The following is a 56,013-nucleotide window of genomic DNA, read 5'->3' on the forward strand; positions in this document are numbered from 1 at the left end:
CGACACCAAAGCGGCACCAAGTGCTGCCTACGCAGGTTTTCGCCATGCGCAGTGCCTTAGCGTAAGCCTGACCTGTTTCGAATCCGGCATTAATCAGCTTCTGCCAAATTGCCGGTAAATCATCTTTCTGCGCGCCGAACATGCCGATGCGCTGTGAGCCGGTGATTTTGGTATAGAGGTTATATTCCGCGGCAATCTCGCCAATGGCTTGCAGGCCCTGCGGGGTAATTTCGCCGCCCGGAGAGCGCGGAATAACGGAATAAGTGCCGTCTTTTTGCATGTTGGCGAGGAACACGTCATTGGTGTCCTGAAGAGGCGCGTGCTGCGGTTTGAGCACGTAATCATTCCAGCAGGAGGCCAGCAGCGAGCCGACGGTCGGTTTACACACTTCGCAGCCGTAGCCCTGACCATATTTCGCCAGCAGCTGCTCGAAGGACTTAATGCCTTCGACGCGGATCAGGTGGTAAAGCTCTTGGCGCGAATAGGCGAAGTGCTCGCAAAGGTGATGATTCACCTCTATGCCTTGCTTGCTCAGCTCGGCGTTCAGCACTTGGGTCACCAGCGGAATACAGCCGCCGCAGCCGGTGCCGGCTTTGGTGGCGGATTTCAGCGCCGCCACCGTGTGGCAACCGCCCTGAACCGCTTTGATAATGTCACCCTTGGTCACGTCGAAGCAGGAGCAGATTTGCGCGCTTTCCGGCAGGGCGTCGGTGCCAATCACCGCGCCGCCGCTGCCCGCGTGGGCTGGCAGGATCAGCGCGTCCGGGTTTTCCGGCAGTGGAATGTTGTTGAGCACCAATTGCAGCAAGTTGCCGTAATCGCTGGTGTCGCCGACCAACACCGCGCCGAGCAGGGATTTGTTATCTTCGCTGACTACCAGACGTTTATATAAGGCTTTGCTTTCATCGAGATAGACGTAACTGCGTGCGCCCTCGGTGCGGGCATGGGCGTCACCGATACCCGCCACGTCAACGCCCAGCAGCTTGAGCTTGGCGCTCATGTCTGCGCCGGTGAACTGGTTTTCGCGACCTAACAGATGGTCGGCGGTGACCTGAGCCATTTTATAGCCCGGCGCAACCAAGCCGAAGGTGCGCTGGTTCCACGAGGCGCATTCGCCAATGGCGTAGACATCCGCGTCGCTGGTCTGGCACTGGTCGTTAATCACGATGCCGCCGCGCGGGGCAATCTCTAAATCACACTGGCGCGCCAGCTTGTCCTGCGGGCGGATGCCGGTGGAGAAGACGATGAAATCCACTTCCAGCGAGCTACCGTCGGCGAAAGCCATGGTTTTGCGGGCGAACTGGCCGCCTTGGGAGATCTCTTTGGTGTTCTTCGCGGTATGAACCTGCACGCCCATGCTTTCGATTTTCTGCCGCAGCTGGTTGCCGCCCATGACGTCGAGCTGTTCGGCCATCAGGCCGGGGGCGAATTCAATTACGTGAGTTTCGACGCCCAGATTTTTCAACGCGCCTGCGGCTTCCAGCCCCAACAGGCCGCCGCCGACCACCGCGCCACGTTTGCTGCGACGGGCGCAGGCTTCTATGGCGTGCAGGTCTTCAATGGTGCGATAGACGAAGCAGTCCTGGCCGTCAGACCCGGCAATCGGCGGCACCCACGGATAGGAGCCGGTGGCGATCACCAGTTTGTCGTAATAGAGGGTGCGGCCGCTGCTGGAGTGAATCACCTTCTCGGCGCGGTTCAGCGTGATAGCTCGCTCGCCGATCAGCACCTTAACACCGTGCTTCTCGTAGAAGCCTTCGCGCACCAGAGATAACTCTTCGGCGGTGTGGTGGGAAAAATAGGAGGAAAGATGAACGCGGTCGTAGGCGACGCGCGGCTCTTCACAAAATACCGTGATATCGAACTGGCCCGGCTCGGCTTTATCCAATAAATCTTCAATAAAGCGATGGCCGACCATGCCGTTACCAATAATCGCCAGTCTGACTTTGCTCATGTTTGCCTCGGAATTGATTTCTATAGGCTCAACATAACGCGCGTGAAGTCGGGCACCTTGACGCAAATCAAGCCGCCTCTAATATACTCCCTAGGTGGTATTTGACTGATTTATATTGGTTTTTATGTAAGTGGACGATTTTAAATAGGTTTGTTGTCCGTGAAGCTCGGGGCGAGGGTTGGATGAAATATACGCACTTGCTCAAGTAATAAGATTCCTAACCCGCAGGTTTGGGCTATTGTGGGCGGAGAACATCAAATTCTCAGCGAGGTAACAGGTGACTCAGACCACTTTGCAAACTATCAAAAACGTTCGACTGCCTTACGCCGACGGGTTGTGGCAGATTCAAATCGAAGGCGGGCGCATTCGCCAAATCACCAGTCAGCCGCAGGGGAATGGGCAGACCGAGGGCGTGCTGGATGCTCAGGGCGGGCTGGCGATCCCGCCGTTTGTCGAACCGCATATTCATCTCGATACCACCCAGACTGCCGGGCAACCGGCGTGGAACCAGTCCGGCACCCTGTTCGAAGGCATTGAACGCTGGGCCGAGCGCAAGGCGCAGTTGACCCACGAGGATGTCAAAGCGCGTGCGTGGCAGACCCTCAAGTGGCAGATTGCCAACGGTATCCAACATGTGCGAACCCACGTGGATGTCTCTGACCCGACGCTGACCGCGCTGAAAGCCATGCTGGAAGTGAAGGCCGAAGTCGCGCCTTGGGTCGACGTGCAGATTGTCGCTTTCCCGCAGGAAGGCATCATGTCCTATCCCAATGGCGAAGCCTTGCTGGAAGAGGCGCTGAGGCTGGGGGCCGACGTGGTGGGGGCCATTCCTCACTTTGAATTTACCCGCGAGTATGGCGTGGAGTCGCTGCACAAGACCTTCGCGCTGGCGCAAAAGTACCACAAGCTGGTCGACGTACACTGCGATGAAATCGATGACGAGCAGTCGCGCTTTGTGGAAACCGTCGCGGCTCTTGCCCTGCGCGAAAATATGGGTGCGCGCGTCACCGCCAGCCATACCACCGCGATGCACTCTTACAACGGGGCATATACCTCGCGGCTGTTCCGCCTGCTGAAGATGTCCGGCATTAACTTCGTCGCCAATCCGCTGGTGAATATTCATCTGCAAGGTCGCTTTGACACTTACCCGAAACGTCGCGGCGTGACGCGGGTGAAAGAGATGCTCGACGCCGGGATTAACGTCTGTTTCGGCCACGATGACGTGTTCGACCCGTGGTATCCGTTGGGCACCGCCAACATGCTGCAAGTGCTGCACATGGGGCTGCATGTCTGCCAACTGATGGGCTACCAGCAGATTGACGATGGCCTGAAGTTAATCACCACTTACAGCGCCAAAACCCTGAATCTTCAAGGCTATAACTTGAAAAGTGGCAATGAAGCCAATCTGGTGATTCTCCCGGCTGAGAGCGGATTCGACGCGGTGCGCCGCCAGACGCCAGTGCGCTACTCCATCCGTCGCGGGGTGGTGATTGCCGAGACGCAGCCCGCGCAGACGGTGATCCATTTGCAGAAAACCGAGTCGGTCAACTTCAACAGTTAGACGGCCTGCGCGTCAGTGCGCGGTGGCGCGATAGAGTCGCGGCTGACGATTTTCGGTGGGAACTGCTGGTGGATGATATCGCCCTCGAGCGACAGTTCATCCAGCAGTAGCCGCGTGGCGAACTGCGCCATGTCGGTTATCGGGAAGTGCACGCTGGTCAGCGCCGGGCGCACAAACTCGGCGCGCTCGCCGCTGTCATAGCAAATCAGTGAAATATCTTCCGGCACCCGCAGGCGGTGTTCGCTGATCGCAAGCAGGGCGCCAATTGCCATATCCTCGTTGCAGCAGTAAATCGCCGTTGGCTTCACCGGCTGGCGTAACAAAGTGTCGGTGTGGCGGAAGCCGCTATCCAGTTTGTAATCCCCCTCCAACGTCGCTAAAGGCGCAATCCCCGCCTGCTGCATGGCGTCGGCGAAGCCTTGCCAGCGCAGTTTGGCGGAGTGGCGCAGCAGCGGCCCACTGATACAGGCTATCTGCTGATGACCGGCGTCGAGCAGCATCTGGGTGGCGATGCGGCTGGCGAGGGCGTGGTCGAAGCTGATGCAGCGAGATTCCAGTCCGGGCACCAGACGGTCGAGCAGCACGAAAGGATTGTTGTCGTGGGCCAGCTGTTTCAGGCGTTCATCGCTGATGTGGCGCACGTGCAGGATCAGGCCGTCACAGCGTAAGCCGAACAGCCGCGCAATGGCCTGCTGTTCGTTCTCCTCGCTATCACGCCCTTGAGTGACGACTAACTGCTTCCCCTGCGACTCGGCTTCGGTTTGCACCACGTCCATCAGCGCGCCAAAAAATGCGCCGCGATAAGAGGTGGTGACTAAGCCCAGCGTATGGCTTTGGCTCGACGCCAGCGCACGGGCCGCCGGATGCGGGCTGTAGCCCAACATCGCGATGGCCCGAACCACGATTTCACGCGTGGCTGCTTTGACCTTTTGGTCGCCATTCACCACCCGAGAAACGGTGGCCCGGGACACTCCGGCATAGGCTGCGACGTCTTCCAATGTCACCATACTGGCTCCTGTAGCCCCGCCAGTCAGGGGCAGGGAAATTATCTAAATTGAGGTAAATACGGCGCGTTGAGCTGTAAAACCTCATCGAAGAGTTGTTGTGCCAGCGCGGCGTCGCCGACCAACGGGTTGGTCATCAGCGCCAGCAGGCCGCTTTGTCGGTCGCCGTGCACCGCGCAGTCGATGGTCAGGCGCTCAAAGGTTTTCACCTGATCCGCCAGCGTATGCAGTACCGGCGCTAAGCGCCCGAACACCAGCGGTGTCGCGCCGTGGGCGTCGATAATACAGTTGGTTTCTACCACGGCGTCATCCGGTAAGCCATGAATAGCGCCGTGATTTGATGTATTTACCACCATTTGCGTGCCGAGATTATTATGGATTGAGCGAATCAGTTCCAGTGCCACTTCCGAATAGAAGGAGCCACCGCGGAAACTCAGCTGCTCCGGCTTGGTATTCAGATTCGGATCGGCGTACAGCGCGAACAGCTCTTTCTCCACCTGCATCACTTTTTCGGCACGGGTTCCGCCGTCCGCCGCCTGTTTAATCTCATCTTCCAGCATGGCGCGCGGCAGATAGAAATAGCGATGATATGGGCAAGGGATCACCCCCAGCGCCCGCAGCAGCTCAGGCTTCCACGGCTGATCCTTGATGTTGTTCATGGTCAGCGTCGCGCCGTCGCACAGCAAGTCCAGCGTCTTTTGCGTCACGTCTTTGCCCTTCTCCAACACGCGATGCACCCACACCATGTGGTTCAGCCCGGCGAACTGCAGATGAATATCCTCATCCTTCGCGCCAAGCATTTTCGAAATCATGTGGTGCATGGTGATGGGTACGTTGCACAGGCCAATGATTTTGGCTTTGCTGTGGCGGGCCACGGCTTCGGTGACGATCCCAGCTGGGTTGGTGAAGTTGATGATGAAGGCATCTGGCGCTAACTCTTCAACTTTTCGAGCAATTTCTAGCAGCACTGGGATGGTACGCAGCGCCTTGGCAAAGCCGCCCACGCCGGTGGTTTCTTGGCCAATCAGGCCATACTTCAAGCCGAGGCGCTCGTCGGCGGCGCGGGCAGGGAGCTGGCCGACGCGCAGCTGGGTGAGCACGAATTTGGCGTCGCGAATGGCGTCATCCAGCTCGAAATGCACGCTGACTTTGACATGCTCCAGCTCGGCTTTCGCCAGCATGCGGCGGGTCAGCTCGGAGATAATGGTGACTTTTTCGCGGCCCGCTTCGACATCCACTAAGGCCAGTTCAGTAACCGGCAGCTCGTTAAAGCGCAGGATCAAGCCTTCGACCAGCTCCGGCGTGTAGCTGCTGCCACCGCCGATAATGGTGATTTTAAACTGACTCATGGGCACCTCCGATAAGCTCCAGCGCCGTCGCCAGCACTTTGTCGCCGCGCATGGTGCCGTAATCCATCATGTCTATTACCGCGACTTTCTTGCCGAGCGGGGTGGCGAGGTCAGAGAGACGGGCCAGTTCATAGCGTACCTGCGGGCCGAGCAGCACCACGTCGGCTTCGCCAATAATGTGTTCAAACTCGGCCACCGGCACAGCGCGCACGTCGACGTGCAGCTCGCGGGTTTTCGCCTCACTCAGCATTCGCTGAACCAACATACTGGTCGACATTCCTGCGGCACAGCAAAGGACAATTTTTTTCATGTTCGACTCCTGCCTTTTTGAAAGTGTGATTCAGTGATATGTGATTTAAAATGAAGAATGAGAGCGCTCTCATTTTTTATATCTTAGCCGGATAGCGTTGTCAAAAAACCACCCATGTCACAAAGCGAGAGATAGCCGACAAAACTTTTTTTTACTTGGCAGGTCATAGCTATACGTAAATAAAAGTAAAGCTCTGGCACTGTAGGTATAGGCTCTTTAGAATCAGTGGGTTTATCCCGTTAGATTTCGAGCTGAAGCCGCGCGGGCTGCCGCCTAGCTGCATCTTGAAATCTATCGGGTACAGTTGTTTGTATTTTGGATAAAGGAATCGTCATGTTTAAACGTACTTTAGTGACCGTCACTGCGCTGCTCTCTCTCACCGCGCTGTCACCTGCCGCACTTGCTGCCGCACAACAACACGTACTGCTGACGACCTCCGCAGGTAATATCGAAGTCGAACTCGACAGTGCTAAAGCACCGGTTTCTGTGAAGAATTTCGTCGATTACGCGCAAAGTGGTTATTACAACAACACCATTTTCCATCGCGTTATTCCTGGCTTCATGATTCAGGGTGGGGGTTTCACCACTGATATGCAGCAGAAGCAGACCAAAGCGCCAATCAAAAACGAAGCTGACAATGGCTTGCGCAACCTGCGCGGCACCATCGCCATGGCCCGTACTTCTGAGAAAGACAGCGCGACCAGCCAGTTCTTCTTCAACGTGGCCGACAACGCCTTCCTCGACCACGGCCAGCGTGACTTTGGTTACGCAGTATTTGGTAAAGTTATCAAAGGGATGGACGTTGTCGATAAAATCGCTCAGGTGAAAACCGATAACGTAGGCCCATATCAGAACGTGCCAACCACGCCTGTGGTTATCCTTTCTGCCAAAGTCCTGCCATAATTTTAGCCAGCAGCAAGAATGCGAAAGCCTCCTATCCGGAGGCTTTTTTTATGCCAAAAATTCGGATTTCTTGACGCCTATTCATCTGCCTTATAGGTTTTAATCAGTGCCAGAACCCACCCCTGTTCAAAGGATAATGAAATGAGTGAACCCCGCCTGATCGCGGTTGCCATGCAGGATGGTAAACCCGTGCAAAACTTGACGCTACTGCCTGCGCTGGCTAACCGCCACGGTTTAATCACCGGCGCGACCGGCACGGGTAAAACCGTGACCCTGCAACGCATGGCCGAGCAATTTTCGCGTATCGGCGTGCCGGTATTTTTGGCCGATGTGAAAGGTGATTTGTCAGGGATTGGCGCACCGGGCGTGGCGTCGGACAAGCTGAATGCGCGGCTTCAGGGCATTGGCATCACCGACTGGCAACCGCAGGCTTGCACCATTATTCCATGGGATATTTTTGCCGAAAAAGGCCACCCAATTCGCGCCACGGTGTCAGATCTCGGCCCGCTGCTGCTGGCTCGCCTGCTCGACCTGAATGAAGTACAAACCGGCGTGCTGAATCTGGTGTTTAAGATTGCTGACGACAGCGGCATGCTGCTGCTCGACATGAAAGACCTGCGCGCAATGGTGCAAGTGGTGGGTGACAACGCCAAACAGTTCCAGACCCAGTACGGCAACATTTCGTCTGCTTCCATTGGCGCAATTCAGCGCGGGCTGCTGACGCTGGAAGGACAGGGCGCCAACCAGTTCTTCGGCGAACCTATGTTGGATATCAAAGACTTGATGAAAACTGACGCCAATGGGCAGGGCATCATTAACCTGCTGGCGGCGGATAAACTGATTAACCAGCCTAAGCTGTATGCCGTGTTCTTACTGTGGCTACTGGCGGAGCTGTTCGAGCATCTGCCCGAAGTCGGCGACCCCGAGCAGCCAAAGTTGGTGTTCTTCTTCGACGAAGCGCACCTGCTGTTCACCGACGCTCCCGCCGCGCTGTTGACCAAGATTGAGCAGGTTGTTCGCCTGATTCGCTCGAAAGGGGTGGGTATCTATTTCGTCACACAGAACCCGCTGGATATTCCTGACAGCGTGCTCGGCCAGCTGGGAAATCGCGTGCAGCATGCTCTGCGCGCTTTCACGCCGCGTGACCAGAAGGCGGTGAAAGCGGCGGCGCAGACCCTGCGCGCTAACCCGAAATTTGATGCTGAAACGGCAATTTCCGAGCTGGGCGTCGGCGAAGCGCTGGTCTCCTTCCTCGATGAGAAAGGGCGCCCGAACGTGGTCGAGCGGGCGATGGTTATCGCGCCAGAATCCAAAATGGGCATGCTCGGCGATGAAGGGATGAACAGCGCGCTGAACAAATCGCCACTATATGGCCGGTATGAAGATGCCATTGACCGCGAGTCGGCGTATGAAAAGATTCAGGCTCAGGGCTTTGGCACCGTGGCACAGCCTGCTGGCACGGCGGCGCAAAAGCCGGCTGCAACGCAGGCTGAGGGTGGCGGCTTGATGGGCAGCTTGAATGAGATCCTCTTCGGCTCTACCGGCCCGCGTGGCGGGAAAAAAGACGGGGTGGTGCAGGTCGCAGCCAAAAGCATGGCACGCGACTTAGGTCGGCAGATCCTGCGCGGCGTGCTTGGCTCTATTATGGGTGGTCGCAAGAAGTAGCGCAAAGTAAGCCCTATCCCGCCGTTTTCTAAGAATGCCCTGCAAATGCCGGGCATTTTTTTTGCCCTCACTTTCCCTGACTATACTTACCTCAGAAATACGCTAGCGAGCGTACCCACGCTAAGGAGTTCGAGATGAGTACCAAGCTGACCGCGAAACAGAAAGAGAAGTTGTTCAAAGAGCGCCAAAATCGCAATTTCCAAGCCAGTTCACTGTTGGATGGTTTGCACATCGAGCTTGTGAACCTCACCCCAGAGCAAGTTGCCCAGCGACTGGATGACTTAAGGGGGCACTATGAACGATAAGCTGAATGCAGGCGTCGACCCCTATCTCTATCCCGGTATCCAGGTGCTAGAAAATAAACTAGGTATTCACGAGGCGAATCGATTAGCGCAGGCGGAAATGGCCTTTACCGCGCTGCGGGCCGCCACTATCTCCCTTGGGCAACCCGAGATGGGCCTGCCGCACCTTTGCGCCATTCACCAAACGCTGTTTCAGGACATTTATCCTTGGGCTGGTAAATTTCGTGAAATGGATATCTACAAAGAAGACACGCCTTTCTGCCACTTCGCCTATATCGAGAAAGAGGGCAATGCGCTGATGCAGGAGCTGGAAGATGAGGGTTATCTGGTTGATCTTCCTCACAAAGATTTCTGCAAGAAATTGGCTCACTACTATACGGGTATCAATCTGCTGCATCCGTTCCGCGACGGCAATGGGCGGGCGCAACGCATCTTCTTCGAGCAACTGATTATTCACGCAGGTTATGACGTTGATTGGAAAAATATCGACCGTGAAAGCTGGTTAGACGCCAATAAAAAAGCCGTTTTTGGTGATGAACAGCTGCTAACTGCCCTTTTTAAACAGGCTGTCCTTGAAATAGAAGATACTAAGTAAAATCTGCCTTCTTCTCACCCGGTTCTGAAGTCAGGGCCGGGAAAGCCCCCCTCGCTGATAGCTTCTTCCACTTTATTTACTGACCAGAAAACTAAACGGCTGTTTATATTAAATTTTTAATTATAAATAAGTTGCGCTGTATTGATCGAAATTATTTTCATTAATGTCTAGTGGGTTTCTTAGATATATATAAGACAGAATGAGCTTTTTTTTAAATGAGTTTACTCCTGAAAAGTTGTTCTGTTAGTCTCTTGTCGGTGGCAAACGCTTCGTTATTATTGCTAATTTAGCAGAGCATTTGCATTGCTTATAAATGATGAATGCCATCAGGGATTATCACTATTATGTACTATAGATGATAATTTATATAAAACTTCGATGAATATTTATGATCGAAAAATAATAAGGATATTATATGAAAGAGTTATCTGTTGTAGAAATGAATGCAGTATCTGGTGCTGGTTGGGGCTTGTGGGCTGGCGCTGGCGTTGGTTTAATGTCAGGTGCCTTGTCTTGTTTTTTAATTAGCAAGATGCGGGGTGAATCGCATATTCCTAAAAACGACGAGCAGACAGAATTAAATCGATTGATTCTTACAACATCGACAGTTCTAGGTGCACTTTCTGGCGCGATTGCCGAAGCGCGTTAATAGCCATCACTGACTCAATAAAATTAATAAGGAAATTATATGAAAGAGTTATCTGTTGTAGAAATGAATGCAGTATCAGGCGCTGGCTGGGGGCCTTGGGCTGGGGCTGGCGTTGGTTTAATGTCAGGTGCCTTGTCTTGTTTTTTAATTAGCAAGATGCGGGGTGAATCGCATATTCCTAAAAACGACGAGCAGACAGAATTAAATCAATTGATTCTTACAACATCGACAGTTCTAGGTGCACTTTCTGGCGCAATCGCCGAAGCGCGTTAATAGCAATCACTGACTCAATAAAATTAATAAGGAAATTATATGAAAGAGTTATCTGTTGTAGAAATGAATGCAGTATCTGGTGCTGGTTGGGGTCTTTGGGCTGGTGCTGGCGTTGGTTTTATGTCAGGTTTTTTGTCTGGAATTTTAATTAGCAAGATGCGGGGTGAATCGCATATTCCTAAAAACGAAGAGCAGGCAGAATTAAACCGATTGATTGTTTCAGCATCGACAGTTCTAGGTGCACTTTCTGGCGCAATCGCCGAAGCGCGTTCATAATCTAGGCAGTAAAGTCAGTTATTTTCACAATGCATATTAGAATAATGGCTGTTCACCGTGAGAATGATTGAATTAATACCGTGGTGACTTCACCACGGTATTATCCGAAGTTTCTTAAATGAAAGTGATGGCAGAGTTAACTTTTTCATACCCCCCATTCACTTGCCGTGCGAAGGCGCTGATTTAGGCTGTAGATGCAGAGAGTTAATGATTAGAAACGATTAAATGTTAACGAAATGTCACCAAAATGGCATGTGATTAAGAAGAGGTGTTTTTAAGATCTAAGAAAATACTTATGTCAGAATAGCCAATTTACTCGGGATGAATAATGTCTATTATTACTCACGCAGTCTACTGTGTGGGTCAAGGATTTTGACCTAAAAAAATCAAAATTTAATAAGGATATTATATGAAAGAGTTATCTGTTGTAGAAATGAACGAAGTATCTGGTGCTGGCTGGAACGTTTGGAAAGGTGCTGGTGTGGGTTTCCTCACTGGTGTCTTGGCATTGGCATTCCACAGTTCAGCTACAAATACTCCAGTTAATTTCAAAGATAAAAACTCAACTGTTGTTGTAGATACTGCAACTCTGCTGGGCGCCTTAGCAGGCACCATGGCAGAATATCACGGCAAGTAAGTAGATTTATCTTAGTTAGAAAATACCTGTAATACACACGGGCTAAGAATCTTTAGCCCGTGTTTAAGTAAAAGTAATAGGGATATTAGATGAAGATTAGTAGTGAACATTATTGACTTAGTGCTGGGATGACTATCATCGCGGCAGTATGGCTATTACAGAAGAATACATGGATGCATTTTTGCGCTGACATTAAGGGATGTAATGAACAGGAAAGGAATCTTTCGACAAGAAGCCTTAGAAAATAAGAAGCAGCAATGGGAAGGTAAAGCCTTGTTGCTCGCAGGGGCCTCTCCATGGTTAATCAGTCTTATTTCATTAGCATTTATCATTTTTATTTGCGGATTTCTCTATTTTTGTGAGTATTCACGAAGAATCGATGTCAGTGGTGAAGTGATCACGCTGCCCCATTCCGTCAATATTTATGCGCCACAACAGGGATACATCACCAAGGCTTATGTCAAAGTGGGAGATGAAATCAAAAAAGGCGATCCTATCTACGCCATTGATCTCTCTCATACCACCTCATCAGGCAATGTTAGCGCTGAAACTAAAATTGCTCTTGAAAAACAGGTCGTTAATCTTGAAGCAATTACTGCGCATTTGAAGAAAAACCGGCATGTTACCGCCGAGAACTTAAAGAGCCAGCTGAAAAAATATACCGAATCTAATAAAGAAACCCGCAGATTAGTCGAAAGCTCGCGCCGGGGCGTAGAAAACATGCGTCAAGGTCTAAAAAGTTACGAAGAATATTTGACTCGCGGTTTAATCAATAAAGATCAACTTAATAACCACCGCAGTCAGTTTTACCAGCAGCAAAGCACTTATCAAAATTTAAACAGTCAGGCAATTCAGGAAGAGCTGCAGGTGGCTAAAATTGAGAGCGACCTGTTAACGCAGATAGCTGACATTGATAACCAAATTTCGCAAAACGAATTTCAATTAAACGATCTGCGCAGAAAGATGATTGAATCTGATGCCAGCGAAAGCGTGATTGTCAGTGCAAAATCAGCGGGCATCGTGGAATCGCTAAGCGTGACGACCGGGCAAATGGTCAGTTCAGGTAACAGTCTGGCGCAAATAATGCCGGTTAAAGATATTAAATATTATCTTCTCCTTTGGTTGCCAAGCAGCAGTCTGCCTTATATTAAAACTGGTGACGGAATTAATATCCGCTATGACGCATTTCCATCAGAAAAATTTGGGCAGTTCCCCGGCACCATTGATCTTATTTCTAAATTGCCCGCATCCAAACAGGAGTTGGGTCAATACAGTACTGCATTGACGGACCCCAAAGGGGAGCTGACGGATAATTATTATAAAGTTTTGGTTTCCATCAATAGAACCGATTTTAGCGATAAAGGCAAGATGATGTATTTATCCCATGGTTTAAAAGCCAGAGCGATTGTCTTCCTCGAAAAACGGCCTTTATATCAGTGGATGTTCACTCCTTTCTATAACATTAAAGACAGCGTAACTGGCCAAGTCGATGAAAAATAATACATTCAACTATATTATCCAAAAAATGAATTTTGGATTTAAAAGAAAAGTTCCGCATATTCTGCAAACTGAAATGTCTGAATGCGGCTTGGCTTGTCTGGCGATGATTTGCGGCTATTATGGCCTGAATATCGACATGTTTAATTTCCGCCAGAAATTTTCAGTTTCCAGCCAGGGTGCGACCTTAAATGCGATTGTCCAGTCAGCGACGGCGGTGAATTTAAAAAGCCGCTCGCTGGCGCTTGATATGGATGAAATTAAACAGCTTAAACTGCCATGCATATTGCACTGGGATATGAATCACTTCGTGGTATTGGTGGCAGTGAAACGCTCTGGCTATGTGGTTCACGACCCGGCTTTTGGTAAGCGGGTTATCTCCCATCAGGATATGTCTAAGCATTTTACCGGCGTAGCCCTGGAATTGTGGCCCGACAGTAAGTTTCAAAAAGAGACGCTGAAAACCCGCGTCAAGCTGCTCGACTTAGCAAGAAGCGTTGTCGGTTTGAAGCGCGCGTTAACCAAGATATTCTTCCTCTCAATTGTGATTGAAGCCATCAACCTACTGACGCCAGTGGGCACCCAGCTGGTGATGGACCATGTGATTCAGGCCAAGGACCTCGGCCTGCTTTCGGTTATCTGTATCGGCTTGCTCACGGCCATTATTTTTAGCTCCTTTGTCAGCATGCTGCGCGGCTGGGTGTCGCTGGTTATCGGCTCGCTGATTGATGTGCAATGGAAAAACTCCTTCTTCGATCACCTGATTCGCTTGCCCCTCTCTTTCTTTGAGAAGCGCCATCTTGGCGATATTCAGTCACGCTTTAGCTCGCTAGATACCATCCGCAGCACTTTCACCAACAGCATTATCGGTGGGGTGATTGATGGCATCATGACTATTGGCCTGATTGGGATGATGGTGGCCTACGGCGGCTGGCTATGTTGGGTGGTGGTTGGCTTTACCGCCCTTTACGCCATCATGCGTCTGGCAACGTATGATTTTTACCGTCGACTGTCGGAAGAGAAAATTGTTAAAGACGCCAAGGCGGGTTCCCACTTTATGGAAACCCTCTACGGTGTGGCCACCATTAAGGCGCTGGGGCTGAACCACAAGCGTTCGCGTTTTTGGCTGAATCTGAATATTGATGCCACCAATACCGGCATCCGCCTCAACCGATTCACCATGCTGTTTGGCGGTATTAATACCTTTATTACCGCCATTGATCAGGTGGCTATTCTCTGGCTCGGTGCCGCGATGGTGGTGGATAATGCCATGACGCTGGGGATGTTTATGGCGTTCAATGCATACCGTGGGCAGTTCTCCGGCCGCGCTTCCAACCTTATTGACCTGTTTCTACAGCTGCGCATGTTATCGCTACATAACGACAGGATCTCCGACATTGTCTTTACTGAGGCTGAGCAAGAGGCGCCGGCGCGTCAGGTCTTCCCGCCAAACAAGCCCATCTCTTTTGAAGTTAAAGGACTCGGTTTTCAGTATGACGATTTATCTCGCCCGGTATTCAGCGAGTTGAGTTTCAACATTGAACCTGGCGATAGCGTGGCGATTGTCGGCCCATCCGGGGTAGGTAAAACCACCTTACTGAAGGTGATGACCGGCTTATTGCCTCCAAGTCAGGGGACGGTGCTGGCCGACGGACTCGACATTAATAAGATTGGCGTGAACAACTACCGGGAAAGCATTTCCTGCGTGTTACAGGAAGATAAGCTGTTTTCCGGCTCCATTGCCGACAATATCGTCAGTTTTGATGTGGAACCGGACCGTGAACTGATGCTGGCTTGCGCGGTATATTGCAATATTCATAATGAAATTATGCAGATGTCGATGGGTTATGAGACGTTGATTGGCGAGCTGGGCAGCGGGCTGTCCGGCGGGCAGAAGCAGAGGCTGTTAATTGCCCGCGCACTGTATCGCAAGCCGAATATTATCTTTATGGATGAAGCGACCAGCCATCTTGATTTGGACAACGAGGAGATCATCAACAAATCGATTTCCCAGTTGCAGATCACTCGCATTATCGTGGCGCACCGGCCATCGACGATTGCTTCCGCCAATCGAGTGATCACCTTGGGGGTAGCCATTCCTGCGCCCTAGTCGAATAATCTGACGCGAAGCGGCCTGGCTGGTTTCACAATACCTTCTGCTTGTGCAAGAATGCCCGCACTTATTTAGGTAAAAGCCAGGTCGAAAATGAATTGCGTGGATTGCTGTAGATATCTGAGTGTAGATGAAGCTGAATGTTTTTACTTATCAGTGGGATACCTCTGAAATGCTGCTGCTCATCGACAACTACGACTCCTTTACCTACAACCTGTATCAATATTTTTGCGAGCTGGGTGCCGACGTTTTAGTTAAGCGTAACGATCAACTCAGCCTCGCCGACATTGAGCAGTTGGCTCCTTCCCATCTGGTTATCTCGCCCGGCCCTTGTACCCCAGACGACGCGGGCATCTCCCTCGCCGCCATCACCCATTTTGCCCAAAAGCTGCCGATTTTGGGCGTCTGCCTTGGTCATCAGGCTATGGCGCAGGCCTTTGGCGGCCGCGTGGTGCGTGCCCGAAAGGCGGTACACGGCAAAACCTCGTCTATTCGCCACAACGGAGAAAGCGTTTTTCGGGGTTTAAACAACCCGCTGACCGTCACCCGCTATCACTCCCTTATCGTTACCCCTGAAAGCCTGCCGGACTGTTTCACTCTCACCGCGTGGACTGAGCGCGATGGTCATCCCGATGAGATCATGGGCATCGCCCATAAGCAGCTTCCTCTTCATGGGGTGCAGTTCCATCCCGAAAGCATCCTCAGCGAACAGGGCCACCAGCTGTTAGATAATTTTCTTAAGATTTAATGGCTTAACTCCCCCTTTAGAATTTCTTCCCTGCAAAGGCAGATTTCCGTTTGCTTGTGGGTGATTTATTATGCATATTTTATGACTATATTTTCACATCCGTGTCGGCTGTGGATCTCTCTGCACCATGCTTGTTAGCAACAAGCTATGTCAGGCAATGTATTGAAGGGGATGTAAATAATGGCGGAAAAATCAGCGGTAACGCGTCAAGATCACGATCGGACTATTTTGCCGGTTTATGCACCAGCGCAGTTCATTCCGGTGAAAGGGAAAGGCAGCCGCGTTTGGGATCAGCAGGGTACCGAGTATGTTGATTTTGCGGGCGGTATTGCGGTCACCGCGCTGGGGCATTGCCATCCGGTGTTAGTGAAAGCGTTGCATGAGCAGGGTGAAACCCTGTGGCATGTGAGTAACGTCTTCACCAATGAACCGGCATTACGACTGGCGCAGAAGCTGATCGACGCGACCTTTGCCGATCGCGTATTTTTTGCTAACTCTGGCGCCGAGGCCAACGAGGCCGCCTTTAAGCTGGCACGCTACTACGCCGCGCATCGCCACAGCCCTTATAAAAGCAAAATCATTGCCTTCCACAACGCCTTCCACGGCCGCACTTTCTTCACCGTTACCGTGGGCGGGCAGCCGAAATACTCCGACGGCTTTGGTCCAAAACCTGCCGACATAGTCCATGTGCCTTTCAACGATCTCGACGCCGTTAAAGCCGTGATTGATGACCACACCTGCGCCATCGTGGTCGAGCCGGTACAGGGCGAAGGCGGTGTTACGCCTGCCACGCAAGAGTTCATGCAAGGTCTGCGCGAACTGTGCGATAAGCATCAAGCCTTGTTGGTGCTCGACGAAGTTCAAACCGGCATGGGCCGTTCCGGCAAGCTGTTCAGCTATATGCATTACGGCGTGAAGCCGGACATTATCACCACCGCAAAAGCGCTGGGCGGCGGTTTCCCAGTCAGCGCGATGCTGGCAACGGAAGAAGTGGCGTCAGTCATGGAGCCGGGCAAGCACGGCACCACCTACGGCGGCAACCCACTGGCCTGCGCCGTGGCTGGTGCCGCGCTAGATATTATTAACACGCCAGAGGTATTGTCGGGCGTGGCGGAGCGCCGCGAGAAATTCATTCAGGCGCTGGAAGCGATTAATGAAGAGTTCGGCCTGTTCAAATCTCTGCGCGGGCAGGGGCTGCTGATTGGCGCCGAGCTTGCCGACACCTATAAAAACCGCGCCGGTGATTTCCTCAAAGCCGCCGCCGAATCCGGTTTAATGATACTGGTCGCCGGCCCGAACGTGATCCGTTTCGCGCCATCGCTGGTAATTGAGTTTGCTGATATCAGAGAAGGGATGGAGCGCTTTAAGCAGGCCATTAGGAAGGTGGTGGCGTAGGCGAGACGGACGCTTTTAACGTTAAGACCGTGGGCTCGCCGCCCACACTGGCCCAAAGGGTTTTAAACGAAACCCTTTGGAATCCTGCGTTTTCGCTGTTGGAAGACCGAGGCTGCGCAGGGTTGGAATGGACATGTTTCAGGCACCTTTGTGACAGCCGCGAAGAGCCGCCGCTTAGGCGGTTCCCTCGCTGCGGGATTACAACCCGCGTAAAAAGCCACGCGGTTTTCCACCTCTTGCTCGGCGTCACTTCTGAACGCGGCCTACTGGCTTCTACACCGTGCCGTTTCAGTGGAGTGCTATTCTGCTCCCCTAAATAGGCGAGGGAGCAAAGCAAAATCACTGAAACGGCACGGTTGAGATGCCTCAAAACCGCAGTCAAAAATGGCGCTGAGCGAATGGTTCGAGACCTATGGCTCGAAGCCTGAAGCGAAGGTACCGCCTAAGCGGCGACATTTTGCGGTGGATAACGGAAGTACCTGAAACACGTCCGCCTAACGAGCGGAGCGCGCAGTAAAAGAGCCTGGGGGTCCAGGGGGCGGCGGCGATAGGCCGCCCCCTGGTCGGTGTGGGCCGATGCCCACGACCTTGACCTTGAAGTTGAATTGAAGAGCGCCCGCTGATCGCCATCTGCTCATCCCCCCTTAACGCGCCTCGTCAACCAAACCCCATGATGAGGGCGCTGTTTCCACGCGAGTGAAGAAATCGTGTGCATCACGCTGAGGTGCGACAGCACGCGGCGCAGGTGGCGTTCCATCTCGGTTATCGGCATGTCGGGGTGCAACTCGGGCGCGGCGAACAGGCTGTTTTCACTACTTGGGCCATCGTAGGTCAGGCGCTGTTGGCAGCTTTGCAGCGCGATTTCGCAACGCTGTAGATAATCCATCGCTAACTGCGGGGTCAGCATATAGTGTTCGCGAGCCAGAATGGTCATGGCGTTGATATGCTCGACGATAAACTGGCTGTGGGTCACCCACAGACGCATATCGGCCAGATAGCGCGAATTAAAGCCCGGCTCCTGCATGGCCTGATTCAATGAGGTAAACAGCGCGTTATGAGCCTGATTGACCTTCATGCGCGCATAAGCCAGTTTCTCCGGGTCGGGGTCTTCCTCGAGCAGCAGGCGGATGGCGGTTTGGTCGCTCTCCAGCGCCTGATAGGCATTTTGCCGCAACAGCCCGCTCTGCCACTGCGGCCACAGCCACAGGGTGCCGCCGAAGGCCAGCGCGCAGCCAATCAGGGTGTCGATAAGCCTTGGGACGAGGAAGTGTGCGCCGTTCATCGCCAGCAGTTGCAGGGTGTACACCGCCGTCACCGTAATACCAATGGTCGCCAGCCCGTAGTTCTTGCGCAGCACGGTGTAAGACACCACGGTGATCACCAGCATGCTCAGTAGGGTAACGCTTTCGGGAAGCTGCAACTGCAACAGCCCCGAGGCGACCAGCAGCCCAACCAGCGTGCCGAGCGCACGGTGCTGGATCCGCACCCGCGTGGCGTTGTAGCCGTTTTGGCTGACCAACATCACCGTCATCAAAATCCAATAGGGCTTCGGCAAATTGAAAAACAGCCCGAGACTGCTGCCAATAGCCAGCATCACGCCCAGCCGGGCGGCATTGCGTAGCGCGGCGGATTTAAAAGAGAGATAGCTTTTCAGCGCAGGCCAGAACGGCAGGCGGTTTTGCGTCTGCATTAGGTCGCGGCGGTAGAGTGGGCGCTGAGTGCGCAGCAAGCGAGCAATACGGCTAAAGTGGTAATAACAGAATTGGCCGACCGGGTTATCGCGATAGCGCGAGGCAATTTTCTCCAGCGCCGCGAGTTCATTGGTCATGTTGAAACGGTCCGAGCGGCGGTGATAGAGAATGTCATCGGCGATCACTCGCAGACGGGCGGCGATCACCTGCGCATTGCGGCGAATCACCGCCTCGGCGTGGCTCTCTTCCACCAGCTTCTGCACTTCTTCGGGCAAATGCAGGCTGACGGCGATGTGCTCCTGTAAATCGAGCGCCACCTGAAAACGCTGAAACAGCCTCTTGTGCTGGTGATGCCCCTGCTGCGGCAACATGTGCAATTGCTGGTAGAGCAGGGCGATCAGATCGATCACCTGCTGCTGGCGTTTCAGCAGCGGCGGCAGCGCGGTTTCCGGATCGGTGTGTTGGGTGAGCAGGCTGTATTTGGCTTCGAAATAGTCGGCCAGCTGGATATAAAGCTGGCTGAGGGTTTCGCGCATTGGTTGCTCTTCAGAGAGGCGAAACCAAACCCAGTTAAACAGCCCGTACCACGCAGTGCCGACGATATACAGCAGCGGCGCGTGCCAGATGGGCACCAGCCCGGCCATGCTCAGGGTGAAAATGGTGGCCACCAGCGCACCCGGCAGTAAACGCGCGTGCAGTGGGCCAATCTCGCCGGTCACGCCAATAATCAGCGCCAGCGATAACATAATAAGGGGCAGGGGAATGTGCCAATTCACCAGCATCAGTTGCAGCATCACGCTGCCGAATGCAAACAGAGAGCCGCCGACAATCAGGCGTTTGAAAAAGCGTTTGTGGGGAGTATCCAGACCAGAAATGTTGCAGCAGGCGGGCACCAGCGAGAACAGCAGGCCCATTTGCAACTGGCCGAACATCCAGCCGATAGCGACCGGAATTGCCAGTACCAGCGTCTGGCGTAGCGCGTAGTTGACCTCGGGATGATAGAAAAACCGACGCCACAATCTCATGCGTTGCTGCTTAACACGCACTATCAATCAGTCTCCCTAGGCTCCAATAAAAACGGCGCGACAGTTGCCTGCCGCGCCGTTTCTCAGGGAATTAACGTGTGCCGTAAACGACAATCGTTTTACCGTGAGCGGAGATCAGGCTCTGATCTTCCAGCATTTTTAGAATTCGACCAACGGTTTCGCGGGAGCAACCCACGATCTGGCCAATTTCCTGACGAGTGATTTTGATCTGCATCCCGTCTGGGTGAGTCATCGCATCCGGTTGTTTTGCCAGATTCAGCAAGGTCTGCGCGATACGGCCGGTAACGTCGAGGAAAGCCAGGTTACCGACTTTCTCAGAGGTTACTTGCAGGCGTGTCGCCATCTGAGCGGATAAGCGCATCAGAATGTCCGGATTAACCTGAATCAACTGGCGGAATTTTTTATAGGAAATTTCAGCCACTTCGCAGGCAGTTTTTGCACGAACCCAAGCACTACGTTCCTGACCTTCTTCGAAGAGTCCCAGCTCGCCGATGAAGTCACCTTGATTCAGGTAGGACAGTATCATCTCTTTGCCTTCTTCATCTTTAATCAGGACGGCAACCGACCCTTTCACGATGTAGTAAAGCGTTTCGGCCTTTTCACCTTGGTGAATCAGCGTACTTTTAGAAGGATACTTATGTATATGACAGTGAGACAGGAACCATTCGAGAGTAGGGTCTGTTTGTGGCTTGCCGAGAACCATTTGCTATTATCCTCTGTTGTTATCGCTGCCCAAAATCACAGGGCTCAGAGTTCCCTGTACGGCGTCTTTAAATACGCGCCCTTTTAGCATATGAACTGTCCAGCAATGCTGCAAGCGGGAGTCGGAGTGAAACAAGAATCTGAATATTTCTGTTAACACCGTGGCTTCAGAGTGAAAACCACAAACCCATCACCGCAATTTACTGAAACAGTGTGTAACGGCTTTGTTTGTAGCACAGGTTTGCGCGGGTGTCTTCTGTTGTCTCGCTTCAGCATGATGGCGATCGGGTTACGTTGCCGGTTTTTTTCTAAAAGAGTAGTCTGAAGGAAATTTCTGCTTCATAAACGCATCAGGAGTATGGCACATGCAGGCACGGGTAAAATGGGTTGAAGGGCTGACATTTTTGGGTGAATCCGCCTCTGGACATCAGGTTCTGATGGACGGCAATGCGGGCGACAAGGCCCCAAGCCCGATGGAAATGTTGCTGATGTCTGCGGGAGGTTGCAGCGCCATCGACGTGGTGTCGATTCTGCAAAAAGGTCGCAACGAGGTGCACAATTGCGAAGTGAAACTGACCTCAGAACGCCGCGAAGAAGCACCGCGCCTGTTCACGCGCATCAACCTGCATTTTATTGTCAGCGGCAAAGATTTGACTGACAAAGTGGTCGAGCGCGCCGTGGCCTTGTCCGCCGAGAAATACTGTTCTGTTTCATTGATGCTGGGCAAAGCCGCCACCATCACCCACAGCTTTGAAATCGTCGAAGCGGAATAAGCGTTACCAAGGGTACTGCTGACACTTCAGCCGCAATAACTCTAAGAATCGCCGCGCCGCAAAGGTTAGCGGCGATTTTTGCGAATAGAATACGCAGTATTCCGCCTCCGGCAGAGTATCAATGTCCAGCAAGCAGAGTTTGTCCTCCAGATGAAAAGGGGCGTACATCGCGCGCGCCACAATGGTCAGATAATCCGACTGCAACACCATATTCAGCCCGCAAACCACGGAATCCGTGCGCAATGGTGCCGGGCCAGCCTGATAAAACGCCGCCATGGTCAACTGTAGCTGTCGGTAATAGCCCATATCCGTTTCAGGAAAGACCCAGCGCGCGCCCTGTAGCTCATCTAAGGTTTTCGCCTGTGCCAGAGGGTGCCCGCGCCGCGCCAGCACGCCAAAGGGGGCGCGAAACAGCGGCTCACGAATCAAATCCTCCAGCGGCAATCCCGGCCCGGCGCTGCCGACGGCAAAGTCGAGACGCCCCTCGCGCAGGGCGGGAAGCAACATGGAAAGCTGCCCCTCTTTCACCAGCAGCTTGGTCTGTGGGAACTGCTCGGTAAAGCTGTCGGCCAGAGGCGGAAAGACCGTTAGGGCCAGCAGCGACGAGCAGCCCATGGCTACCGAACCTTGCGAAAAGTGATTCATCTGCTGAATCTCGGCGGCGGCCCGCTCCAGCTCCTCCAGAATAAACTGCATGCGCTGGGCAAAGGCGCGCCCCGTTTCCGTCAGCATCATCCCCTGATTGCCGCGCACGATAAGCTGGGTGTCCAGCACCTGCTCCAGCTCGCGCAATGAGCGGCTTACCGCCGGTTGGGATTGATTCATCGCCCGCGCCGCGCCGCGAATACTGCCGCTACGGATCACCTGCTGGAAGGTTCTCAACTGCTGTAATTTTGGAAGATATTTCATCCCTGGTCCCCTATGCCAAAAAAGCATCACACTGCTGAAAATTGCATCTTATGGCGCAAGAATAAAGCTGATAGGTTCAGAGCGAAGCGTCTAACTAGTTGTTATTTATTCATAAAGTGACGCAGGTCGCATTTCTGAGCTTTCACGTCTCGTGATAAGTGCCTCATGGGTATAACAAAAAGGATATCAGCTGTGAAAAATCGTTCTTTAATGATTTTCTTGCTGTTTATAGGTTATGTGTTGGTTTATATCGACAAAACCGTCATTGGTTTTGCGCTATTGCCAATCGAAAAGGAATTCAATCTTCAGCCCGAACAACTGGGGTATATCACCGGTATCTTCTTTCTGGCTTATTCTCTGTTCCAAATCCCCGCGGGCTGGCTCAACGACCGTATCGGCTTTAAAAAGGTACTGATCCTCTCCCTGTTTATGCTCGGCGGCTTCGCGCTGTGCTTTGGCCTGCTCGGGTTTGGCCTCGGGCTGCTGATTTGCTTTCGCTTTCTGGCGGGCGTGGGTCATTCGGGTTACCCAACGTCATGTGCCAAAGCCGTGGTGGCGAATTTCGCCCTCGAGCAGCGCACCTTTGCGCAATCCATCCTGCTCTCCTCCGCCGGGCTGGCGATGACCGCCGGGCCGCTGATCGCGGTCTATAGTCTGGACTCACTGGGCTGGCGCGGCTCTTTTTCCGTATTAGGCCTGCTGGCGTTTGCGGTGGCGATCTGCATCGTGATTTTTGTGCCGAAGGCCGAACAGGCGGTCAGCTCGGCGCGAAATAAGGCGCAGGGCAGTTATCGCGCCTTGCTCAAAAATCCCATCGTCGTGCTGCTGTTTATCTCCATCTTCTGCATCAACATTCCCTCTTACGGCCTGATGGCGTGGCTGCCGAAATATCTGGTGCAGCATCGCGGCATGTCGCTGGAAACCTCCGGCTTAGTGGTCGCCACCGGCGGGCTGGGCATCTGGATCTCCTCGCTGGCCACCGGCTGGCTGGTGGGGCGTTATATGCAGGGCAAAGAGCCGAAGGTGGTGTTTAGCTGCTCCATGCTCAGCGCGCTGTGCATCTGGCTGGTATACACCACCTCGTCGGCGATGACCGCCGGGCTGTTTTTATTCCTCGGCTACATTTTCCTGATGGCATCGTTCGTCACCGTGTTTACCCTGCCGATGAAACGCCTGCCGACGGATGTCATGGGCGCCGCCATGGGCATCATCAATACCGGCGGCACGCTGGGCGGCTTCGTCGCCCCGATAGTCATGGGATATCTGATAACCGTGACCCAAAGTTACCTTTCACCCTTTATTTTTCTCTCCGTGGCGATGGTCGTTGCGGGCGTGGTGATCCTGCCGCTAGCCAAGGCCACGCGCCCGTTGGTTAGCGATGCGGCTTAACGACAACATTTAAGGAAAGAGATGATGACGATCCATTTTGAAAGCCTGCTGGAAGAAGTAAAACCGAAAGTTATCGCCTGGCGTCGGCATATCCATGCCCACCCTGAGCTGTCGTTTCAGGAGCAGGCCACGGCGGATTACATCGCCAAAGAGCTGGCGACCTTCGGGCATCTCGAGCTGAGAAGGCTGACGCCAAACAGCGTGGTGGCGGAACTGCGCGGGGCGCATCCCGGCCCGACCTATGCCCTGCGCGCCGACATCGACGCTTTGCCGATTCAGGAGGAAACCGACGAGCCGTTCTGCTCCACCGTGCCGGGCGTGATGCACGCCTGCGGCCATGACGCCCACTCGGCCATGCTGCTGGGGGCGGCGTGGGTGTTGAGCCAGTGCCAGTCCGAACTGCACGGCTCGGTGCGTTTCATCTTCCAGCATGCCGAAGAGCTACCGCCGGGCGGCGCGCAGGAGCTGGTAGATCTGGGCGTATTGGACGGCGTGAGCCAGATTTTCGGCCTGCACGTCATGCCCAATTACCCGACGGGGGAGGTCGGCCTGAAAGAGGGCGTGTTCTGCGCCTCCAGCGACAATTTCGACATTGTTATCCATGGCAAGGGCGGCCACGGCTCGATGCCGCAGCTGTGCATTGATCCGGTAGTGATTGGCGCGGAAGTGGTGATGGCGCTGCAAACGCTGGTATCGCGCAGGCTCGATCCGCTGCGCGTGCCGGTGCTGACGGTTGCTACTTTTCAGGGCGGCGAAAGCTACAACGTGATCCCCGAGCGGGCGCGGCTGGCCGGAACCTTGCGTACCCACGACAGCGGCGTGCGTCAGGTGGTGCCGGGGTTAATGGAGCAGACCATCGCGGGCATCGTCTCGGCCTATGGCGCGAAACATGAAATTCGCTGGACGCCCGGCTATGTCAATGGCAATAACCACCCGGACGCCTGCGCGGTAGCGCGGCAGGTGATTGCCAACACGCTGGGGCAGGGAGCGTTAAGAGAGCTTGAACACCCGCTGTTTGGTGGCGAAGATTTCTCTTCTTATCAGCAGGTTGTGCCGGGCTGCTTCCTGTTTATCGGCAGCGGCAATGAGGCTATCGGGGCGACGTACAATGTACATCACCCGCGATTTAAACTGGATGAAGAGGTGCTACAGATTGGCGTTAAACTGCACGTCGGCTTTATCCGTCAGCTGCTGATCGATCAGGCCTAAGCCTGGCTACTCGATTTTCTTCCCTTCCATCAGGCGCTGCACCAGCGGCGCCATAATTAGCTCCATCGCCAGCCCCATCTTGCCGCCCGGCACCACCAACGTATTGATGTGCGAAATGAATGAGCCTTGCAGCATCGCCAGCAGGTAAGGGAAATCAATGTCGTCCAGCCCACGGAAGTGGATCACCACGAAGCTCTCATCCAGCGACGGAATCGCTTTCGCCGCGAACGGGTTGGAGGTGTCCACTGTCGGCACGCGCTGGAAGTTAATATGCGTGCGGGAGAACTGCGGGGTGATGTAGTTAATGTAGTCATCCATCGAACGCACTACCGAGTCCATGACGGCTTCGCGCGAATGGCCACGTTCGCCGGTGTCGCGTACCAGTTTCTGGATCCACTCAAGGTTAACAATCGGCACTACGCCAACCAGCAAATCAACCTGCGCCGCCACGTCGATTTTGTCGGCGACGACGCCACCGTGCAGCCCCTCGTAGAACAGCACGTCGGTGGGTTCGGCCAGCGCTTGCCACGGCGTGAAGGTGCCCGGCACCTGATTGTAAGGAACGGCTTCGTCATAAGTATGCAAATACTTGCGCGAGCGCCCGCTGCCCGAGCGGCCATATTCAATAAAGCTCTGCTCGAGCAGGGCGAAGTCATTGGCCTCTGGCCCGAAGTAGCTGATGTGGCGGCCCTGATCGCGCGCCTTACGAATGGCGGCGTCCATCTCCGGGCGGGTGAAACGGTGAAAACTGTCCCCTTCCAGCTCGGCTGAACGCAGGCCAAGCTGTTGGAAAATCTTGCGAAACGCCAAACTGGTGGTGGTGGTTCCTGCACCGCTGGAGCCGGTCACGGCAATAACTGGGTGTTTAGCTGACATGTGCGCTTTTCTCCGTAAAGGTGATGCTGGCAGACGTGCGTCGGTCTATTCTCAGATGCAAACCTTGCGTCAACGCTGCGCATAATTAATCCCATTGTTACCATGTTTATGCGTTTAGCGACAAGTTTCCCGCCGACAATCTTTGATCAAACGGCGGCTGCCCAAAAGGCGGCGCTTTCTTGCCCAGTGATGCCCTAAACGCAACGCAATGGCATTTTTTTGATGCTTTAATCTCAACTGCTTTGCTCTAGACTGAACTGATAATTTGCCGCTTTTTCGGAGTGCATTCCCTATGAACATGCCGTCATCCCGCTGGTGGTGGGACCTGTCCACGCTGGAGTTCAGCCAGCTTGATATGCAAAATCTGGTGGCTATCCTGCCGATTGGCGCGGTCGAGCAGCACGGGCCGCATCTGCCGGTGCGGGTGGATGCCGCGATCAATGCCGGAATTGTCTCCCGCGCGGTCGAGCTGCTGCCAGCCAACCTGCCGGTACTGGTGCTGCCCGCGCTGCCAATTGGCAAATCCGACGAGCATCTTGAATACCCCGGCACCTTAAGCCTGCCTTACGAGGTTTTGGGTAAAGTATGGTTTGAAGTGGCAAAAAGCGCATGGCGCGCCGGGGTGCGAAAGCTGATTTTTTGGAATTCCCACGGCGGCCAGCCCCAGTTGATGGAGATTGTCTGCCGCCAACTGCGCATTGAGTTAGGAATGTTCGCCGTGGGTGCCAGTTGGTTCGCCACCCTCGACAGTTCCGACTTATACAGCCCCGGCGAGCGCGCCTTCGGCATTCACGGCGGCGAGTCAGAAACCAGCGTCATGCTGCACCTGCACCCCGACTTAGTGGCGATGGACAAGGCCGAAAACTTTACCTCGGCGGCGCAAGCGCTGGCGGCGCGGGGCGGCATTCTGACCCCAGAGGGCGGCGTCAGCTTTGGCTGGCAGGCTCAGGATTTACACCCGGCTGGCGTCACCGGCAATGCCGCCGCCGCCGACGCCCAGCGCGGCGAGATTGAAGTAGAGCGCGCCGCGCAGGCCTTGGTGCGACTGGCGCAGGAGGTGCATGACTATCCACTTAGCGCCGTGACGCAGGCGACGCGCTTCAAGCCATAACCGCTCTCTTTTTGATGACGCAGCCCCGTCAGGCGGTTTGCGTCATCATGCCCTTCACCGTTTCCGCCAGCACGCTGCCAATGGCGCTGGTGCCGCGATCGTGTCCTATCAGCATCAATTTCTGCGTCTGCTGGCCTAGCTCACGCACCGGAATGTACATCAGCCGCCCGGCGCGCAGGTCGAATTCAATATCAAAAGGCGTGAGGAAGGTCAGACCTTGGTCTTCCATGGCGGCGTGGCGCATCACTTCTATCGAATTGGTTTCAATCACCGGGTGCGCCGTCACCAGCGCCTTGGCGAACACGTCATTCAGGTAAGGGCGGATCACCGTGGTTTTATCTGCAATAACAATCGGATAGGCGATACAGTCGCTGATGCGCAAACTGGTTTTATCCGCCAGCGGATGGCCCGGCGCGACCACCGCGCCCAGTCGGCCGACGGCGCTGGAGAGCACTCGCAGCGTCGGCGGCAGTACAAAATCAAAGCCCAGGCCGAGATCGGCCTCGCCCGATTCCACCGCCGACATAATGTCATCGCCGCTGGTCAGCTGGCGCAGAATCAGCTTCACCCGTGGGTTGGCGCGGCGAAACTCGCTGGCCATGCGCGGGATCAGGTTGGCCGCCAACCCGCTCATCATCGCCACCGTCACCTCGCCACGGCGTAATCCCTTCAGCTCCTCGATTTTCACCTGCGCCCACTCCAGCTCTTTAAAGGTCTGGCGAACGTGGTGGATCAGCACTTCTCCGGCGGCGGTCAGCACCATTTTGCGCGGCAGGCGCTGAAACAGCGGGGTGCCCAGCTCATCTTCCAAGGCCAGTATCTGGCGGTTAATTGCCGACGCCGAAATATGCAAACGGGCCGCCGCTTTGCGAATAGAACCGGCGCGCGCCACCTGATCGAGATACATCAACAGCCGGTGCTGCAACATAAGAACTTCTCCGTCGAAGAGCGTTGCTTTAAAGGCATCGCAGAGTGCGAAAAACTGTGCTTTTAAGGTAACGAATTAAGCGGCATAAATGAAGGACTGTTATCGGGGGGGAGTAAAGGCTATGTCTGGTTTATCGCGCCGTAATTTTGCCAAAGCGCTGGCAAGCATGATGTTGATTCCGTTGGCTGCACCACTGATGTCCCGCAAGGCGTTTGCTGCGGGCGAAACCATAAAAGTTGCTCTGTTATTACCGGGTTCCGTGGCCGACGGCGGCTGGAGCCAGCTGGCTTATCAGGGTTTGCAGAACCTGAAAGCGCAGGGATTCAACGTCGCCAGCAGCGAAAGCGTGCCGCAGGCGCAGATGGAGCAGGTGATCCGGGGTTATGCCGATGACGGCTACACCCTGATCATCGGCCACAGCTTCGAATACGGCTCTGCGTTCAATGAAATTGCGCCGGAATATCCGGATACCTACTTCTTCGCCACCACATTTAAGCCGTCAGAAAAAGCGCCGAACAACGTCGAATTCGTTGATTTGGCCTACTTGAACGCGGCCTATGGGGCAGGGGCGCTGGCGGCGCTGATTTCCGAAAAAGGCAAAGCCGTGGGCTATGTCGGCGGCGGAGACAACCCGACCCAGCAGGGCATGATGCGCGCCTTTATTGCCGGAGCAGAGAAAACTCGCTCGGGAATCAAAGGCTTGGGCATCGTCACCGGCGATTACGACAACGCCGCCAAGGGCCGCGAGGCTGCCAGCACCATGATTGGCAACGGCGCGGACGTCATTTGGCACAGCGCGGATGTCACCGGATTAGGTGCGATTCAGGGCGCGGCGGCGGCCAAGGTGAAAGCTATCGGCTGCTATTCCGACCAGAAAAGCATCGCGCCCGATTTCGTCGCCACCAGCTTCGAAACCAACCTGCCGTGGGTGGTTGAACAAGTGGCACACAGCGTGCGTGACAAGAAATTCCTCGGCGGGCAGGAGTGGAAGCCAAAAGTCTCTGACGCCTGGCTGCCGCTGTACGGCAGTGACAAATACAACAGCAAGTTAGTTAGCGCGGCGGCTTGGGCGACGTTTCAGGATATCTGGGCGCAGCTCGCCAGCGGCAGTATTGATGTTGCCAGTTTGATTAAAGCGAAATAAAAGCCTGAGGAAGTTGCATGACGTTATCCACCTCCGTTACTGACGCGGTCGTCGAACTGCGCGGTATCTGTAAACAGTTCGGCAAGGTTCGGGCCAACGATAAGGTCGATATGACCATTGCGGCCGGTGAAATTGTCGCCCTGCTCGGGGAAAACGGCGCAGGCAAAAGTACGTTGATGCAAATTTTGTACGGCTTATATCAGGCCGACACCGGGGATATTTTTGTAGAAGGCAGTCGGGTCAGCATCAAGGACCCTGGCGACGCGATTCGGCTGGGCATCGGCATGGTTCACCAAGAATTCATGCTGGTTCAGCCGATGAGCGTGGTCGAAAACGTGATTTTAGGGTTGAAAGAGACGCGCAGCGGCTATCTGGACCTGCACGCCGCCGCCAAACGTCTGCAACAGATTTCGGACAAACACGGGCTGGCGGTTGACCCGTGGGCCAAGATCCAACATCTGCCGATTGGCGTTCAGCAGCGGGTGGAGATCCTCAAGCTGCTCTACCGCGATGCCAAGGTGCTCATTCTCGACGAACCCACGGCGGTACTGACCCCGCGCGAAAAAGAGGGGCTGTTTGCCACGCTGGACTCGCTGCGTGCCGAAGGGCGCTCGGTGGTGATCGTCACCCATAAACTGTATGAAATCATGGCGGTGGCCGACCGTGTCTGCGTAATGCGTAGCGGGAAAATGGTCGAAAGCGTCGCTGTCACACAGACCTCAGAAACCGATTTAGCCCGCCGCATGGTAGGGCGCGACGTGCTGCTGCGGGTGGAAAAGCCCCAGCAGACACCGGGCGAAGAGGTGCTGCATATCGACAACATCGCCATGCGCGACGAAGCCGGAAATCAGAAAATTTGGCGCGTGGCGCTGAAAGTCCGCGCCGGGGAGATCCTCGGTATCGCCGGGGTTGACGGCAACGGGCAGTCAGAATTGGCCGACGCCTTGCTCAACCTGCGGCCGATCGAGGCCGGGCGCATTGTGCTGGGCGGCGTCGATATCTCCGACTTCACCCCGGCCCAGCGGCGCGGGGCGGGGATCGGCTTTATTCCCGCAGACCGCCGTGGCGTGGGCTCGGTCACATCCATGTCGATCAGTGATAACGCCATTCTCGGCGCCCCCCGGCAACATGCGCGGGCGCGCGGCTGGCTGTTCAGCAAAAAATCCATCGCCGCCAAGGCGCAGGAGATTGTGAACCACTTCCGCGTAGTGACGCCGGATCTCGATTTCGAAGCCGGAAAGCTCTCGGGTGGCAACCTGCAAAAACTGATTTTAGGTCGTGAAGTGCTGCGCCGCCCACGGCTGCTGGTGATTGAGCAGCCGACACGCGGGCTGGACGTCGGTGCAGTGGAGGCCGTGTGGCAAGGCTTGCTGGAAGCACGTCAGCAGGGCTGTGCGATTGTGATGATCTCCGCCGAACTGGATGAAATTATGAATTTATCCGACCGCATCGCGGTGATGTACGCCGGGCAAATCGCCGGGGTGCTGGACGCCGCCGAGGCGACCACTGAACAAATTGGCGAGCTGATGGCCGGTGGCAAGCTTAAGAATCTCAAGCCGGGCAGCAGCCTGAAGGAGGCGTCATGAAAGCGTTGTTAGAGCGCCGCCACGCGCCGGTGGATTCTACTCTCTCGCTGGTGCTCACCACGGCGCTGGCGCTAGTCGCCGCCTTCGTGCTGGCCGGTTTACTGTTTATTCCCTTTGGCGCCAGCCCATTATCGGCATTTGGCTCGCTGTTCGCCGAGGCTTTTGGCTCACTGCGCGGCTTTAGCCAGACGCTGGTACAGGCCACGCCGCTGATTTTAATTGCTCAGGCCACCATCGTGATTTGGCGCGGCGGGCTGGGTTATATCGGTTTTGAAGGCTGCTTCTTGGTGGGGGCGGCGGCTGCCTCTTATGTCGCGCTAGGGGGCACGCCGCAGGGCATGTCCTTCATGCTGCCCGCGTGGGCCTTCTGGCCGGTGGTGATTGTCGCGGCCTTCGCGGCCGGGGCGATTTGGGCGGGCATCGTCGGCATTATGCGCGTGCGCTTTGGCGGCAATGACGTATTGATCTCCCTGATGGCTAACTACGTGGCGGCCTTCCTAATCCAATACTTAGTCTCTGGCCCGATGCGCGCGCCGGGCGACTTACCCCAGACTCCGCGTCTGCCGGTGGAAAGTTGGCTGCCGATGATTTTACCCGGCGTTCGGGCACACATGGGCTTATTGATTGCGCTGGCCTGCTCGGTGCTGGTGTGGGTGCTGATCCGCGCCACGCCGATCGGCTACGAGATGATTGTCAGCGGCCTGAACCCGAAAGCCGCGCGCTATGGCGGCATTAATGTGGTGCGTCGCCAGATGCTGGCCGTGTTCCTCGGTGGCGGCATGGCCGCGCTGGCCGGACTGTGCGCGGTGCTCGGCGTGCAACATCGCCTGATGGACGGATTAGCCGGCGGCGTCGGCTTCGTCGGCGTGGTCGTGGCCTTGCTGGCGCGACTCAATCCGCTGGTGGTGATCCCGACGGCCATTTTATACGGCGGGTTGGAAGTGGGCGGCAGCGCGATGCAGCGCCAGAGCGGCCTGCCGACCTCGGTGATTTTCATTCTGGAAAGCCTCGTGGTGCTGTTGATCCTCGCCGGAGACATTCTGCGCTACTACCGAATTAACTGGCCGGGGCGGGCTGAAACCTCGCTGGCCGCCGCCACGGAGAACAAATCATGAGTCTGTGGGCGCATCTGGATACTGCATTTTTCATTACGTGGTTAGCCGCGGCGGTTCGCCTCGCCGGGCCGGTTCTGCTGGCTTCGCTGGGGGAAATTTACGCCGAACGCTCCGGAGTGCTGAATATCGGCATTGAAGGCACGGTGCTGATGGGCGCGCTGTCGAGCTATCTGGTGGCGGTGTGGTCTGGCTCCACCGTGCTCGGCTTCTTCGCCGGTGGCCTCGGGGGCTTGATCGTCGGGCTGTTTCTGGCGTTCCTCTACCTGCGGGCGCTCGCCAGTCAGGTGGTGGTCGGCATTGTGTTCAACATTCTGGCGGCGGGCATTGCCACTTATGTCTACAGTCTGGTGATGGGCAACGCCACCTCGCCGACCATCGACATGTTCAACGCCTTGCCGATCCCCGGCCTGTCGCAGCTGCCGGTGGTGGGGAAAATCTTCTTTAATCAGCCCTGGCCGCTCTATCTGACGCTGATTCTGGTGGCGGTGGCGCAGATTGTCCTGTTCCACACGCGCTTTGGTTTAACGCTGCGCGCCGTCGGCGAGAACCCACGCGCCGCCCACGCCGCCGGGCTAAATGTCCAGCGGGTCAGAACCTACGGCGTGATGCTCTCGTGCCTTGGCGCAGGGCTGGCGGGAGGCTATCTGGTCACCGCGCAGATTGGCCTGTTTCGCGACAACATTGTCAGCGGGCAGGGGTTTATCGCGCTGGCGATTGTGATTTTCGGCCGCTGGAGCCCGGTTAAAGCCCTGCTGGCTGCCTTTATTTTCGGCGCTGCCGACGCCCTGCAGCTCTCTTTGCAGCTGTTCGACAACGCGCTTCCGGCGCAGGTGCTGCTGGCCCTGCCTTACTTACTCACCATTCTGGCGATGTCCGGCATCGTCGGCAAAACCGTTCAGCCGGGCGCACTGACCCAGCCCTATCACAAGGAGTAGTCACTATGTTGCACAGTTTCCGTGGTACCAACGTCAAGTCTGCACAGGCTTTTCGTATCAGCCCGAAAGATACCAACTACTTCGCCATTCTGTTCGACCATGAGCAGGATCAGATTGAAAACATCTTCGTGATTGAGATTTTCAACGTCGGTGGCGCGACGCCGCCAAACGAGCACGCCACCGCCCACGAGTTTTTCTACGTGCTGCACGGCGAAGGTATTGCGCGCTGCGACGGCAAAGAGATGGCGTTGAAGAAGGGCGACGCGCTGCTGCTCGCGCCGGGCAATGAGCATCTGATTCAAAATACCGGTAGCTCGAAGCTCTATACCCTGACGGTGATGACTCCGAATGAAGGCTTTGCCGAGCTGATCCGCGGCGGCGAGCCGGTCGAGCTGGACGAAGAAGATCTGCGCATTCTGAGCGGGGCGGCGGGGAGCGAGGCGGCATGAGTTCACGGCAGTCTGATTTAATTCCTTTAGGGGCCAGCCCGCGCAACCAGTGGCACGTCTCCGCGCAGCAGGTGGATTTAGTGCGCGACGCCGTGCCGCCGCAGACCATCACGGTGGCTGACGGCGACCGGCAGATTCGGCTCGACGTGCAGCGTACCGCGCTGATTGTCATCGATATGCAAAATGACTTTTGCCATCCCGACGGCTGGCTGGGGCATATTGGCGTCGATGTCACCCCCGCGCGTGGCCCGATTGCGCCTTTGCAGCGCCTGCTGCCGGTGGCGCGCCAGTCGGATATTCCGGTGATTTGGCTCAACTGGGGCAACCGCGCCGACAAGCTGAACCTCAGCCCGGCCGTGCTGCACGTCTACAAGCCGACGGGAGAAGGCGTGGGGCTGGGCGATCCGCTGCCGGTTTCCGGTGCGCCGGTGCTGCAACACGCCAGCTGGGCCGCCGCCGTGGTGGACGAACTGCCCAAGCAGGCCGGGGATATCAGCGTGGATAAATATCGCATGTCCGGCTTCAAAGACACCGAGCTGGACAGCATTCTGCGCAATCTCAACGTCACTACGCTGCTGTTCGCCGGAGTGAATGCCGACCAGTGCGTGCTTTGCACCTTGCAGGACGCCAACTTCCAGGGCTACGACTGCCTGCTGTTGGAGGACTGCTGTGCCACTACCTCGCCGCAATACTGTCTGGACGCCACCTTGTACAACGTTCGCCAATGCTTTGGTTTTGTTACCGATTCTGACCAGCTGCTTACCCAGCTTTCGGCTTAATCGGCAGGAGAGTAAATGTCTTATATTTTGGCCGATGGCTGGCTGGTCACCATGAACCCGCAGCGCGATGTGTTGGAGCAGGCCAGCCTGTTGATTGAAGGTGACAGAATTCGGGCGATCGGCACGCGCCAGCAGCTGGTCGCCAGCCATCCTGAGTCTGAAGTGCTGGACTGCCGCGACGCCATCATCATTCCCGGCATGGTCAACACCCACACCCATCTGTTCCAGACCCTGTTGAAAGGGCTGGGCGATGACATGGTGCTGAAAAAGTGGTTCACCTGCATGACCGGTCCGAGCGCGGTGGAGCTGACGGGAGAGGACGTGTTCGCCGCCGCCATGCACGGCTGCGTGGAGTCGCTGCGTTCCGGCGTCACCTCGCTGGTGGATTTCATGTATGCCCATCCGCGCCCCGGCTTGACCGCCAAAGTGGTGGAAGCCTTTGAACTGACGGGCATTCGTGGTCGCGTTTGTCGCGGGTTTATCACGGCGGGGGCCGAACACGGCATTCCCACCGAGCTAATCGAAACCCCCGAGGCGGCGCTGGCCGACGCCCGCCAGCTAATTTATTACTACAACCGCGAAGGCGGCAGGGTGAAGGTCGGCATTGCGCCAAGCATGATTTGGGCGCTGGACGAAAAAGTGCTGCGCGGCACCCGTGAGCTGGCGAATGAAACCGGGGCGCTGATCACCACCCACGTGGCGGAAACCGATTTTGAGATTGCCCAGTCGCAGCTGCGTTTTCAAAGCACGGATACCGAGTTTCTCAGCGACATCGGCTTCCTCGGGCCGGACGTGCTGGCGGTACACTGCGTGCAGTGCAGCAGCCGCGACATCCGCACGCTGAAGCATTACGACGTGCGGGTGTCGCACAATCCGTGCAGCAACATGTATTTAGCTTCCGGCGTCGCGCCGATTCCCGAGATGCTGGCGGCAGGTTTGACGGTTGGCTTAGGCTCCGACGGCCCGGCCAGCAGCAACAACCACAGCCTGTTTCAGGCGATGAAAATGGCGGCGCTGGTGCAAAAGGGCGTGCATCGCGATCCGACCATCATGACTGCCGAAAAGGTGCTGGAGATGGCGACCATAGACGGCGCGCGGGCAATTGGCCTAGAGCATGAAATCGGCTCGCTGGAAGTCGGCAAAAAGGCGGATGTGGTGGTGATTGGCACCAACCACCCGGCGATGACGCCGGTGCATCATCCGGTTTCCGCGTTGGTTTACTCGGCGCTGGGGCACGAAGTCACCGACGTGTTTGTTGATGGCCAGCCGGTTTTGCGTAACGGCCAGCTGACGCGGGTCAATGAGCGGGAAGTGATGGTGCGCTCGCAGCAGGCGGCGAACAGCCTTGCGGCGAGGGCAGGGAGTGACAGATTTAAACGCCGTCCGTGGCGCTCAAGCAGTTTCTGATTTCGCTAGTTCCATTCATCCTGACGCTCTTCATCCCCCGCTCGGAATTGGCCGCGCGGCATGATGTTCAACGTTTCGTGCAGTTCTGACCACACCAGCACTACCTCGCCGCTTTTTAGCTGGCGGCGCACATCTTCGACTTTTTGCTCCAGCGTGCGCTCTTGCTCGCCGTAGTCGGTGCCTTCGCGCAGCACAAAGGCTTCAATCACATTGGTGAGGATCTCTGCGTCCAGTTCTTTCCACGGAATAATCACGGGTTACTTTCCTAAAGCTACTTGCCAATAAACAGGGAGGACTTTGCATCAAAGTCAGTTAAATAGGGAGCGATCCACGCTGGAATACGCTGCTCCAGCCACATTTGCGGGTTGCGCAGGCTGCCAGACACAAAGCCAACGTGGCCGCCGTGCTCTGTCAGCTGATATTCAATGCTTGGCGGCAAATCGGCCAGCGGCGGGATCACCTCCGGCGTCATAAAGGGGTCGTCTTTGGCATGAATGATCAGCAGCGGAATGCGCACCTGCGACAGCAACGGCATGCCGCTGCAACGGCGATAATAGTCCAGCGCGTCGGCGAAGCCGTGGGCCTTGGAGGTAATGACGTCATCGAATTCGCGCAGGCGCTTAATGGATTTCAGCTGTTGCAGCGTAACCGGCAGGGTGCCGGGGTACTTCGCCAGTTTGCGCGAGGCGTTCAGTTTGAGCTGCTCCAGCAGATAGCGCTGGTAAAAGCGCGAAGCGCCGCGCTCCAACCTTAGCGCGCAGGGTTCCAGCATCAGCGGCGCTGACACCACCACCGCGGCTTTCAGGTGGCAGCGAACCCCTTCTTGCCCGAGATAACAGGCCAGCATATTGCCGCCGAGCGAGACGCCCACCGCGCCGGTAGGCACGTCGCCATGAGTTTCCCGCAGCCAGTTGAGGAAGAAGCGCGCGTCCTCGGTTTCGCCAGAATGGTAGATGCGCTGCTGCTTATTCGGCTCGCCGCTACAGCCGCGAAAATGCATCACCACCCCCAGCCAGCCCTGCTCGCGCCACGCGTGCAGTAGCCCGTGGGCATAAGGGCTGTAGAAATTACCTTCCAACCCGTGGAACAGCACCATGCGCGGCTTATCTTGCGCCAGCGCCGGGTCCTCACTCCAGGCTAAATCAATGAAATCGCCATCCGGCGTGTCCAGCCGCTGCCAGTGTGGTTCAAGCTGCACGCGGCGTCGAACCAACCGTGGCAGGATGGTTTGCAGGTGCGGGTTTGCGGCCCCACGAATAGGCTGGAACGATTCATACATAAGATATAAGGTTTTTTGATAAGTAATTATTGTGCGAGCTAAATCACACTGATAGCTTTTAATCCTAACGCATATTCTTCAGGGTGGAGTACCCAAACTTAATGGAACCTAGTTTATTCTTTTCAATGCTTGGCTTTTTGTGGGTCGCTGCTATTACACCTGGTCCGAACAATATGTTGTTGACCACCTCGGGTGCAAATTTCGGGTTCTTCCGCTCAATTTGGCTGTTAATTGGCATCATGCTTGGCATGCAAAGCGTGGTGCTTCTGGTGGCATTTGGCGTCGGCAGCCTGATCATGGTTTACCCCGCGCTGCACCTGTTCCTGAAAATCGCCGGTAGCCTCTATTTGCTCTGGCTGGCGTGGAAAATTGCCACTTCGGCCTATGAGAAGTTAGAGGTAGGCGCGCCGCCGCCGAAGCCGCTGTACTGGTATCAGGGCTGGCTGTTGCAATTTCTTAACCCAAAAGCCTGGCTGATGGGGCTAGGCGCGATCGCCAGTTTTAGCCTGGCTGGCGCGCAATATAACCACTCAATCGCGGCCATCAGCGTCGGGATTTTCATCGTGAATCTGGTGTCAGGCGTTATCTGGCTGGGATTCGGCACGGTGATCGGTCGCCTGCTCAGCACCCGCCGTGCCTGGTACACCTTCAACGTCGCAATGGGCCTGCTCACCGCCGCCTGCGTGCTGTTGATTTGGCATTAAGATCCTTGCCAATTGCCCCTCCTGTTTGAAGAGGAGGGGCAACCTAATGCATTACTTGAAGCCGTCGGTTTTCAGCAGGCTATCTAGCATCTCCATTTCTACATTGAATTTAAGCTGATTGTTCTCCTGCAGCTGCTCATACTGCTGGGCGAAAGCGGAGCGCAGACCTTGCAAGGCGTGGAAGCATTTATCCATCGCTTGCTTACTGCTGCTGGACAGGCTCTCGAGGGCCGCCAGCTTTTCAACTTGCTCCACCACGCTTTCCAGCGCGGGCATATAGCGACTTAAGAACGCGTTGCCCGGCTTCACGTCTTCGGGATCTTCCTCCATGCTGGTCAAAATCATCCGAGCGTTTTTGATGGTGCCCTGTAGCTCAGTCTGCATGGCAGCGGGCAGCGTCTTTTTCTCCAGCATCAATAAGAGTCCGGCATAGTCATCTTTGGCCGGGCGGAAGACCTTCTTCACCGGCGCGGTTTTTGCCACGAGGATGGTGTTGGGGGATTCATCCTCTACAACATCGCGCGGTGGTCGGTAAGAACTAACGATCTTGGGTTCAGGCTTGGGAGCAGGTTTTGGCTCGTCGGGTTCATCGCGCGGTGGGCGGTAAGAACTAACGATCTCGGGTTCAGGCTTGGGAGCAGGTTTTGGCTCGTCAGGTTCATCACGCGGTGGTCGGAAGGACGAGACGATGTTTTCATCCTCGCTTTTTTGCTGCTTTAGCTGTTGATTATGTAGATATTCTTTATAGCTCACTTCTGACGTATGGGTGGCGGCGGGTTCAGCTTTGATTGGCGTGATTGAGTGCGCTGAACTCACGATCATCTTGCGGGCTATCACGACGATAACCAGAAAAACGACGTAGAACGGATAGGCGGCTAATAAATTATCGAAGATTACGGCATAAGATATGAGGGCTATGCCCCAGAGCAGGGCTTTCCACAATAGGTTGGCGCGAAATTGAGTCAGTAAACTGAGTAGCAATGCGGCCGTTGCCATCCAGAAAGGTAGCACTAAGCTATTGCCCAAAATGGCCCAAGCGACGCCGACTGGGATACTCCAATAAAAACTTTGTCGGTCAGTTAAAAAATTATGAAGCAGCATATAGCTAGGGAGCAGGACTAGCCATATGACGCCGTCTTGTTCGTCTTTGGGTATTAGAAGGTATTCGTCAGAGCTGGAAACGAAGCCAAAACAACCGAAAAGAATAACGATGTAAGTGAAAATCCTGAAACCACGAGAGTCGCGATAAAACTCGCTAAAAGAATCCGTATGGTAGTCAATCTCTCTCATTGTTAACCAACCACCTTCGCCTGCGCATTTTGCCCTGCGGCAATCGACGCCAGTTTCATGCGCAGCTCTTGCTCCATACCACCCAGCTCTTTCTCTACTTCAACCCGGCGTTGGCGCGCATTACTGGCAATAGACAGCGTCTCTTCCAACGTGTTCAGCAGGCGGTTTTGCACATCGCGCAGCGTATCGATATCGATAATCGAGCGTTCTACCTCGGTGGCGGTTTCGATGCTGCCCAGTTCTAACATTTCGGCATTGCGGCGCAGCATTTCATTGGTGGTGTCCGCCACGTCTTTTTGCAGCTTGGCGGCCTGACGCTGTGAGTTGAGGCTCAGGGCGAGGACGATTTGGCTTTTCCAGATAGGAATAGTGGTCAGAATGCTGCTTTGAATTTTTTCGGCCAGAGACTGGCTATTGTTTTGCATCAGGCGAATTTGCGGCGCGGTTTGAATCGCAAAGGTGCGCGAGAGCAGCAGGTCATGCAGGCGACGCTCAAAGCGCTGGATACCATTGACCAAATCGCGAACTAACTGAGCATCCATCGCATCGCCAGACTGCTCGGCCTTAGCCTGCGCCTGGGGTAAATCGGAGGCTTGAATCTGCTCAATCTTCTTTTTACCGGCGATGATATGCAGGCTGATTTGTTTGAAATATTCGCTGTTGCGAATAAACAGCTGTTCCAGCGTGGCGATGTTACGCAGCAGCTCGACAATAGTGTCCTGCAACTTATTGGAGATGGTATCCACTTGCTGAGCCAGCGTCTGATATTCCATCAGCGTGCGCTCGAGCTTGCTGAACATTTTGCCAATCAATGGCAGAGATTCGAGCAGGCCCTTTTTCTGCTCAAAAACTGTCAAATCGATGCTTTTCACTTTGCCAAGCATCGTGGTGAGCTGCTGACCAATCTCGCCCGCGTCTTTGGCGCGCACTTCTTGCATCATGGATTCGCTAAAGCGCGACATGGCGTTCATGGTCTTCGCGCCATAGGCAATCGAGAGCACCGGATCGGTAATATCAATTTGCGCCACGATCTCGTCCAGCTGTTGCTGATCTTCGGCAGTGAGAGCCTTGGTTGGCTCGCCGCTGGTGGTGGAAAGGTCGGTGGCGAGTTCGGTCGAAAGCGCGGCTTCCGGCTGTACAGATGTAGGTGTGGTTTCCGTCACTGCGTGATCCTTTTGATCGAGGATAAAGCCGCGAAAGCAGCTCAATTCATAAATTTGGCTAATAATAGCGTGATTTTAACCCGCACGATCTATGACTACCAGCAACAAACCCTCATACATTTTTATTCTTTGAATTGGCTTCATATTCCATAAAGTAATTAAAGATAATTTCTAATTACTTTCTATCCTTTTGCGGCTCCGCTAAAACTGTCTGACAAACCGCCAAAACGGTCTGATAACCCCCTTTAAATCCTGTGCGGAGCAATTTCTTATGGCGAGCAAAACCTTTGGTTCTTTCAAGTTACACGGCGTGGCGCTGGCTTTAAGTCTTGCGGCTTTTGGCGCACAGGCGGCGGATGTCACCGTGGCCTACCAAACGTCGGCGGAACCGGCGAAAGTCGCGCAGGCGGAAAACAGTTTTGGCAAAGAATCCGGCGCGCAGGTTGACTGGCGCAAGTTCGACAGCGGCTCGAGCGTGCTGCGTGCGTTGGCGTCCGGCGATGTGCAGATTGGCAATATCGGCTCCAGCCCGTTGGCGGTGGCCGCCAGCCAGAAGCTGCCTATTGAAGTGTTTTTGATCGCCTCTGAGCTGGGTAGCTCGGAAGCGCTGGTGGTGAAGAAAGAGATTAAAGACCCAAAAGACTTGGTTGGCAAGCGCATCGCGGTGCCTTTCATCTCCACCACCCATTACAGCCTGCTGTCGGCGCTCAAGCATTGGGACATCGACCCGAAACAGGTCACCATCGTCAATCTTCAGCCACCGGCCATCGCCGCAGCCTGGGCGCGTGGTGACATTGACGGCGCTTATGTTTGGGCGCCGGCGGTGAATGAATTGGAGAAAACCGGCAAGGTGCTGACGGACTCCTCGCAGGTCGGCAAATGGGGTTCACCAACTCTCGACGTGTGGGTAGTGCGCAAGGACTTCGCTAAAGCACATCCTGAGATTGTCACGGCTTTCGCCCGCAGTGCGTTGAAAGTGCAGGGGGATTACCTGCAACAGCCGAAGAAGTGGCTACAGGACAAAAGCAATCTTGATGCTTTGTCGCGCCTGAGTGGCGTTCCGGCCGAGCAAGTGCCTGATTTAGTGAAAGGTAACCGTTATTTGCCAGTGGACGAGCAGGTCACCCAGCTGGGTAAGCCGGTGGATAAAGCCATTAAAGACACCGCCGCGTTCCTCAAAGAGCAGGGCAAAGTGCAGCAGGTAGACGACGACTACAGCGATTACGTGACCAACCAGTTCGTCAAAGCCGTTCAGGCTAGCCCGAAATCCTGAGGAGAACGCCATGCTTAACGTCTCGCACCTTTCGGCGGAATATCAGGGCCGCCCGGCCCTGAAAGATATCTCCTTGCAGATTGCCAGCGGCGAACTGGTGGTGGTGCTCGGCCCGTCGGGCTGTGGCAAAACCACCTTACTTAACCTGATTGCCGGATTTTTGCCTGCATCGAGCGGCTCTATCACCCTCGACGGCGTGCCGGTCAGCGGGCCGGGTGCCGATCGCGGCGTGGTGTTCCAGCATGAGGGATTACTACCGTGGCGCGACGTGGTGAGCAACGTGGAGTTCGGCCTGCAATTGGCGGGCATCAACAAGAGCCAGCGCCGGGAAACCGCGCTGCGCATGCTGAATAAGGTCGGGCTGAAAGGCTACGAGCAGCACTTCATCTGGCAGCTTTCCGGCGGGATGCGTCAGAGAGTGGGTATTGCTCGCGCGCTGGCCGCCGACCCGCGCCTGCTGCTGTTGGATGAGCCTTTCGGCGCGCTCGACGCCTTTACTCGCGAACAGATGCAGGAGCTGCTGCTGACTATTTGGCACGACACCGGCAAACAAATTTTGCTCATTACCCATGACATTGAAGAGGCGGTGTTCCTCGCCAGCGAACTGTTGCTGCTCTCGTCGGGGCCGGGGCAGGTGGTGGAACGCCTGAAGCTCGACTTCGGCCAGCGTTACGCCAACGGCGAGCCGTGCCGCGCCATCAAGTCAGACCCGCAGTTTATTGCTCAGCGTGAATACGTGCTGAGTAAAGTCTTCCAGCAGCGCGAGGTGTTGATATGAGTCTGGATTCTGCACTCAACAATCAAACCACCGTGGCAGCCACTCGGCGCTCATGGCTGGCGCGCATTCCGCGCAACGTGCGGCTGAGCATTGCCACGCTGCTGGTGCTAGTGGTGGTGTGGTGGGCGGTGACCGCGCTGAAACTCATCAGCCCGCTGTTTCTCCCCGCGCCGCAGCAGGTGCTGCATCAGCTGTATGTCATCGCCAGCCCGCAAGGCTTTATGGACGCCACGCTGTGGCAGCATTTGGCGGCCAGCCTGACGCGCATTTTGATCGCGCTGCTGGCGGCGGTGGTGATTGGCGTGCCGGTGGGCATTGCCATGGGGCTGAATGATACGGTGCGCGGCATTTTGGACCCGCTGATTGAGTTGTATCGCCCGGTGCCGCCGCTGGCTTATTTGCCGCTGATGGTGATTTGGTTTGGTATCGGCGAAACCTCGAAAATTCTGCTGATCTATCTGGCGATTTTCGCCCCGGTGGCGCTCTCCGCCGTGGCGGGCGTGCGCAGCGTTTCTCAGGTGCGAGTGCGCGCCGCGCAGGCCCTCGGCGCCAGTAAGTTACAGGTGCTGCGCTATGTGGTGCTGCCGAGCGCGCTGCCGGAAATTCTGACCGGCATTCGGATTGGCCTCGGCGTCGGCTGGTCCACGCTGGTGGCCGCCGAGCTGATTGCCGCCACGCGCGGTCTGGGTTTTATGGTGCAGTCCGCCGGTGAGTTTTTGGCGACTGATGTGGTTATTGCGGGCATCAGCGTGATCGCGCTGATCGCCTTTAGTCTTGAAATCGGCCTGCGCGCCTTACAGCGCAAACTCACCCCGTGGCACGGAGAACAGCAATGAACGAACGTTTGATTATCACGCCGTTAGGCCCGTATATCGGCGCGCAGGTTGAGAATATCGATCTGACTCGCCCCCTGTCTGACGCGCAGTTTGAGCAGTTCTACCATGCTTTGCTCAAGCATCAGGTGCTGTTTGCCCGCAATCAGCCGATCACTCCGGCGCAGCAGCGAGCGCTGGCCGCGCGGTTCGGCGATTTGCACATTCACCCGGTTTACCCGCACGCGCCGGATGTCGAAGAGATCATCGTCCTCGATACCCATGACGACAACCCGCCGGACAATGACAACTGGCACACCGACGTCACCTTTATCGAAACGCCTCCGGCGATTGCGGTGTTGGCGTCAAAGCACCTGCCGACCACCGGCGGCGACACGCTGTGGGCCAGCGGCATTGCGGCCTACGAGGCGCTGTCCGAGCCTTTCCGCCAGTTGCTGACGGGTCTGCAGGCCGAGCACGACTTCACCAAGTCATTCCAGGAATTTAAATATCGCAAGACGCCGGAAGAGCACCAGCAGTGGCAGAAAGCCAAAGAGAAGAACCCGCCGTTGCTGCATCCGGTGATTCGCACCCACCCAGTGAGCGGCAAGCAGGCGCTGTTTGTGAATGAAGGTTTTACCACCCGGATTGTTGGCCTGAGCGAGAAGGAGAGTGCGGCGATCCTGACTTTCCTGTTTAACCACGTGACCAAACCCGAGTTTCAGGTGCGCTGGCGCTGGCAGCAGGATGATATCGCTATCTGGGATAACCGCGTGACGCAGCATTATGCGAATGCGGATTATCTGCCGCAGCGGCGGATTATGCATCGGGCGACGGTGCTGGGTGATAAGCCTTTTTATAAAGGGTGACGCGTGGTTGTGCGGGGCTGCGACGGCGTTGCTGCCTCGCTGTAGGATACTCACATACTGATGTATGCTCCGTTTCCCCAGCTCGTGGCGCCTTGTCTCGCTCCCGCACAATCACGCTCATACCTTGGCTGTGCGGGGCTGCGACGTCGTTTAAGGTTTTGCTCCTCCCCTTTCCAGGGGAGGGGGCTAGCCAAATCAACTCTCTACATCAAACGCCTTCGACATCTCTTCGAGCTGTTCTTGGGCGTCGAGCCAGGTCATTTCGGTCTCTTCCAGCGCGCCTTTGGTTTTAGTTTGCTGTTGCAGACATTCGGTAAGCTCGGCTTTGCGGCTGATGTCGTAAATGGCGGAATCGGCGAGCTTCTCTTCAATAGCCGCCAGTTCGTTGCTCAGCTTTTCCATCTGCGTTTCCAGCTTGGTTATCTGCTTGCGCAGCGGCTGGGTTTGATTGCGGAAATCGGCTTCGCGGCGCTTCTGGTCTTTGCGCGACTGCGCGCTGTTCACGCCGCCGTCTTTGGCCGGAGCTTCTTGCTGGCTCTCCTGACGCTGAATCTCAACCAGCCACTGCTGGTAATCTTCCAAATCGCCGTCGAACTGTTCGACTTTGCCGCCGTGAACCAGATAGAGGTCGTCGGTGGTGGAACGCAGTAAGTGGCGGTCGTGCGACACCACCACCATCGCGCCTTCGAAATCGATCAATGCTTCGGTCAGCGCCTGACGCATATCGAGATCCAAGTGGTTGGTTGGTTCGTCGAGCAGCAGCAGGTTAGGGCGCTGCCAGACGATCAGGGCCAGCACCAGACGCGCTTTTTCGCCACCGGAGAAACGGCCGGTCGGGTCTGTCACTTTATCGCCGTGGAAGCCGAAACCGCCGAGATAGTCGCGCAGTTGCTGCTCAGTCTCTTTGTTTGCCAGACGCACTAAGTGCTGCAACGGCGAGTCTTCGGCGCGCAAGAACTCCAACTGATGCTGGGCGAAGTAGCCCAGTTTGACCCCTTTCGACAGGCCAATATCTCCCTGCAAAGGCGCCATGGTTCCCGCTAACAGCTTGATCAACGTGGATTTACCGGCGCCGTTTCTACCCAGCAGCCCGATGCGCGAACCCGGCACCAGATTCAGCTTGATGGAGTCCAGAATGGTGGTGTCGCCATAGCCCGCGCTGACTTTTTCCATGCGCAGCAGCGGGTCGGGCAAACTTTCTGGCGAACGGAAGCTAAAATGAAAAGGATTATCCACGTGCGCCGGGGCGATCAGCTCCATGCGTTCCAGCATCTTGATACGGCTCTGCGCCTGCTTGGCCTTGGTGGCCTGTGCGCGGAAACGGTCAATATAGCTCTGCAAGTGGGCGACTTTCTCTTGCTGGCTCTCAAACAGCGACTGCTGCTGCGCCAGTTTCGTCGCCCGTTGACGCTCGAAGGAGGAGTAGTTGCCAGTGTATTCGTTCAGCGTCTGCTGCTCGATATGCAGGATTTTATCGACAATCGGGTCGAGAAAATCGCGGTCATGGGAAATCAGCACCAGCGTGCCGGTGTAGCTTTTCAGCCACTTCTCAAGCCAGATCACCGCGTCTAAATCAAGGTGGTTGGTTGGTTCGTCGAGCAGCAGTAAGTCAGAGCGACAAATCAGCGCCTGCGCCAGGTTAAGGCGCATACGCCAACCGCCCGAGAAGGATTTCACCGGCTGCTGCAATTGGCTTTGGCTAAAGCCCAGCCCGCTGAGCAGGCTGGCGGCGCGCGCCGGAATGGTCCACGCCTGAATGGCGTCGAGCTTGCCGTGGGCGTGAGCGATGGCGTTGCCGTCGTCGCGCTCGTTGGCGGCGTGCAATTCAGATTCTAACTGACGAAACTCGCGGTCGCCGTCGATAACATACTCTATGGCTGGCACGTCAAGCGCGGGCGTTTCCTGATTAACCCAGGCCAAAGCCCAGTTATTCGGGAAAGTCATGTTGCCCGCGTCGGCGCTCATTTCGTTTTTCAACAGTGAGATAAGTGTCGATTTACCACAGCCGTTTTTGCCGACCAAACCGACTTTTTGGCCGGGATTAATGGTCGCTGATGCGTTATCTAGCAGGACGTTAGTGCCGCGTCGGATTTGTAATGAGGAGAAAACAATCATAAAGCGCCGTGTTGAGAGTATGTTAAATTGTCACGATCATAAGTTAAACAAGACGTATTGCGTCCTATTTTTAGTCTTTGCGAAGCATGGTAACGGAAAAACCGCACCCTGACGACGCTTTGGAGGTATTGATGTCGCAGCCACCAAAGGTTTTGCTGCTGTATGCCCACCCGGAATCGCCCGATTCGGTCGCCAACCGCGTTTTGTTGCAACAAGCGCAGCAATTAGAGCATGTCACCGTTCACGATTTGTACGCCCACTACCCCGATTTTTTCATCGACATTCACCGCGAACAACAGCTGTTGCGCGACCATAAAGTGATTGTTTTTCAACATCCTCTTTATACCTATAGCTGCCCGGCGCTGCTAAAAGAGTGGATGGATCGCGTCTTGGCTCGCGGCTTTGCCAGCGGCGCAGGCGGCAACGCGTTGCGGGGAAAGTATTGGCGCTCGGTGGTCACCACCGGCGAGCCAGAGGGTGCCTATAAGGCGGGCGGCTATAACCGCTACCCAATGTCGGACATTATGCGTCCCTTCGAGCTGACCTCGGCGATGTGCCATATGCACTGGATGACGCCGATTATCATCTATTGGGCCCGCCGCCAGAAACCTGATGTATTACATAGTCATGCGCAGGCTTACGGCGATTGGTTAAGGTCTCCACTACCACACGGAGGCAATCAATAATGGACGGTTCGAATCTTCCGGCAGCGATTTTACTTTTTCTGTTCGCTGCCGTGGTTGCTGTACCCATTGCCCAGAAGCTGGGCATTGGCGCGGTGCTCGGCTACCTGCTGGCCGGGATTGCTATCGGCCCGTGGGGGCTAGGTTTTATTCGCGACGTGGATGAAATTCTGCACTTCTCCGAGCTTGGGGTGGTGTTCCTGATGTTTATCATCGGGCTGGAGCTGAATCCCGGTAAGCTTTGGGAGCTGCGCAGGCAGATCTTCGGCGTAGGGGCGGGGCAGGTGATATTGACCGCCGCCGTGCTGGGCGGGCTGCTCTATTTGACGAATTTCGCCTGGCAGGCGGCGCTGATTGGCGGTATCGGTTTGGCAATGTCATCCACCGCCATGGCCCTGCAATTAATGCGCGACAAGAGCATGACCCGCAATGAAGGCGGCCAGCTTGGCTTTGCGGTTTTACTGTTTCAGGATATCGCGGTTATCCCCGCGTTGGCGCTGATCCCCCTGCTGGCTGGTGGCCCGGAAGGCACCAATAATTGGGGCATGATTGGCCTGAAGGTGCTGGCGTTTGCTGGAATGCTGATTGGCGGGCGTTTCCTGCTTCGACCGATTTTCCGGCTGATCGTGGCCTCCGGCGTGCGCGAAGTGTTCACCGCCGCCGCGCTGCTGTTGGTGCTCGGCTCGGCGCTGTTTATGGATTCGCTTGGCTTCTCAATGGCCCTCGGGACCTTTATCGCCGGGGTGCTGTTGGCGGAAAGTGAGTATCAGCACGAACTGGAAATCGCCATCGAGCCGTTTAAAGGTTTACTGCTCGGGCTGTTCTTTATCTCGGTGGGCATGGCGCTCAACCTTGGCGTGCTTTACACCCACGTGCTCGAAGTGCTGATTGGCGTGGTGGTACTGGTGTCGATTAAAGGCGCGGTGCTATACACGCTGGCGCGGGTGTTTGGCATTCGCACCTCGGTCCGGCTGCAATTCTCAGCGGTACTCAGTCAGGGCGGTGAGTTCGCCTTCGTGCTGTTCTCAGCCGCCGGTGCACAGAAGGTCATCTCCTCCTCGCAGCTCTCTCTGCTACTGGTGGTGGTGACACTGTCGATGATGACCACGCCGCTGCTGATGCAGGCGGTGGATAAGATTCTGGTGCGCCGCTACAACGATAATGAAGAGAGCGATGAGAAGCACTTCGTGCAGGATGACCAGCCGCAGGTGATTATCGTCGGCTTCGGGCGTTTTGGTCAGGTGATTGGCCGCCTGCTGATGGCCAACAAGAAACGCATTACCGTGCTGGAGCGCGATATCAGCGCCGTCGGCCTGATGCGCACCTATGGGTATAAAGTCTATTACGGTGATGCCACCGAGCTGGAACTGCTGCGAGCCTCTGGCGCGGAGAAAGCCAAATCTATCGTGATCACCTGTAATGAGCCGGAAGATACGATGGAAATCGTGCATCTGTGCCAGCAGCATTTCCCACATCTAAATATTTTGGCGCGTGCTCGCGGACGTGTTGAAGCGCACGAGCTGTTGCAGGCGGGCGTGACTCACTTCTCGCGTGAAACCTTCTCCAGCGCGCTGGAGTTAGGCAAGAAGACGCTGGTGACGCTGGGGATGCATCCGCACAGCGCCTACCGCGCACAGCAGCACTTCCGCCGTCTGGATATGCGCATGTTGCGCGAACTGGTGCCGCAAAACCGTGGCGACGTGGCGCAGATTTCCCGTGTGAAAGAGGCGCGGCGCGAGCTGGAAGACATCTTCCAAAGCGAAATGCACAACGAGCGCCGCCAGCTAGATGGCTGGGACGACGACGAGTAAGCCGGGCTATAGCTGTCGAGAAGCCCGGCGGATAAATTTTTTTTTTGCAAAACGTTTCACCTGCCCCCATGTATAAAGCAGGCGCAAGACGCGACATTTTTGGAGAGTAAGTCATGGCTACAACCCGTAAACGTTTCATCGCTGGCGCCGTTTGCCCGCAATGTAAGGCGCTGGATACCCTCGCTTTATGGATTGAAGATCAGGTTGAGGTGGTCGAGTGCATCAAGTGCGGTTTGCATAAACGCCAGACCGATGAGCAGGTGGATAAAACCTTGCGCCGCGACGAACAAGTTATCGGTATTTTTGATCCGAAGTAGCGTTAATAGTCGCGTTTTTTGTATGCTATCAGGTACAGAGGCGCGGATTTCCGTTACACTCTTCGCCAAATTTATTCGGCACTGTTGTTGTCATTCAGTTTCCAACGGTAGGAGTTATCATGAAAGTAGCAAAAGACCTGGTCGTCAGCGTGGCATATCAGGTACGTACAGAAGACGGTGTGTTGGTTGATGAATCACCGGTGAGCGCACCGTTGGATTATCTGCACGGTCATGGTTCCCTGATCTCCGGTCTGGAAACCGCGCTGGATGGTCATGCAGTCGGTGACAAATTCGACGTGCACGTTGGCGCCAATGACGCTTACGGCAACTACGACGAAAACCTGGTGCAGCGCGTGCCTAAAGACGTGTTCATGGGTGTTGAAGAGCTGGAAGTGGGTATGCGTTTCCTGGCTGACACCGATCAGGGTCCAGTTCCAGTAGAAATCACTGAAGTTGATGGCGACCACGTAGTTGTTGATGGCAACCATATGCTGGCTGGCCAGAACCTCAACTTCCACGTAGAAGTGGTCGCGATACGCGAAGCCACGGCTGAAGAACTGGCTCACGGCCACGTTCACGGCGAGCACGGTCATGACCATGGTCACGACCACGACCATGACCACGGCGGTTGCTGCGGCGGCCACGGTCACAGCCATGATCACGATCACGGCCATGACCACGGCAGCAAAGGCGGTTGCGGTAACGGCGGATGTGGTTGCCACTAAGGCCCACTAAGTCGTTAAAGCGAAAAAGGCACCCAATGGGTGCCTTTTTTGTTGCTGCGGCGTAAGGCTGTGGCATTAGTAATGCGGCGGCGGCGTCTCTTCCGACTGATCGGCGATTTGCGAAGGCTGCGACGCGCGCAGTTTATCGGTCAATAAGCGCAGGTGGTCATGCAGCCGACTCATTTCTAACTGGTGTGATGTGACGATGTGATTGAGTTCATCAATGGTCACTTCCTGAAATGCCAGACGACTTTCTAGCATCTCTAAACGTTTCTCGATGGCGCTCTGGTCCATGGGTTTCACCTCTTATGCTGCAATGGACGGATTCTACCTGCAAATGCGGGGAATTACCTGACGGGCTGTCTGAGAGTTTTCGTATTTTAAGGAAATTAAGAAACTTATTGTCTCAAAAAGGTTCTGAATAATACGCTATTGGTTAGTATAGAGATTGTCTTGTTCGAACATGGACAGTTATAGTAACCGCCGTACTTTCGTTATTGTTACCTGAGGCTGCGCGCTTCAGGTCTTGGAGAAATGGATGAAATCACTGTTTAAAGTAACACTGTTAGCGACCACCATGGCACTGGCACTGAATGCGACGCAGGCCATGGCAGATGATGCAGCAAAAGCTGCTCCAGCGCCTGCCGCTGCACCAGCCGTCGCCGGACCGGCAGCGACGGATACAACTAAGTTTAAAAGTGATGATGAGCAGGCTGCTTACGCGCTGGGTGCTTCACTTGGCCGCTACATGGACAATTCTCTGAAAGAACAAGAGAAATTGGGTATCAAACTGGACAAAGACCAGTTGATCGCTGGTGTGCAGGACGCGTTTGCGAACAAGAGCAAACTGTCTGACGCCGACATCGAGAAAACGCTGCAAACTTTCGAAGGCCGCGTGAAGGCTTCCGCTCAGGCTAAAGTTGAACAAGACGCTAAAGCTAACGCAGAGAAAGGCGACAAATTCCGCGCTGACTTCGCCAAAACTAAAGGCGTGAAGAAAACTGAATCTGGCCTGCTGTATCAGGTAGAAAAACCAGGTACTGGCGAAGTGCCGAAAGATAGCGACACCGTAGTTGTTAACTACAAAGGTACTCTGACCGACGGGACTGAGTTCGATAACTCTTATACTCGCGGCGAGCCACTGTCCTTCCGTCTTGACGGCGTGATCCCTGGCTGGACCGAAGGTCTGAAGCACGTTAAGAAAGGCGGTAAAATCAAGTTGGTCATTCCACCAGACTTGGCTTACGGCAAAACTGGCGTCCCAGGCATCCCTGCTAACTCTACTCTGGTATTCGACGTAGAACTGCTGGACGTTAAAGCCGCACCTAAAGCTGACCCAAAAGCGGCAGACCAGCCAGCTGACGCTGCAGCACCTAAAACAAACTAATCTGTTTTGGTTGCTCTGAAAAACCGTCGCTAAACGCGGCGGTTTTTTTTGCCTGAAAGATTAATTCCGGCTGTGACCCTCATTTTACTGCGGTTACTCTATGATGATCACTTGACGCGTTTGCCTGTCGAGCATAACGTCACTATTCCATGTGATCTCAAGGGTGTCTGCCTGTTTACAGCAGTGAAGGCCCCGAATATTGATTGATGCGTATTGCTGGTTCAAGCGAGCGCAATGTAGAGGGTGGTAGCTTCGATGTCTAATTCGCTTATATCTGGCGAAACCGGCGAACTGGATTTGCTGGACCAACGTCCTTTCACTCAGACCGACCACGAAATTCTCACCTCGTATGAGGCGGTAGTTGATGGTCTGGCGATGCTTATCGGCGAGCACTGTGAAATTGTTCTGCATTCTCTTGAAGACTTGAAATGCTCGGCGATTCGAATTGCCAATGGTGAACACACTGGGCGTAAAATCGGTTCGCCTATTACCGACCTGGCGCTGCGCATGCTGCACGATATGACAGGTGCCGACAGCAATGTGTCGAAAGCCTATTTCACTCGCGCCAAAAGTGGTGTGTTGATGAAGTCAGTCACCATCGCTATTCGCAATCGCGAGCAGCGAGTGATTGGCCTGCTGTGTATCAACATGAACCTCGACGTGCCTTTCTCGCAAATCATGCAGACCTTTATGCCGCCAGAAACGCAGGAAGTGGCGCCTTCGGTGAACTTCGCCTCGTCGGTTGACGACTTGGTGGCACAAACGCTGGAGTTCACCATTGAAGAGGTGAATGCCGACCGCAACGTGTCGAATAACGCCAAGAATCGTCAGGTGGTTCTGAATCTTTACGAGAAAGGCATTTTTGATATCAAAGATGCCATTAACCAGGTGGCCGATCGCCTGAACATCTCCAAACACACGGTTTATCTCTATATCCGCCAATTTAAGAGCGGCGACCTGGTGGGGAACGAACGTTGAAACTGCGTTATTGCCTGCTGGTGACCGGCCCTGCCTACGGCACGCAACAAGCCAGCGCGGCCTATCAATTTGCTCTGGCGCTGTTAGCCGCCGGGCATCAGTTAGACAGCATCTTTTTCTATCGCGAAGGCGTTCTGAACGGCAATCAGCTTTCTGCGCCAGCTTCAGACGAGTTCGACTTGGTGCGCGCCTGGCAGCGATTGGCCGTCGACAACCACGTGGCGCTGAATGTCTGCGTGGCAGCCGCGCTGCGCCGTGGCGTGATTGATGGCGATGAAGCCCGCAATCAGGGCGGTGAGTTTGCTAACCTGCAGTCAGGTTTTGCGTTGACCGGGCTGGGAAGTTTGGCGGAAGCGTCGCTGACCTGCGATCGGCTAGTGCAGTTTTAAATACAAGGTGTAATCCAATATGAAAAAAGTCGCCTTTATTTTTACGCATGGGCCACACGGCAGTTCTGCAGGCAGGGAAGGACTTGATGCTTTGCTCGCCACCTCGGCGTTAACTGAAGACATTGGCGTGTTCTTTGTCGCCGATGGCGTATTTCAGCTGTTACCGAACCAACAGCCAGAAAAAATTCTTTCGCGTAATTATATCGTCACTTACGGCGTTTTATCCTTATACGATATCGACCAGTGTTTCATCTGCGAGGAGTCCTTGGCGGCGCGCGGATTGTCGAGTGTGGACAACTGGGTGCTGGATGTTGAGAGGCTGGCGGCGGCTGAATTGCGCGCTAAGTTAGCGGAATACGATGTCGTGATGACATTTTAATGCAGGAAAAACCATGCTTTTTACCTTAGCGAATTCTCCCCAAGCGTGTGATTTCCCCACACTTGTTAGTCTGATTGGCTCACAGGACGCTTTACTGCTGATGCAAGACGGCGTACTGGCGGCCTTGAAAGACAACAGCGCGGCGCACCCATATCTAGCTACGGCAGAACATTCTGTCTATGCCCTAAGTGAAGATTTAGCCGCCCGAGGATTGGTTGGTCAAATTTCACACAATATTACGCTGATCGACTATACTGGTTTCGTCGCGCTGACCGAAAAACACCCTCAGCAAATCGCATGGTGATCACCTCCAACGCTGTATATTTCTTGACACCTTTGTAGGTCAGCCCTAAAATTCTGCGTCCCCATATTAGCTAATGCTGTATATGGGGTGATTTAACACGCGTTTACAAAGTAGTTTATGAACCAAAATCCAGGAGCTTTTTAATGGCAACAATTAATCAGCTGGTACGCAAACCACGCTCTACGAAGGTTGCTAAAAGCAACGTTCCAGCGCTGGAAGCTTGCCCGCAGAAACGTGGCGTATGTACTCGTGTATATACCACCACTCCTAAAAAACCAAACTCCGCACTGCGTAAAGTATGCCGTGTGCGTTTGACTAACGGTTTTGAAGTTACCTCCTACATCGGCGGTGAAGGTCATAACCTGCAGGAACACTCCGTGATCCTGATCCGTGGCGGTCGTGTAAAAGACTTGCCAGGTGTGCGTTATCACACCGTCCGTGGCGCGCTGGACTGTTCAGGCGTTAAGGATCGTAAGCAATCTCGTTCTAAATACGGCGTCAAGAAGCCGAAGTCTTAATGGTTCTCCGTTAAGTAAGGCCAAACATTTTTACATTAATGTCAAAATAAACTCTTTGAGTTTTGGACAATCCTGAATTAACAACGGAGTATTTCCATGCCACGTCGTCGCGTCATTGGTCAACGTAAAATTCTGCCAGATCCTAAGTTCGGGTCCGAACTGCTGGCTAAATTCGTAAACATTCTGATGGTAGATGGTAAAAAATCTACTGCAGAAGCAATCGTCTACACTGCTCTTGAGACCCTGGCTCAACGTAGCGGTAAAGGCCACCTGGAAGCTTTCGAAGTCGCTCTGGACAACGTTCGTCCGACTGTCGAAGTTAAGTCCCGCCGCGTAGGTGGTTCTACTTATCAGGTTCCAGTTGAAGTACGTCCGGTTCGTCGTAATGCCCTGGCAATGCGTTGGATCGTTGAAGCTGCTCGTAAACGCGGTGATAAATCCATGGCTCTTCGCCTGGCGAACGAACTTTCTGACGCAGCAGAGAACAAAGGTACTGCTGTTAAGAAACGTGAAGACGTTCACCGTATGGCTGAAGCCAACAAGGCGTTCGCCCACTACCGCTGGTAATCACTTCGCAGTAGTTATGCTAACCAAGCGGGCGCTTCAAGAAGCCAACCCGCTTGGGTTAACTGAACTTGAACGTCCTAGTTATAGAGGAATCAAATGGCTCGTAAAACACCCATTGAGCGCTACCGTAACATTGGTATCAGTGCTCACATCGACGCCGGTAAAACGACCACTACCGAACGTGTTTTGTTCTACACCGGTGTAAACCACAAAATCGGTGAAGTTCATGATGGCGCAGCTACCATGGACTGGATGGAGCAAGAACAGGAACGTGGTATTACCATCACGTCCGCTGCTACCACCTGTTACTGGGCTGGTATGGCTAAGCAGTTCGAACCACACCACATCAACATCATCGACACCCCAGGGCACGTTGACTTCACCATCGAAGTAGAACGTTCCATGCGTGTTCTTGATGGCGCGGTAATGGTTTACTGTGCTGTTGGTGGTGTTCAGCCACAGTCTGAGACCGTATGGCGTCAGGCAAACAAATATAAAGTTCCTCGTATCGCGTTCGTTAACAAAATGGACCGTATGGGTGCTAACTTCCTGAAAGTTGTTGATCAGATTGAAAAACGTCTGGGCGCAACTCCGGTGCCTCTGCAACTGGCAATCGGCGCGGAAGAGAAATTCACCGGTGTTGTTGACCTGGTGAAGATGAAAGCTATCAACTGGAACGAAGCTGATCAGGGCGTGACCTTCGAATACGAAGAGATCCCAGCTGACATGCAAGAACTGGCTGAAGAATGGCATCAGAAACTGGTTGAGTCCGCTGCTGAAGGCTCTGATGAGCTGATGGAGAAATTCTTTGGTGGCGAAGAGCTGACTGAAGAAGAGATCAAAACTTCTCTGCGTAAGCGCGTTCTGAACAACGAAATCATCCTGGTTACCTGTGGTTCTGCGTTTAAAAACAAAGGCGTACAGGCAATGCTGGATGCTGTTGTTGAGTATCTGCCAGCACCAACCGACGTTGAAGCTATCAACGGTATGTTGGATGACGGTAAAGACACTCCAGCAGTTCGTCACTCTGATGATGCTGAGCCGTTCTCTGCTCTGGCGTTCAAAATCGCAACTGACCCATTCGTGGGTAACTTGACGTTCTTCCGTGTTTATTCCGGTCTCGTCAACTCAGGTGACACTGTATTTAACCCAGTGAAATCTCAGCGCGAACGTCTGGGCCGTATCGTTCAGATGCACGCTAACAAGCGTGAAGAAATTAAAGAAGTTCGTGCAGGCGACATCGCTGCGGCAATCGGTTTGAAAGACGTAACTACCGGTGACACTCTGTGTGATCCAGACAATGTGATCATTCTGGAGCGTATGGAGTTCCCTGAGCCGGTTATCTCCGTTGCGGTAGAACCAAAAACCAAAGCTGACCAAGAAAAAATGGGTCTGGCTCTGGGCCGTCTGGCGAAAGAAGACCCATCATTCCGCGTATGGACTGACGAAGAATCTGGTCAGACTATCATCGCAGGTATGGGTGAGCTTCACCTGGACATCCTGGTTGACCGTATGCGTCGCGAATTTAACGTTGAAGCGAACGTCGGTAAGCCACAAGTTGCTTACCGTGAAGCAATTCGCGGTAAAGTTACCGACGTTGAAGGTAAACACGCTAAGCAGTCTGGTGGTCGCGGTCAGTATGGTCACGTTGTGATCGACATGTACCCACTAGAACCTGGCACAAATCCGAAAGGATATGAGTTTGTCAATGAAATCAAAGGCGGTGTGATTCCAACTGAATTCATCGGCGCGATTGACAAAGGCATCCAGGAACAGCTGAAGTCTGGTCCACTGGCGGGTTACCCGGTAGTAGATCTGGGCGTGCGTCTGCACTTCGGTTCTTACCATGACGTTGACTCCTCTGAGCTGGCGTTTAAACTGGCCGCTTCTATCGCCTTCAAAGATGGCTTTAAGAAAGCGAAACCAGTTCTGCTTGAGCCGATCATGAAGGTTGAAGTAGAAACTCCGGAAGAGAACACTGGTGATGTCATCGGTGACCTTAGCCGTCGTCGTGGTCAACTGAAAGGTCAGGAATCCAACGCTACTGGCGTTCAGATTCACGCTGAAGTTCCGTTGTCCGAGATGTTCGGATACGCAACTCAACTGCGTTCTCTGACCAAAGGCCGTGCTTCTTACTCCATGGAGTTCCTGAAGTACGATGATGCGCCGAACAACGTCGCTCAGGCCGTTATTGAAGCTCGTGGCAAATAAGCCACTGGTTTAAACACAATGATCCAGTGCTCTCTCTATGAAGGGGGAGCACAAGAGTAAGGAATATAGCCGTGTCTAAAGAAAAATTTGAACGTACAAAACCGCACGTTAACGTTGGTACTATCGGCCACGTTGACCACGGTAAAACTACCCTGACTGCTGCAATCACTACCGTTCTGGC

Annotated in this window: 57 protein-coding genes (2 of these 57 cut by a window edge); 42 read left to right on the top strand and 15 right to left on the bottom strand. The window is 54.8% G+C overall.

All coding sequences use genetic code 11. The annotated features are described in order from the left end of the window. A protein-coding gene (gene nirB, locus SBO83_RS13700) for a nitrite reductase large subunit NirB (protein WP_396131886.1) crosses the window boundary here: on the bottom strand, window positions 1–1,954 show its 5' portion. It extends 599 nt beyond the left edge of the window; the window shows 1,954 of its 2,553 coding nt (coding positions 1–1,954); it begins with the start codon at window positions 1,952–1,954; its stop codon lies beyond the left edge, outside the window. A gap of 277 nt (window positions 1,955–2,231) precedes the next feature. Here nirB and SBO83_RS13705 point away from each other — a divergent pair, with 277 nt between their 5' ends. Next, window positions 2,232–3,515: a cytosine deaminase gene (locus tag SBO83_RS13705; protein WP_396131887.1), complete on the top strand. Its 1,284-nt coding sequence runs from the start codon at window positions 2,232–2,234 to the stop codon at window positions 3,513–3,515. Here SBO83_RS13705 and SBO83_RS13710 read toward each other — a convergent pair. The 3 genes from SBO83_RS13710 to SBO83_RS13720 are packed head-to-tail and all read right to left on the bottom strand — an operon-like array spanning window position 3,512 to window position 6,178. Then, complete coding sequence (locus SBO83_RS13710; RefSeq protein WP_396131888.1) at window positions 3,512–4,522, bottom strand: substrate-binding domain-containing protein; 1,011 nt, start codon at window positions 4,520–4,522, stop codon at window positions 3,512–3,514. The genes SBO83_RS13705 and SBO83_RS13710 overlap by 4 nt on opposite strands. Before the next feature lie 38 nt (window positions 4,523–4,560). Then, window positions 4,561–5,868 carry a family 4 glycosyl hydrolase gene (locus SBO83_RS13715; protein WP_396131889.1) on the bottom strand — a complete coding sequence of 436 codons (1,308 nt, stop codon included), beginning with the start codon at window positions 5,866–5,868 and terminating at the stop codon, window positions 4,561–4,563. After that, window positions 5,855–6,178, bottom strand: a complete 324-nt coding sequence (locus tag SBO83_RS13720; protein WP_396131890.1) for a PTS sugar transporter subunit IIB — start codon at window positions 6,176–6,178, stop codon at window positions 5,855–5,857. Before SBO83_RS13720 ends, SBO83_RS13715 begins: the two co-directional genes overlap by 14 nt. 333 nt (window positions 6,179–6,511) lie before the next feature. Between SBO83_RS13720 and ppiA the strand changes: the two genes are divergently transcribed. From ppiA to argD, 12 genes are all read left to right on the top strand, one after another. Beyond that, window positions 6,512–7,081, top strand: a complete 570-nt coding sequence (gene ppiA / locus SBO83_RS13725) for a peptidylprolyl isomerase A (protein ID WP_034793783.1) — start codon at window positions 6,512–6,514, stop codon at window positions 7,079–7,081. 141 nt (window positions 7,082–7,222) lie between these two features. Further along, window positions 7,223–8,746, top strand: a complete 1,524-nt coding sequence (locus SBO83_RS13730) for a helicase HerA-like domain-containing protein (RefSeq protein ID WP_396131891.1) — start codon at window positions 7,223–7,225, stop codon at window positions 8,744–8,746. A gap of 134 nt (window positions 8,747–8,880) precedes the next feature. Further along, window positions 8,881–9,051: a YhfG family protein gene (locus tag SBO83_RS13735; protein WP_353503586.1), complete on the top strand. Its 171-nt coding sequence runs from the start codon at window positions 8,881–8,883 to the stop codon at window positions 9,049–9,051. After that, window positions 9,041–9,643 (top strand): putative adenosine monophosphate-protein transferase Fic, encoded by a 603-nt coding sequence (locus SBO83_RS13740; RefSeq protein ID WP_396131892.1) that lies wholly within the window; start codon window positions 9,041–9,043, stop codon window positions 9,641–9,643. The genes SBO83_RS13735 and SBO83_RS13740 overlap by 11 nt, the downstream gene beginning before the upstream one ends. Window positions 9,644–10,058: 415 nt before the next feature. After that, window positions 10,059–10,292 (top strand): hypothetical protein, encoded by a 234-nt coding sequence (locus SBO83_RS13745; protein ID WP_396131893.1) that lies wholly within the window; start codon window positions 10,059–10,061, stop codon window positions 10,290–10,292. A gap of 39 nt (window positions 10,293–10,331) precedes the next feature. Next, window positions 10,332–10,565 (top strand): hypothetical protein, encoded by a 234-nt coding sequence (locus SBO83_RS13750; protein ID WP_396131894.1) that lies wholly within the window; start codon window positions 10,332–10,334, stop codon window positions 10,563–10,565. A 39-nt stretch (window positions 10,566–10,604) separates the two neighbouring features. After that, a complete protein-coding gene (locus SBO83_RS13755) occupies window positions 10,605–10,841 on the top strand; it encodes a hypothetical protein (protein WP_396131895.1) in 237 nt (78 codons plus the stop codon). Between the two features lie 409 nt (window positions 10,842–11,250). Further along, window positions 11,251–11,478, top strand: coding sequence for a hypothetical protein (locus tag SBO83_RS13760; protein ID WP_396131896.1), 228 nt, complete (start codon window positions 11,251–11,253; stop codon window positions 11,476–11,478). A gap of 204 nt (window positions 11,479–11,682) precedes the next feature. After that, window positions 11,683–12,978 carry an HlyD family secretion protein gene (locus SBO83_RS13765; RefSeq protein WP_396131897.1) on the top strand — a complete coding sequence of 432 codons (1,296 nt, stop codon included), beginning with the start codon at window positions 11,683–11,685 and terminating at the stop codon, window positions 12,976–12,978. Then, window positions 12,968–15,085: an ABC transporter transmembrane domain-containing protein gene (locus SBO83_RS13770; RefSeq protein WP_396131898.1), complete on the top strand. Its 2,118-nt coding sequence runs from the start codon at window positions 12,968–12,970 to the stop codon at window positions 15,083–15,085. Before SBO83_RS13765 ends, SBO83_RS13770 begins: the two co-directional genes overlap by 11 nt. Before the next feature lie 175 nt (window positions 15,086–15,260). Further along, the gene (locus SBO83_RS13775; RefSeq protein ID WP_396131926.1) at window positions 15,261–15,836 is read left to right on the top strand and encodes an aminodeoxychorismate synthase component II; all 576 of its coding nucleotides are present in this window, start codon (window positions 15,261–15,263) and stop codon (window positions 15,834–15,836) included. Window positions 15,837–16,013: 177 nt separating this feature from the next. After that, entirely contained in the window at window positions 16,014–17,231 is a 1,218-nt protein-coding gene (gene argD / locus SBO83_RS13780; RefSeq protein WP_396131927.1) for a bifunctional acetylornithine/succinyldiaminopimelate transaminase, read from the top strand. Window positions 17,232–17,865: 634 nt separating this feature from the next. Here the strand turns inward: argD and SBO83_RS13785 are convergent. Then, entirely contained in the window at window positions 17,866–19,941 is a 2,076-nt protein-coding gene (locus SBO83_RS13785; RefSeq protein ID WP_396131928.1) for a YccS/YhfK family putative transporter, read from the bottom strand. Window positions 19,942–20,038: 97 nt separating this feature from the next. Next, window positions 20,039–20,671 (bottom strand): cAMP-activated global transcriptional regulator CRP, encoded by a 633-nt coding sequence (gene crp / locus SBO83_RS13790; RefSeq protein WP_034793770.1) that lies wholly within the window; start codon window positions 20,669–20,671, stop codon window positions 20,039–20,041. A gap of 364 nt (window positions 20,672–21,035) precedes the next feature. Between crp and SBO83_RS13795 the strand changes: the two genes are divergently transcribed. Then, window positions 21,036–21,443, top strand: coding sequence for an OsmC family protein (locus SBO83_RS13795; RefSeq protein ID WP_185689089.1), 408 nt, complete (start codon window positions 21,036–21,038; stop codon window positions 21,441–21,443). 3 nt (window positions 21,444–21,446) lie between these two features. Here the strand turns inward: SBO83_RS13795 and SBO83_RS13800 are convergent, their stop codons facing one another. Then, entirely contained in the window at window positions 21,447–22,352 is a 906-nt protein-coding gene (locus SBO83_RS13800) for a LysR substrate-binding domain-containing protein (RefSeq protein WP_396131899.1), read from the bottom strand. Between the two features lie 192 nt (window positions 22,353–22,544). Between SBO83_RS13800 and SBO83_RS13805 the strand changes: the two genes are divergently transcribed. Both SBO83_RS13805 and SBO83_RS13810 read left to right on the top strand, forming a co-directional pair. Further along, window positions 22,545–23,741 carry an MFS transporter gene (locus tag SBO83_RS13805; RefSeq protein ID WP_353503577.1) on the top strand — a complete coding sequence of 399 codons (1,197 nt, stop codon included), beginning with the start codon at window positions 22,545–22,547 and terminating at the stop codon, window positions 23,739–23,741. A 21-nt stretch (window positions 23,742–23,762) separates the two neighbouring features. Continuing rightward, window positions 23,763–24,950 (top strand): amidohydrolase, encoded by a 1,188-nt coding sequence (locus SBO83_RS13810; RefSeq protein ID WP_449536233.1) that lies wholly within the window; start codon window positions 23,763–23,765, stop codon window positions 24,948–24,950. A gap of 6 nt (window positions 24,951–24,956) precedes the next feature. Here SBO83_RS13810 and SBO83_RS13815 read toward each other — a convergent pair whose 3' ends face one another. Next, window positions 24,957–25,826, bottom strand: coding sequence for a phosphoribulokinase (locus tag SBO83_RS13815; RefSeq protein WP_034793756.1), 870 nt, complete (start codon window positions 25,824–25,826; stop codon window positions 24,957–24,959). Between the two features lie 292 nt (window positions 25,827–26,118). On the opposite strand from SBO83_RS13815, the gene SBO83_RS13820 reads away from it, so the two are divergent. Next, window positions 26,119–26,937 (top strand): creatininase family protein, encoded by an 819-nt coding sequence (locus SBO83_RS13820; RefSeq protein WP_396131900.1) that lies wholly within the window; start codon window positions 26,119–26,121, stop codon window positions 26,935–26,937. A 28-nt stretch (window positions 26,938–26,965) separates the two neighbouring features. Here SBO83_RS13820 and SBO83_RS13825 read toward each other — a convergent pair whose 3' ends face one another. Continuing rightward, on the bottom strand, window positions 26,966–27,865 hold the full coding sequence (locus SBO83_RS13825) for a LysR family transcriptional regulator (protein ID WP_353503575.1): 900 nt from the start codon (window positions 27,863–27,865) through the stop codon (window positions 26,966–26,968). Window positions 27,866–27,986: 121 nt separating this feature from the next. Between SBO83_RS13825 and SBO83_RS13830 the strand changes: the two genes are divergently transcribed. The 7 genes from SBO83_RS13830 to SBO83_RS13860 are packed head-to-tail and all read left to right on the top strand — an operon-like array spanning window position 27,987 to window position 35,280. Then, window positions 27,987–29,009 (top strand): BMP family protein, encoded by a 1,023-nt coding sequence (locus SBO83_RS13830; protein WP_353503574.1) that lies wholly within the window; start codon window positions 27,987–27,989, stop codon window positions 29,007–29,009. 17 nt (window positions 29,010–29,026) lie between these two features. Beyond that, entirely contained in the window at window positions 29,027–30,595 is a 1,569-nt protein-coding gene (locus tag SBO83_RS13835) for an ATP-binding cassette domain-containing protein (RefSeq protein ID WP_396131901.1), read from the top strand. Further along, window positions 30,592–31,710 (top strand): ABC transporter permease subunit, encoded by a 1,119-nt coding sequence (locus SBO83_RS13840; RefSeq protein WP_396131902.1) that lies wholly within the window; start codon window positions 30,592–30,594, stop codon window positions 31,708–31,710. The genes SBO83_RS13835 and SBO83_RS13840 overlap by 4 nt, the downstream gene beginning before the upstream one ends. Next, on the top strand, window positions 31,707–32,645 hold the full coding sequence (locus tag SBO83_RS13845) for an ABC transporter permease subunit (protein WP_396131903.1): 939 nt from the start codon (window positions 31,707–31,709) through the stop codon (window positions 32,643–32,645). The genes SBO83_RS13840 and SBO83_RS13845 overlap by 4 nt, the downstream gene beginning before the upstream one ends. Before the next feature lie 5 nt (window positions 32,646–32,650). Then, window positions 32,651–33,094: a cupin domain-containing protein gene (locus tag SBO83_RS13850; RefSeq protein ID WP_396131904.1), complete on the top strand. Its 444-nt coding sequence runs from the start codon at window positions 32,651–32,653 to the stop codon at window positions 33,092–33,094. Beyond that, a complete protein-coding gene (locus tag SBO83_RS13855; protein ID WP_353503569.1) occupies window positions 33,091–33,873 on the top strand; it encodes a cysteine hydrolase family protein in 783 nt (260 codons plus the stop codon). Before SBO83_RS13850 ends, SBO83_RS13855 begins: the two co-directional genes overlap by 4 nt. A 15-nt stretch (window positions 33,874–33,888) precedes the next feature. Beyond that, window positions 33,889–35,280, top strand: coding sequence for an amidohydrolase family protein (locus tag SBO83_RS13860; protein ID WP_396131905.1), 1,392 nt, complete (start codon window positions 33,889–33,891; stop codon window positions 35,278–35,280). 5 nt (window positions 35,281–35,285) lie between these two features. Here the strand turns inward: SBO83_RS13860 and SBO83_RS13865 are convergent, their stop codons facing one another. Together SBO83_RS13865 and SBO83_RS13870 are read right to left on the bottom strand one after the other, a co-directional pair. Continuing rightward, window positions 35,286–35,534: a YheU family protein gene (locus tag SBO83_RS13865; RefSeq protein WP_185689099.1), complete on the bottom strand. Its 249-nt coding sequence runs from the start codon at window positions 35,532–35,534 to the stop codon at window positions 35,286–35,288. 17 nt (window positions 35,535–35,551) lie between these two features. Then, window positions 35,552–36,559 (bottom strand): hydrolase, encoded by a 1,008-nt coding sequence (locus SBO83_RS13870; RefSeq protein WP_396131906.1) that lies wholly within the window; start codon window positions 36,557–36,559, stop codon window positions 35,552–35,554. A 101-nt stretch (window positions 36,560–36,660) separates the two neighbouring features. On the opposite strand from SBO83_RS13870, the gene SBO83_RS13875 reads away from it, so the two are divergent. Then, window positions 36,661–37,263, top strand: a complete 603-nt coding sequence (locus tag SBO83_RS13875; RefSeq protein ID WP_396131907.1) for a LysE family transporter — start codon at window positions 36,661–36,663, stop codon at window positions 37,261–37,263. A 51-nt stretch (window positions 37,264–37,314) separates the two neighbouring features. Here the strand turns inward: SBO83_RS13875 and SBO83_RS13880 are convergent, their stop codons facing one another. Continuing rightward, window positions 37,315–38,553 (bottom strand): 5-bromo-4-chloroindolyl phosphate hydrolysis family protein, encoded by a 1,239-nt coding sequence (locus SBO83_RS13880; protein ID WP_396131908.1) that lies wholly within the window; start codon window positions 38,551–38,553, stop codon window positions 37,315–37,317. Between the two features lie 2 nt (window positions 38,554–38,555). Further along, complete coding sequence (locus SBO83_RS13885; RefSeq protein WP_396131909.1) at window positions 38,556–39,716, bottom strand: toxic anion resistance protein; 1,161 nt, start codon at window positions 39,714–39,716, stop codon at window positions 38,556–38,558. 271 nt (window positions 39,717–39,987) lie between these two features. On the opposite strand from SBO83_RS13885, the gene tauA reads away from it, so the two are divergent. From tauA to tauD, 4 genes are read left to right on the top strand one after another with little or no spacing between them, the layout of a single operon-like run. Next, window positions 39,988–40,989, top strand: a complete 1,002-nt coding sequence (tauA, locus tag SBO83_RS13890; protein WP_396131910.1) for a taurine ABC transporter substrate-binding protein — start codon at window positions 39,988–39,990, stop codon at window positions 40,987–40,989. Window positions 40,990–40,999: 10 nt separating this feature from the next. Continuing rightward, entirely contained in the window at window positions 41,000–41,767 is a 768-nt protein-coding gene (gene tauB, locus SBO83_RS13895; protein WP_396131911.1) for a taurine ABC transporter ATP-binding subunit, read from the top strand. Then, window positions 41,764–42,603 carry a taurine ABC transporter permease TauC gene (tauC, locus tag SBO83_RS13900; protein ID WP_353503563.1) on the top strand — a complete coding sequence of 280 codons (840 nt, stop codon included), beginning with the start codon at window positions 41,764–41,766 and terminating at the stop codon, window positions 42,601–42,603. The genes tauB and tauC overlap by 4 nt, the downstream gene beginning before the upstream one ends. Beyond that, window positions 42,600–43,448 carry a taurine dioxygenase gene (gene tauD / locus SBO83_RS13905; RefSeq protein ID WP_353503562.1) on the top strand — a complete coding sequence of 283 codons (849 nt, stop codon included), beginning with the start codon at window positions 42,600–42,602 and terminating at the stop codon, window positions 43,446–43,448. The genes tauC and tauD overlap by 4 nt, the downstream gene beginning before the upstream one ends. 195 nt (window positions 43,449–43,643) lie before the next feature. Here the strand turns inward: tauD and SBO83_RS13910 are convergent, their stop codons facing one another. Next, the gene (locus SBO83_RS13910) at window positions 43,644–45,563 is read right to left on the bottom strand and encodes an ABC transporter ATP-binding protein (RefSeq protein ID WP_185689104.1); all 1,920 of its coding nucleotides are present in this window, start codon (window positions 45,561–45,563) and stop codon (window positions 43,644–43,646) included. Window positions 45,564–45,694: 131 nt separating this feature from the next. Here SBO83_RS13910 and kefG point away from each other — a divergent pair, with 131 nt between their 5' ends. The 4 genes from kefG to slyD all read left to right on the top strand — a co-directional run bounded on the left by kefG (window position 45,695) and on the right by slyD (window position 49,099). Beyond that, on the top strand, window positions 45,695–46,249 hold the full coding sequence (gene kefG / locus SBO83_RS13915) for a glutathione-regulated potassium-efflux system ancillary protein KefG (RefSeq protein WP_100936566.1): 555 nt from the start codon (window positions 45,695–45,697) through the stop codon (window positions 46,247–46,249). Next, complete coding sequence (kefB, locus tag SBO83_RS13920; RefSeq protein ID WP_396131912.1) at window positions 46,249–48,057, top strand: glutathione-regulated potassium-efflux system protein KefB; 1,809 nt, start codon at window positions 46,249–46,251, stop codon at window positions 48,055–48,057. Before kefG ends, kefB begins: the two co-directional genes overlap by 1 nt. A gap of 113 nt (window positions 48,058–48,170) precedes the next feature. After that, a complete protein-coding gene (locus tag SBO83_RS13925) occupies window positions 48,171–48,374 on the top strand; it encodes a YheV family putative zinc ribbon protein (RefSeq protein ID WP_034793711.1) in 204 nt (67 codons plus the stop codon). A 119-nt stretch (window positions 48,375–48,493) separates the two neighbouring features. Further along, on the top strand, window positions 48,494–49,099 hold the full coding sequence (slyD, locus tag SBO83_RS13930; RefSeq protein ID WP_034793709.1) for a peptidylprolyl isomerase: 606 nt from the start codon (window positions 48,494–48,496) through the stop codon (window positions 49,097–49,099). Between the two features lie 75 nt (window positions 49,100–49,174). Here slyD and SBO83_RS13935 read toward each other — a convergent pair whose 3' ends face one another. Beyond that, window positions 49,175–49,393, bottom strand: a complete 219-nt coding sequence (locus SBO83_RS13935; RefSeq protein WP_034793707.1) for a protein SlyX — start codon at window positions 49,391–49,393, stop codon at window positions 49,175–49,177. Window positions 49,394–49,637: 244 nt separating this feature from the next. Between SBO83_RS13935 and fkpA the strand changes: the two genes are divergently transcribed. The 9 genes from fkpA to SBO83_RS13980 form a co-directional block, all read left to right on the top strand. Next, the gene (gene fkpA / locus SBO83_RS13940; protein WP_396131913.1) at window positions 49,638–50,486 is read left to right on the top strand and encodes an FKBP-type peptidyl-prolyl cis-trans isomerase; all 849 of its coding nucleotides are present in this window, start codon (window positions 49,638–49,640) and stop codon (window positions 50,484–50,486) included. Window positions 50,487–50,741: 255 nt separating this feature from the next. Continuing rightward, entirely contained in the window at window positions 50,742–51,464 is a 723-nt protein-coding gene (locus SBO83_RS13945; protein WP_034793705.1) for a helix-turn-helix transcriptional regulator, read from the top strand. After that, window positions 51,461–51,853 (top strand): sulfurtransferase complex subunit TusD, encoded by a 393-nt coding sequence (gene tusD / locus SBO83_RS13950; protein ID WP_185689107.1) that lies wholly within the window; start codon window positions 51,461–51,463, stop codon window positions 51,851–51,853. Before SBO83_RS13945 ends, tusD begins: the two co-directional genes overlap by 4 nt. A gap of 19 nt (window positions 51,854–51,872) precedes the next feature. Next, window positions 51,873–52,232: a sulfurtransferase complex subunit TusC gene (tusC, locus tag SBO83_RS13955; RefSeq protein WP_396131914.1), complete on the top strand. Its 360-nt coding sequence runs from the start codon at window positions 51,873–51,875 to the stop codon at window positions 52,230–52,232. Window positions 52,233–52,245: 13 nt separating this feature from the next. Next, window positions 52,246–52,536 (top strand): sulfurtransferase complex subunit TusB, encoded by a 291-nt coding sequence (gene tusB / locus SBO83_RS13960; protein WP_396131915.1) that lies wholly within the window; start codon window positions 52,246–52,248, stop codon window positions 52,534–52,536. Between the two features lie 143 nt (window positions 52,537–52,679). After that, the gene (rpsL, locus tag SBO83_RS13965) at window positions 52,680–53,054 is read left to right on the top strand and encodes a 30S ribosomal protein S12 (protein WP_013573668.1); all 375 of its coding nucleotides are present in this window, start codon (window positions 52,680–52,682) and stop codon (window positions 53,052–53,054) included. 96 nt (window positions 53,055–53,150) lie between these two features. Further along, a complete protein-coding gene (rpsG, locus tag SBO83_RS13970) occupies window positions 53,151–53,621 on the top strand; it encodes a 30S ribosomal protein S7 (protein ID WP_005969574.1) in 471 nt (156 codons plus the stop codon). A gap of 96 nt (window positions 53,622–53,717) precedes the next feature. After that, a complete protein-coding gene (gene fusA, locus SBO83_RS13975) occupies window positions 53,718–55,832 on the top strand; it encodes an elongation factor G (protein ID WP_353503555.1) in 2,115 nt (704 codons plus the stop codon). A 71-nt stretch (window positions 55,833–55,903) separates the two neighbouring features. Then, window positions 55,904–56,013: part of a GTP-binding protein coding region (locus SBO83_RS13980; protein WP_396131916.1), annotated on the top strand (this coding region is incomplete at its 3' end). The annotated region continues 174 nt past the right edge of the window; the window shows 110 of its 284 annotated nt.

It is taken from the genome of Ewingella allii, from assembly GCF_044430645.1.
Lineage (GTDB): Bacteria > Pseudomonadota > Gammaproteobacteria > Enterobacterales > Enterobacteriaceae > Ewingella > Ewingella allii.

What these genes read in the sequence shown, in the direction of transcription:
- SBO83_RS13730 (WP_396131891.1), top strand. Translation starts at nt 7,223, where the DNA reads ATGAGTGAACCCCGCCTGATCGCGGTTGCCATGCAGGATGGTAAACCC.
- SBO83_RS13830 (WP_353503574.1), top strand. Translation starts at nt 27,987, where the DNA reads ATGTCTGGTTTATCGCGCCGTAATTTTGCCAAAGCGCTGGCAAGCATG.
- SBO83_RS13835 (WP_396131901.1), top strand. Translation starts at nt 29,027, where the DNA reads ATGACGTTATCCACCTCCGTTACTGACGCGGTCGTCGAACTGCGCGGT.
- SBO83_RS13755 (WP_396131895.1), top strand. Translation starts at nt 10,605, where the DNA reads ATGAAAGAGTTATCTGTTGTAGAAATGAATGCAGTATCTGGTGCTGGT.
- rpsG (WP_005969574.1), top strand. Translation starts at nt 53,151, where the DNA reads ATGCCACGTCGTCGCGTCATTGGTCAACGTAAAATTCTGCCAGATCCT.
- SBO83_RS13715 (WP_396131889.1), bottom strand. Translation starts at nt 5,868, where the DNA reads ATGAGTCAGTTTAAAATCACCATTATCGGCGGTGGCAGCAGCTACACG.
- SBO83_RS13875 (WP_396131907.1), top strand. Translation starts at nt 36,661, where the DNA reads ATGGAACCTAGTTTATTCTTTTCAATGCTTGGCTTTTTGTGGGTCGCT.
- SBO83_RS13740 (WP_396131892.1), top strand. Translation starts at nt 9,041, where the DNA reads ATGAACGATAAGCTGAATGCAGGCGTCGACCCCTATCTCTATCCCGGT.
- SBO83_RS13710 (WP_396131888.1), bottom strand. Translation starts at nt 4,522, where the DNA reads ATGGTGACATTGGAAGACGTCGCAGCCTATGCCGGAGTGTCCCGGGCC.
- SBO83_RS13775 (WP_396131926.1), top strand. Translation starts at nt 15,261, where the DNA reads ATGCTGCTGCTCATCGACAACTACGACTCCTTTACCTACAACCTGTAT.
- SBO83_RS13850 (WP_396131904.1), top strand. Translation starts at nt 32,651, where the DNA reads ATGTTGCACAGTTTCCGTGGTACCAACGTCAAGTCTGCACAGGCTTTT.
- SBO83_RS13765 (WP_396131897.1), top strand. Translation starts at nt 11,683, where the DNA reads ATGAACAGGAAAGGAATCTTTCGACAAGAAGCCTTAGAAAATAAGAAG.
- tusB (WP_396131915.1), top strand. Translation starts at nt 52,246, where the DNA reads ATGCTTTTTACCTTAGCGAATTCTCCCCAAGCGTGTGATTTCCCCACA.
- SBO83_RS13910 (WP_185689104.1), bottom strand. Translation starts at nt 45,563, where the DNA reads ATGATTGTTTTCTCCTCATTACAAATCCGACGCGGCACTAACGTCCTG.
- SBO83_RS13855 (WP_353503569.1), top strand. Translation starts at nt 33,091, where the DNA reads ATGAGTTCACGGCAGTCTGATTTAATTCCTTTAGGGGCCAGCCCGCGC.
- tauB (WP_396131911.1), top strand. Translation starts at nt 41,000, where the DNA reads ATGCTTAACGTCTCGCACCTTTCGGCGGAATATCAGGGCCGCCCGGCC.
- SBO83_RS13810 (WP_449536233.1), top strand. Translation starts at nt 23,763, where the DNA reads ATGATGACGATCCATTTTGAAAGCCTGCTGGAAGAAGTAAAACCGAAA.
- kefG (WP_100936566.1), top strand. Translation starts at nt 45,695, where the DNA reads ATGTCGCAGCCACCAAAGGTTTTGCTGCTGTATGCCCACCCGGAATCG.
- SBO83_RS13945 (WP_034793705.1), top strand. Translation starts at nt 50,742, where the DNA reads ATGTCTAATTCGCTTATATCTGGCGAAACCGGCGAACTGGATTTGCTG.
- SBO83_RS13750 (WP_396131894.1), top strand. Translation starts at nt 10,332, where the DNA reads ATGAAAGAGTTATCTGTTGTAGAAATGAATGCAGTATCAGGCGCTGGC.
- SBO83_RS13800 (WP_396131899.1), bottom strand. Translation starts at nt 22,352, where the DNA reads ATGAAATATCTTCCAAAATTACAGCAGTTGAGAACCTTCCAGCAGGTG.
- SBO83_RS13925 (WP_034793711.1), top strand. Translation starts at nt 48,171, where the DNA reads ATGGCTACAACCCGTAAACGTTTCATCGCTGGCGCCGTTTGCCCGCAA.
- fkpA (WP_396131913.1), top strand. Translation starts at nt 49,638, where the DNA reads ATGAAATCACTGTTTAAAGTAACACTGTTAGCGACCACCATGGCACTG.
- SBO83_RS13820 (WP_396131900.1), top strand. Translation starts at nt 26,119, where the DNA reads ATGAACATGCCGTCATCCCGCTGGTGGTGGGACCTGTCCACGCTGGAG.
- SBO83_RS13935 (WP_034793707.1), bottom strand. Translation starts at nt 49,393, where the DNA reads ATGGACCAGAGCGCCATCGAGAAACGTTTAGAGATGCTAGAAAGTCGT.
- SBO83_RS13880 (WP_396131908.1), bottom strand. Translation starts at nt 38,553, where the DNA reads ATGAGAGAGATTGACTACCATACGGATTCTTTTAGCGAGTTTTATCGC.
- rpsL (WP_013573668.1), top strand. Translation starts at nt 52,680, where the DNA reads ATGGCAACAATTAATCAGCTGGTACGCAAACCACGCTCTACGAAGGTT.
- SBO83_RS13760 (WP_396131896.1), top strand. Translation starts at nt 11,251, where the DNA reads ATGAAAGAGTTATCTGTTGTAGAAATGAACGAAGTATCTGGTGCTGGC.
- SBO83_RS13825 (WP_353503575.1), bottom strand. Translation starts at nt 27,865, where the DNA reads ATGTTGCAGCACCGGCTGTTGATGTATCTCGATCAGGTGGCGCGCGCC.
- fusA (WP_353503555.1), top strand. Translation starts at nt 53,718, where the DNA reads ATGGCTCGTAAAACACCCATTGAGCGCTACCGTAACATTGGTATCAGT.
- SBO83_RS13840 (WP_396131902.1), top strand. Translation starts at nt 30,592, where the DNA reads ATGAAAGCGTTGTTAGAGCGCCGCCACGCGCCGGTGGATTCTACTCTC.
- ppiA (WP_034793783.1), top strand. Translation starts at nt 6,512, where the DNA reads ATGTTTAAACGTACTTTAGTGACCGTCACTGCGCTGCTCTCTCTCACC.
- tusC (WP_396131914.1), top strand. Translation starts at nt 51,873, where the DNA reads ATGAAAAAAGTCGCCTTTATTTTTACGCATGGGCCACACGGCAGTTCT.
- tauC (WP_353503563.1), top strand. Translation starts at nt 41,764, where the DNA reads ATGAGTCTGGATTCTGCACTCAACAATCAAACCACCGTGGCAGCCACT.
- SBO83_RS13720 (WP_396131890.1), bottom strand. Translation starts at nt 6,178, where the DNA reads ATGAAAAAAATTGTCCTTTGCTGTGCCGCAGGAATGTCGACCAGTATG.
- SBO83_RS13815 (WP_034793756.1), bottom strand. Translation starts at nt 25,826, where the DNA reads ATGTCAGCTAAACACCCAGTTATTGCCGTGACCGGCTCCAGCGGTGCA.
- SBO83_RS13860 (WP_396131905.1), top strand. Translation starts at nt 33,889, where the DNA reads ATGTCTTATATTTTGGCCGATGGCTGGCTGGTCACCATGAACCCGCAG.
- SBO83_RS13845 (WP_396131903.1), top strand. Translation starts at nt 31,707, where the DNA reads ATGAGTCTGTGGGCGCATCTGGATACTGCATTTTTCATTACGTGGTTA.
- SBO83_RS13770 (WP_396131898.1), top strand. Translation starts at nt 12,968, where the DNA reads ATGAAAAATAATACATTCAACTATATTATCCAAAAAATGAATTTTGGA.
- tauD (WP_353503562.1), top strand. Translation starts at nt 42,600, where the DNA reads ATGAACGAACGTTTGATTATCACGCCGTTAGGCCCGTATATCGGCGCG.
- SBO83_RS13745 (WP_396131893.1), top strand. Translation starts at nt 10,059, where the DNA reads ATGAAAGAGTTATCTGTTGTAGAAATGAATGCAGTATCTGGTGCTGGT.
- SBO83_RS13870 (WP_396131906.1), bottom strand. Translation starts at nt 36,559, where the DNA reads ATGTATGAATCGTTCCAGCCTATTCGTGGGGCCGCAAACCCGCACCTG.
- SBO83_RS13795 (WP_185689089.1), top strand. Translation starts at nt 21,036, where the DNA reads ATGCAGGCACGGGTAAAATGGGTTGAAGGGCTGACATTTTTGGGTGAA.
- crp (WP_034793770.1), bottom strand. Translation starts at nt 20,671, where the DNA reads ATGGTTCTCGGCAAGCCACAAACAGACCCTACTCTCGAATGGTTCCTG.
- SBO83_RS13735 (WP_353503586.1), top strand. Translation starts at nt 8,881, where the DNA reads ATGAGTACCAAGCTGACCGCGAAACAGAAAGAGAAGTTGTTCAAAGAG.
- kefB (WP_396131912.1), top strand. Translation starts at nt 46,249, where the DNA reads ATGGACGGTTCGAATCTTCCGGCAGCGATTTTACTTTTTCTGTTCGCT.
- slyD (WP_034793709.1), top strand. Translation starts at nt 48,494, where the DNA reads ATGAAAGTAGCAAAAGACCTGGTCGTCAGCGTGGCATATCAGGTACGT.
- tauA (WP_396131910.1), top strand. Translation starts at nt 39,988, where the DNA reads ATGGCGAGCAAAACCTTTGGTTCTTTCAAGTTACACGGCGTGGCGCTG.